This window comes from Kosmotoga sp. DU53, assembly GCF_001639905.1.
Lineage (GTDB): Bacteria > Thermotogota > Thermotogae > Petrotogales > Kosmotogaceae > Kosmotoga > Kosmotoga olearia.
On the sequence record NZ_JGCK01000061.1, the window covers coordinates 57,672 to 115,342 of the forward strand.

Genomic DNA, 57,671 nt, shown 5'->3' on the forward strand with positions numbered 1-57,671 from the left:
GTTTGTGAATGATGTTAAGTTTGATAAGCTTGGTGGATTTGTATATTCTCCTGAGGAAGGAACACCAGCATATTCATTTAAAATGACTATTGATGAAAATATGGCCCGTCAATACCTTGATGAACTCCTGGATTTGCAGGATGAGATATCCTATGAACTCAATCAACGACACTTTGGTAAGGTACTCAAGGTTCTTATAGAGGAAAATACTGAAGAAGTCATGATTGGCAGGAGCCCGCACTTTGCTCCCGAAATCGACGGCAGCATCTTTCTCAAAAGAGCCGATGAAGCGGGAGAGTTTGTGATGTGTCGTATAACCGGGGTTTACGAGCATGACCTGGAAGGTGTGATTGTGGATGAATCTGCCTAATATATTGACGTTTTCAAGAATGTTATTGACATTTCCTGTGGTAGCATTACTTACAGTAGAAAATAGGGTTTCGGTTATTATTTCCGTTCTTTTATTTACGATAGCTGCGTCAACGGATTTCTTTGATGGATATCTGGCGCGGAAGCTGAATCAGGTTACAGATCTCGGAAAGTTCATGGACCAGATATCGGATAAGATCCTGATAACTTCGCTGTTTCTCGTGTTTTTGAGTCTGGGAATGATCAATTTGTGGCTTGTTGTTGTCATAGTTGTGAGAGATATATTTGTTTCCGGGTTGAGGATGGCTGCTGCGTCCAAAGGAGTTGTAATTCCTGCTAATTATTTTGGAAAAGCGAAAACGATATCCCAGATTGTCCTAATTGGTTGCCTTTATCTGATTTTATTGACTGGAGTTGATTTTCAGTTATTGTTAGATGCTTTGCAATGGATCGTTGGAGTGCTCACCGTTGCCAGTGGTGGTAGTTATTTCAGGATTTCTGGTAAGATCTTTGAAGGGGGGAAGTAAATTGAGGACCTTTATAGCCATAGATACTGGTAAAGGTGTTGCTTCGGTTGTTGATATGGTTGTCGATAAACTGAAAAGGATGGGTTTTAAAGCTTCATGGGTACCGGGAAGCAACGCTCATTTAACGCTTTCATTTTTGGGTGAGATAGAGTTTAGTAAAGTTGAAATTCTTGCTTCTATGCTTTCAAAGAGGTTAAGAGGTTTTCCTTCTTTCACTTTTTCTACGAAACAGCTCGGCTTTTTTAGACACAACAATCTGCCAAGGGTAATATGGATAGGCGTGGAAAACACTCCTTTCTTGAACAATCTACATCGTGAAGTACGGGTGGCTCTTGGAAGTTTGGGACTGGCAGCAGAAGACAAGTTTCATCCCCATATTACCGTTGGACGAATGAAGTACAGTCCCCCATACTGGAAAAAATTATTAGCGACGATCGAACTCGAGGAAATTGTGGTACCTGTAAATGGAGTTCACATCTATGAATCGGAACTTTTGAGCGAAGGTGCTAATTACAGGAAAATCTTCAGTTGTAATTTTGAAGGAGGCCTGGTTAAACATGAATTCTAGGGAAGACAAAGCGAAAAAAATCGCTCTTGAAAAAGCCATTAAGGAAATCGAAAAACAATTTGGTAAGGGAGCGGTAATGCTCCTTGGTGATCAGGAAGCAAGGGCAAATATCGATGTCGTTCCAACCGGGTCACTGTCTCTGGACATAGCTCTTGGTGTAGGAGGTTATCCAAGAGGCAGGGTTGTGGAAATCTACGGATCTGAATCCAGCGGAAAGACCACTGTTGCTCTCCATGCTATAGCGGAGGTTCAGAAAATGGGAGGAACGGCGGCTTTTGTTGATGCGGAACATGCTCTGGATATAAGCTATGCGAGGGCTCTCGGTGTCGATGTGGACAATCTGCTCATTTCGCAACCCGACTATGGCGAGCAGGCTCTCGAGATAGTTGAGAGTCTTGTAAGATCCAATGCTGTCGATCTGGTTGTGGTTGACTCTGTTGCTGCCCTGGTTCCCAGAGCGGAGATTGAAGGCTCGATGGGAGATATGCAGGTAGGCCTTCAGGCGCGGCTCATGTCTCAGGCTTTGCGTAAGATATCTGGTACCGTCAGTAAATCGCGTTCTATTGTGATGTTCATAAACCAGACAAGAATGAAAATTGGAGTGGTTTATGGCAATCCGGAAACGACCACAGGCGGTGTGGCTTTGAAGTTCTATTCCTCGATCAGGCTTGAAATCAGAAGAGGTGCCGCAATTCGCGAGGGGAACAACGTTATCGGGAATGAAACCTACATAAAGGTTGTAAAAAACAAGGTGGCACCTCCATTCAAGGACGCAAAGGTCGATTTGATTTATGGAAGAGGGATCGTAAGAGAAAACGAACTCTTTGAGCTCGCTGTAAAGGAAGGATTTATTGAACGAAAAGGTGCGTGGTACACCTACATTTCTCAGGATGGGAAAGAAATCAGCCTCGGTCAGGGAAAAAGTAACGGCATAAACTTCCTGATGGCTAACTCTGAGATATTGCTTGAGATTGAAAACAGAATTCGTGAAAAGTATAGTTTACCGAAAGTAGAGGAAAAATCAGAAAAAGTGAAAGAAAATGGTGAAAAAGAATAACAATAATGCTGAGATTGTTTCCATGGCTCGTAAGGAAGCACTCAGATACTTGCGTTACAGAGCACGTTCCGAAAAAGAGATGAAAGCTTATCTCGGGAAAAGAGGATATGATTCTCAAGTCATAGAAAAGGTGCTTGCGGAGCTTAAAAGACAGAATTTCATCAATGATGAACAATTTTGTAGACTCTACGTTTATGATGCATTCAGGGTTTATCACAAAGGACCTTTTCGAATCCGTCAGGAATTGAGACAGCTAGGTATAAGCATTGGAACGATAGAAAAGGAAATTGAAAGTTTTTTGGCCGAGAACGATCTGAAGGAAATTGTAAAGGATTATTTGAACAGACATCTCGGGAATGAGCCACTATCGATAAAAAAATTGGAGAAACTAAAAGCAAGACTATATCGAAAAGGATTTGATCCGTTTTTCCTAAATGAGGTTTTAAGAGAATACCTCGAAGAAAGTCACTGATTCTGTAGTTTTTTGAAACCATGATACAAGAAAGGAGGGAGCTGGATATATCCAGATTCGGATAAGTACCAGCGTAGATCATGACAATAATTTGGTCTTTAATAGGTTCAATCATAGGAATAGTAATTTCTGCTTTGATTTTTATTCCCATTGTTTCCAGAAAGGTTCGGAAGAAGCTTGAGGAAGAGTTGAAACTGGCAAAACAGGATGCGGAATCTATAAAGAAGAGGGCTCTGGAGGAAGCAGAACATCTTAAGAAAAAAGCCATTATTGAGGGACGTGAAGAACTTCATAAGCAACGCGACGAAATGGAAAGGGAACTGCGTCGTGAACGTGAAGAACTCAAACAGTGGGAAGAAAGAATTTCCAGACGGGAAGATAACCTTGATAGGAAAGAGGAAAATCTTGAAAAACTGAGGGTAGAGCTGGAAAAGGAGCGCAATGAGATAGAAAAGCTTCGGCAGGAAGCAGAAAACAAGCTTTATCAGCTTGCTGAGCTGTCTCCAGAAGAGGCGAGAGAGATCGTCTTTAAGCGCGTTGAAGAAAGGTATGAATACGATATAGCCCAGAGATACAAACAGATAAAGGAACAGTATGAAGAAGATGCGGCTAAACATGCAAAATGGGTGGTTGTTACCACAATACAAAGATATGCTGCCGACTACACAAGTGAGATTACCGTTAGTACGGTAAGTCTTCCTTCGGATGAAATGAAGGGAAGAATAATAGGAAGGGAAGGCAGGAACATCCGTGCCTTCGAAAAATTAACAGGGGCAGATCTGATCATAGATGATACCCCTGAAGTGGTTGTAATCTCGTGTTTCAATCCTTTGCGGCGAGCAATTGCGAAATTGACACTGGAAAAGCTTGTGGAGGATGGAAGAATTCATCCAGCAAGAATAGAAGAGATGTATGAAAAAGCGAAACGCGAAATATACGCTGAAATCAAAGAAGCCGGTCAGGAAGCACTCATGAAGGTTGGGATACCTTCGATGCACCCGGAACTGGTAAAACTTCTCGGGCGCTTGAAGTACAGAACCAGTTATGGTCAGAACGTTTTGCAGCACTCCATAGAAGTGGCACAGATCGCTGCACTTATGGCGGCAGAGCTGGGGCTCAATGTTGAAAAGATCAAACGGGGTGCTTTGCTTCACGATATTGGAAAGGCTGTTGATCATGAGATAGAAGGTTCTCACGCCATCATAGGCGGAGAAATAGTAAAGCGTTACGGTGAGAAATCCGATGTTGTTAATATGATACAGTATCACCATGGTGAGACGGAGGCCCTAACACCGGAAGCTGTTCTTGTAGCAGCAGCCGATGCTGTGTCTGCGGCTCGTCCTGGAGCCAGAAGAGAGTCTCTTGACATGTACATAAAACGACTCGAGAATCTTGAGAACATTGCAAAAGGGTTCGCAAACATCGAGAAGGCTTACGCTATTCAGGCTGGAAGAGAAATAAGAGTGATAGTGGAACCGGAAAAAGTTGATGATGTGATGGCAGAAAAACTTGCCGGAGATATTGCAAAACGGATAGAAGAAGAAATGGAGTATCCAGGTGTTATAAAAGTGACAGTCATTAGAGAGAGAAGGAGCGTGGCTTACGCCAGTTAAGTTGCAATTGACACCCATAATTTTGTGCGGTAAAATTGTGCCGAGTGCCAACGTAGCTCAACCGGCAGAGCGGCTCATTCGTAATGAGCAGGTTGTGGGTTCGAGTCCCACCGTTGGCTCCATGCGCCCAAACCGGGCGCTTTATTTTTAATCAAAGTGAATGGGTGGCGAGAAAATGACCGGGTTTGAAAAGAAGGTATTTGAGTTCATAGATCGATGGGGACTTATAAAGCAAGGAGAAAAAATTCTGGTGGCAGTATCCGGCGGTAAAGATTCTATGGCTCTGCTCCACTTTTTGGTTTCTAAAAAAGAACGATTGGGATGTGAGATCTGCGTTGCGAATATGGATCACGGCTTACGTGATGACAGCGGTCGCGAGGAAGCCGTGATGATAGCCTCCTTTTGTGAAAAACATGATGTTCCTTTTTATCATGAGAGACGCGACGTAACCCAATATCATAAAAATAACCGTGGGCTTTCTCTTGAAGAAGCGGCACGTATTGTTCGATACGATTTTTTGTTCAATGCCAGAGAAAAACTTGGAGCCGATAAGATCGCCCTGGCCCATCATCTGAACGATTTGGTGGAGACGATGTTGATGAGGATAGCAAGAGGAACGGGGTTAAAAGGGGTAATTTCTATGAAGCCTATGAACAATTCTATAATACGTCCTCTCTTATCTGTTGGAGTGCAAGAAATACTCGATTATGTTACAATTAACATGATTCCTTATAAAGAAGATCCAACAAACGTTCTCGAGGTCTATGACAGAAATTTTATAAGAATGAGAATAGTTCCACTCTTTAAGGAACTCAACGCTTCTTTTGAAGATGCTATTTATAGGTTTTACATGAATATTATGGAAAGCTACAACATTATTGAAGAAAAGGTTCGAAGCTTTATTTCCAGTTTGGAAACGGAAACAGAGAATGGAAAGGTGCAAAGGTGCTTTGGGGAGCTGGATATCTTTTTGAAAGAACAAGACGCCCTTGTGGCTGAAGTGGTAAGAGAGATTGTAATGCGATTATCTGAGGATGGGTATCCACCTTCAAGGGAAAGAATAGAAGCGTTTATGAAACTCTTAGGCAAACAGGATAGAAGATGGACCATTGAGTTCAAAGAGGATATCAAATCGAGTCGTTTGGGGAAATATATATTTTTTTATAGAGGAGATCTGTTTGAAAGTATGAAAGACGATGTTGATGAAGTTATCGAAAAACTGCCGGTCAGAGTCTCAACAAGGTTCGGAGAGATTATTCTGAATTATGAGAAAGGTAAATTGGAACTCAAAGAAAAATTCGATGGTAAAAAAGTTTGTCCATGTACTCTTAAAGTATTAAAATTTCCTTTGAGGTTCCGAAGGGTAAAATGTGAAGATAGAATGATTCCTTTCGGGAGCAAAAAAGAAAAGGAAGTTTTTAAAATCATTAAAGAAAGTGGAATGACAGGTTTTATTACACGGATACCTGTACTGGAGAATGCTGATGGCACAATTTTATGGGTACCGGGAATTAGAGCCGCTGAGCAGTGCAGGGTGTCCGATTCCGAAGACGGATACGCCCTTTTTAGATTTGAAAGGAGGTAATTTGGTGGATCAAAGGCCTAAGTTTGGCATGATTCTATTCTATATCGTGTTGGGAGTCTTCTTAATGGTTGCTCTTAGAGGGCTATATACTACTGACACAAATTTGTCAGTACCTTACAATCGTTTCCTTGAAGATGTGAATGATAAGAAAATTATTAAGATAGTTATTTATGATGATGGGAGAATCGTTTATACAACCAGTGAAAGTTCGAAACGTTCTTTAGAAACCAAGGTTTCTCCCCAAACGCTTTCGACAGACAGGTTTCAGAACTATATAGACCAGCTGGTTACCGATGGTGTCAATGTTGTTTACGAGAAAGGGAATGATTCTCTTTTCTGGGTTAATCTGCTTGGCACCATTATCCCGTTGGCGATCATAGTGTTTATATGGTTTTTCGCGATGCGATCATTATCTGGAAGGAATTCTCAGGCTTTTACTTTCACAAAGAGTCCCGCGAAAAAATATCTTTCAAATGATAAGAACGTTACCTTCAAAGATGTAGCTGGAGTGGATGAGGCTATAGAGGAACTTCAGGACGCCGTTAATTACCTTAAAAATCCGAACGCTTTTTCACAAACCGGTGCACGTATGCCCAAAGGTATACTTTTGGTTGGGCCTCCTGGAACCGGTAAAACACTTTTGGCAAGGGCGGTTGCAGGAGAAGCTAATGTCCCATTCTTCTACATAAGTGGTTCCGATTTCGTTGAGCTTTTCGTCGGTGTTGGTGCAGCCAGGGTCCGTGACCTTTTTTCACAGGCAAAAGCAAGTGCACCCTCAATCATATTCATAGACGAAATAGATGCTGTTGGAAGGCACAGAGGAGCGGGTCTCGGTGGTGGACACGACGAAAGAGAACAAACCTTGAACCAGATACTGGTTGAGATGGACGGATTTGACGCGAAAACAGGTGTTATCGTGATGGCAGCCACCAACAGGCCTGATATCCTTGACCATGCTCTGCTCAGACCGGGACGTTTCGATAAGAAAATAACCGTTGATCCACCAGATGTGAAAGGCAGAGCAGAGATTCTAAAGATACACATGAGAGGAAAACCTGTTGATCCCGACGTTGATGTCTGGTTGCTTGCAAGGAGGACTCCAGGGTTTGTTGGTGCGGATCTGGAAAACCTAGTCAATGAAGCTGCCATACTTGCAGCCAGGAGAAAGAAAAAGATTATTGGGATGAAAGAACTCGAAGAAGCCATAGATCGGGTTATAGCTGGCCCGGCAAGGAAGTCCAGAATAATGAACCCAAAGGAGAAAAAGATTGTGGCTTATCACGAGCTCGGACACGCGATCGTGGGGCTCGCGCTTCCCAACGCTTATCCAGTTCATAAAGTTACGGTAATTCCGAGAGGAAGTGCTTCCCTTGGGTTCACCGAGAGTTTGCCTTCGGAAGATAGATACCTTGTCTCCCGTTCCGAGATGCTTGACAATCTGGCGCAGATTCTTGGTGGCAGAGCAGCTGAAGAGATTGTATTCGGTGAGATCACCACCGGGGCAGCCAACGATCTTGAACGGGCTACCCAGATGGCGCGAACGATGGTCTGTCAGTTAGGGATGAGCGATAGGCTCGGTCCAATAGCCTGGGGGAAGGAAGAAGGAGAGGTATTCCTCGGGCGCGAGTTAACACGAATGCGAAATTACAGTGAAGAGATAGCCAGTGAAATAGACAACGAGGTAAAAAAGATAGTTATAGAGGCACATGAAAGAGCCAGAAAATTGGTTGAAAAGTTCAGAGATAAACTTGATAAAGCGGCAGAATATCTCATAGAAAAAGAAACGATAACGGGCAAAGAACTTGCAGAAATAGTTGGATTAGCAGAGAGCGGGAATTATTACCGTGATCCTCTTGCTGAAACGAAGGGATCGAAGAGAAAAGTAAGTGCTGTAAGCACCAATGAAGAAGCAAAGGAAGGCAATGAAGATGAAAAGAATTGAAGAACACCAGGAAATTTTTGTTGTAGATACAAACAACCCTGAGTTGCGCTGGGAGGAGAATCCAGCCGGTGGGGCGTTGAATCTCATATCAAGCAGTGGGTTAATGAAGCTCATTCATAATTGCACCTATAAGATTGTTGAACCGCTGGAAACGCCGGACACTATTTTTGTTGTTGTCGAATCTTCGATAAAACATTGCTCATCGGCAGAGATCGGTGTGGATGTTCGAATAGAATGCGAGGTAACGATGACCGAAAAGGGAACGTTTAGTTTTAAAGGGAAAGTCTTTCAGGAGCAACGCCTGGTTGCTGTGTTCTCCACTGTGCGGCAGGCTGTTACGCTGGAGTATCTAGGGAGGAAACTGAGTGAGGAGACCTAGAGCCCCAAGAGCCTGGAAAGAATTTGAAAAGGTTTCCTTCTATAAGAAATCCGAGGTCTTTGTAAATCAAATAGAGCTTCAAGGAGACGTAAAGGTTGCATTGATTTATCCTAATGATTATCGTGTTGCCAGTGCTAATCTTTCGTTTCACGATCTTTTTGAGCGGTTCAATGCCCTTGGTAATGTTAGATGCGAGCGTTTCTTTTATGATAGATCTTTTGAAAAGTTTTACTCCATAGATAGCAGAACACCTTTAGACGAGTTCAGGATATGGGCAATATCAATTCACTTTGAGCTTGATATTTTGAATGTTCTGGAATTGTTGCGTAGATTTAAGGTGCCGCTGTTTAGTGAAGAGCGATTGGGGCATCATCCGGTTATCGTTATTGGAGGAGCTCTAACTTATTTCAACACGGCTCTTTTGGAACTTATAGCTGATGTGGTTCATATCGGTGATTTGAGTGAGAGCTTTCTAAGTGCTCTGGGGTCTTTGAAATCGTACATCGATAGAAAGGAGATAATCGCCGCGTTATCAGGACAAAAAGGCAGAACCTGTGATAGTTGTTTTGAGGAGAGGCTGGCTAGTGGTGTTTTTATAACACCTCATTCGGTGTTCGGAGATAGGTTTCTGATTGAAATCGGTAGAAGTTGTTTCAGGAAATGCAGGTTTTGTGTTGTTGGGTACTGTTTCGGGCCGGCAAGATTTAGAGGACTTGATGAGGTAATGAAATTGATGGAAACGGCCTCTCACCTTACGAATAAGTTTGGTTTGATCGCGGCAACGGTTACCGATTATCCCTATCTTGAAGAATTATTGAATTTTATCGAAAAAAGGGACTATCAAGTCTCGGTTTCCTCTTTGCGGTTGGATGCACTCAATGAAAAGTTGTTGACCATCTTGAGGAAAAGCGGACAGGAACAGTTTACCATTGCCCCAGAGGGTGGATCGCAGAGGCTCAGGAACCTTTATGGGAAAGGAATCTCTGGTGAACAGATTTTGAGTGCCCTGAAGCTTGGTAGAATGGTTGGATTCAGGCATGTAAAGCTTTACTATATATATGGCGCAGTCTTTGAAAGTGAGGAAGACAGGAGGGAAATCGTCGAAACTGCAAAACTGTGCAGGGAACTCGGTTATTCAAAGGTAACCCTCAGCCTTAATCCGTTGATTCCAAAGCCCGGTACACCGCTGGGAGCTCTTCCGATGCAGGACAGAAGAATTTTAAGAGGCCTCGAACGAAATTTAGCTTTAGCTTTGAGGAGTGTTGGTGCAAAAGCGGATTTTGAGAGTATCAAAGAATCGGTGATCCAGTTCAGCCTCGCTAATATGGACAGGAATGGTGGAAGAGAATTTTTGTTGTGGATAAATAACAATAAAAAAGGCAGAGAATTTCTCTATAAGTATGCAGAAAGGATAAACCTTCAAAGAAAGGAGTGAGAAAGAGTGGCCAAAAAGAACATATTGGTAATTGATGATGAGCCATCGATCGTCGAGCTTCTTAGTTTCAACCTCAAGAAAGAGGGATATGATGTCTTAAAGGCTTATGATGCCGAGGAAGCTCTCAAAATTGTAGAGGACAACGATGTTGACATGTTCATAGTAGACATCATGCTTCCTGGAATGGACGGTTTTGAATTGGTAAGAAACCTGAGGAGTACGGAAAAACACAGACATACTCCTGTGATATTCCTCAGTGCTAAAAGCGAAGAGTTTGACAAGGTTCTTGGGTTGGAACTTGGTGCTGACGATTATATTACGAAGCCATTCAGTGTCAGGGAGGCTCTAGCGAGGATAAGGGCTATATTCAGAAGGATCCAGCAGAGCGTTCAGGCAAAGGAAGAGAGACCTAAGAAGATAACGGCAAGAGACCTTGAAATAGACACTGAGAAGTATGAAGTGAGAGTCAGAGGGAAACTGGTCAATTTAACACCTCTTGAGTTTGAGCTCCTTAGATTCCTCGCTGAGAATGAAGGTAAGGTTTTCAGCAGGGATGTCCTTCTCGACAAACTCTGGGGTTACGATTACTATGGTGACACCAGAACTGTTGATGTTCATATAAGACGCCTGAGAACGAAGATCGAAGAGGATCCTTCCAATCCTAAATATTTCATAACAGTGAGGGGTAAAGGATACAAATTCAGAGACCCTGGAAAGGAAGACTGATTTTTGTTGACGGTATTTGTTATAATTCTGGCAGCGCTTTCCGCGCTGCTAGTTTATCTTCTGTACCGGACTAAAGTGGTGTATGTCAGGTATGAAAAAACTATAAAGCGTTTCGCGGAGCTCGCGAATATTTCCGGCTCCCGTTCTCCTGTTGCAATTTACAATGCAGTCAGGACACTTATTAGAGATAAAACAGAAGAGATTAAGCGTGTTTCAGAAAAATTAAAGTATATGGAAAACGTGCTCGATAATCTCGGTGATGCTCTTTTCATAACAGACGCTGAAGGTAGAGTTGAATTTATAAACAAATCGGCCAAGGAACTAGTGAAATCCCAGGACCTTCTCGGAAAGAAGATGAACGAGATAATCGACAATTATTACATCGTTGATCTACTTGAAGATGCCGTGAAGAGTGGTTCGGTTCAGCAGACGAATCTTACGATTTTTCATCCCAAACGACGTTTTTATGAATGCAAAGCTATTCCGGTTAGCTATGGTGAAAAGATTCATTGTTTGCTCATTCTCAGAGATATTACGATGGAGAGAAACCTGGAACTCATGAGGCGCGAGTTTGTTTCTAACGTTTCTCACGAATTGAGAACACCATTAACCTCGATACATGGTTACGCCGAAACCCTGCTTGAGTACGATTTGAGCGATGAAGAAACTGTCAGAAAATTTCTGAGAATAATCGAGGGTGAATCTGCTCGTATGACGCGCCTGATAAACGATCTGCTGGACCTTGAAAAACTCGAGGCCGGTGATATTCAACTCGTTCTGGAAGACGTTGAACTTTCTGAGGTGGGAGAGTACGTTATAAAAATTGTGTCACCTCTCGCTGAAGAACTCGGAGTATCAATTTATGAAGACATGGAACGTGGAGTCTTCGTTGAGGGGGATTTTGACAGGCTTGTGCAGCTGACGCTTAATCTTGTTGATAATGCCGTTAAATATACTTCTGTAAAAGAGCACGGACCAAAAGAAGTCTGGATACGTGTTTATACAGCGAATAATTATGCAGTGCTGGAAGTTGAGGATACTGGTATTGGTATTCCCGAAGAAGCTCGAAAACACATATTTGAGAGGTTTTACAGGGTTGATAAAGCACGGTCAAGGAAAATGGGAGGTACGGGTTTAGGGCTTGCAATAGTTAAATTGATCGCTGAAAAACACGGTGGAACGGTTTCACTGGACAGTGAATTTGGAAATGGGACAACGTTTAAAGTTAGATTACCACTTAAGAAGGTGATAGAATGAGAGCTTATGATGTTATTTTGAAGAAGAGAAATGGATTACCAAATTCACATGAGGAATTGAAGTTTCTTATTGAAGGTTATGTTAAAGGGGAAGTGCCGGATTATCAGGTATCAGCGTGGTTGATGGCTGTGTATTTCAACCATTTGACTCCAGAAGAGCGCTTTGATATGACAAGGATAATGCTGGAATCCGGCGATCAAATCAGTTTAAGTGAAGTCAACGGAATAAAGGTTGACAAACATTCCACAGGTGGTGTTGGGGATAAAGTCACCCTTGTTGTCGGTCCCATTGTAGCTGCAGCTGGTTTAACCATGGCCAAGCTTTCCGGAAGAGGATTGGGTCACACCGGCGGAACCATAGACAAGCTGGAATCTATACCCGGGTTCAGAACAGCTTTAAAGAAGGAAGAATTCTTCAAGATAGCAAACGAGGTTGGATTGGTTGTAGCGGGTCAGACAGCGACAGTGGCACCGGCTGACAAAAAGCTTTACGCTTTGAGGGATGTCACAGCTACGGTTGATGAGATATCTCTTATAGCTTCCAGTATAATGAGCAAGAAATTAGCCATTCACTCTGATGTGATAGTGCTGGATGTTAAGGTTGGAACCGGTGCATTCATGAAGTCCATTGAGGAAGCAACGGAGCTGGCCAGGGCGATGATAGATATTGGAAAGAGGTATGGAAGAAAAATAGGTGCTGTTGTCAGTGATATGAATCAGCCTCTTGGAAAGATGGTTGGTAATGCTTTGGAGGTCAAAGAAGCCGTAGAGACCTTGAAAGGGAATGGGCCCGAAGATTTAGATAGGTTGTGCAGGCTCATTTCCGCAAGACTGATAGAACTCGCCAGAGGAGTTTCTTCAGAGGAAGCAGAGAAGATGGTAAAAGATGTTCTGGAATCTGGAGAAGCTCTGGAGAAATTCAGAAGCTTTGTCATTGCTCAAGGCGGGGATGGATCAGTCGTTGACTCGCCAGAATCGGTGCTTCCTGCAGCGAAGGGAACGATGGAAGTTTTAAGTTCAAAAGATGGTTATATTTCTTATATAGACGCCGAGCAGGTGGGAATTTCCTCGATGATTCTCGGTGCTGGTCGTGCGAAAAAAGAAGATGCAATCGACTATGCTGTGGGAATAGAGGTTTTCAAGAAGCTTGGAGATAGGGTACTTAAGGGTGATCCCATTGCTCGTCTGTATTTCAATGATGAAGAGAAAGCAGAGAAAGCAAAGGAACTATTTTTAGAAGCGTACAAGATTTCTGATGCTCCAATTGAACCACCATCTCTGGTACATGAGATTTTTTAAGGGGTTTGTGTAAGATATGCGCAGATCAGTTATAATAATTCTTCTCGTTTTTTGTGCGGTCATCTCGATTGGTAAGGATGTTGTTTTTTCTCTCGAGAATAGAACCCTGAAAATAACTGACAATGACGTTCTCCAGAGTTATGACAACATCTTTATCTCTGTGGATTCTCTTGGAAGACTATATAACAACATTTTAATCACAGAAGCAGAGGATTCTGATGAATTCTTCATATTTTTTCCGGGGAATTCATTGGTAACGTTTTCATTGGTTGATGGTTCCGCAACGGTGGAGTTTGGTAGCAAATTCCATAATGCGGCAACGAAGCGTGACGATAAGAATTACGTTAGCCTCTCTTTTTTATGCACACTATTGAACCTGAATTGTGTTGATACCGAAAAAACGATGATCGTGTACGATGTTCCACCTAAAATCGAGAACATATCAAAAACTCCGCAGGGGCTTGTTTTTTATCTGGACAGACCTGCATTCCCTGAAATGTTCAGTTATTGGCATACCACCAGTGGCGCCTTAGTAATAACCATAAAGCCGGCTGTTAAAGGGGACAAGCTTGAACTTCCCGGCAGCCAAATCTTTACAGGAACCAACTATGTTAAGCTGTATATGAATACAGCTTCGTGGTCAGATCTTTCCGTTGAGGTTTCGGAGAATAAACTCATCGTAAACAGTAGATGGAGCCTCGGAAGGATACTAAAGAAAGATTCGGGGGCAGGATATTTTCTTGGTGTATTCGAAAATTATGTTTCCGGGAGAAGGATAATATTAACTGCTTTGGAACTTGATCCCGAAAGATTCGATATACATCCAGTGCTTGCAAATGGGCGTATTCCTTCCGGGGAATCTCTTCTGTCCATGGCAAAGAGATACGATGCTTTTGCGGTGATAAACGGAGGATATTTTGATCCCTCCAGCTTTTATCCTATCGGGTTACTCATCGAGGATGGGAAGTTAATCAGCTTACCATCCCTTGAACGGCCGTTGTTTTTCCAGACAGAGGATGGAAAGATGGGAATAGGAAGGCTTGATACCCTCCTCTTCCTATCAATTGGGAATGTTACCCTTCAGGTAAAAGGAGTGAATACACCCTATCGTGGTTCTGTGGTTGTTTATACAAGGGAATTTTCCGGGAAACTGCCGTATCACGAGGACTATGTGTATGCATTTCTTGATGGTGAAACCATCAGTAGTATTGGTTACAAGGAACAGATAGAAGGTAATGAAAGTGTTATCCTCTTTTCTCCAGCAGCCATGGAGAAGATAGAAAAACTCGAACCAGGAATGAAGGTTAAATTTACGTTCTTCAATTCCTTTAACGAAAAATTGAAATTTGCCATAGAAGGGGGACCGCTGATTATTTCGCGCGGGAAACCTGTTACAGAATATGAGAAGAGTTTCTATTCCTCTTCTCTTCTCGATATAAGAGCTCCAAGAACACTAATAGGGATCACAAAAAGCGGTACTTTGATGTTCATGATAATAGACGGTTACCAGATGAAGAGCTATGGATTAACTTTTAAAGAGATGGTAGAATTCTTTACAGACAAAAATTTTGAATATCTCATGTGTGTGGATGGAGGGAAATCGTCCGCATTGGTTTTCAAAGGAGAGGTTTTCAGCTCTCCTTCTTCGGGTGTTCCCGTCGTTCCTGTGGGAATAGTTATAAGTCAAAAATAGAGTTCTGGAGGTGGAAGAAATGGGGAAAGTACCAGTTGAAGCCAAAAGAAACGTAACCTTGATAGGACATCATGGTTCAGGAAAAACACATCTCGTTGACTCTTTGCTTTTTAACGTGGGAATGATCGACAGAACGGGAATCTTCGTTACCGATAACGAAGAGATTGAAAAAGAGAGAAAGGCGACGTTCTCCCTTGGCGTAACAGGGCTCGAGTACAAAAATACCAGAATAAACATCGTTGATACACCCGGTATGCCGGATTTTCATGCCGAAACTGTGAACGGTATCTATGCTTCTGAGAATATTCTGCTGGTTCTAAATGCTACAGCAGGGATGGAGATTCAATCGGAAAGATTCGGGGCTGTTGCCAAAGAGCTCAGCAAGGGAATAATAGTCTTTTTCAATATGATGGATAAAGACAGAGCGGAATACGAAGCAGCTCTTTCTGACATCAAAGAAACCTTCGAGAGAAGTCCGGTACTTCTGCAGTTGCCCATAGGGACAGCCGCGGAGTTCAAAGGCGTAATTGATCTGATCGAAGGAAAGGCTTACATTTACGATAATGGCAAACCGCAGGTTCAGGAGCTTCCTGATGATCTAAAAGATCAATATGAAGAAGCGAGAACCAGGATGATTGAGGACATTGTAGAAACCGATGAAGAACTAATGGAAAAGTATTTTGAAGGCGAAGAAATCACAACGGAAGAGATTAAAAGGGCCTTAAAAACAGCCTATATAAACAATCAGATTATTCCCGTTCTTTTTGGATCGGCTCTAAAGAACATAGGAACAGATAGGCTCTTAGAGACCATCGTTGATCTTGGCAAGAATCCTGCTGAAGGTGGGAAATGGCCCGCGCAGCTTCAGAGCGGTGAGGAGATTGAAATATCCCCGGTTGAAAACGAACCCTTTGCCGGGTACATCTTCAAATCTGTTGTTGATCCGTTTGTTGGTAAGTTGACCTTTATCAAGATTATCTCGGGAATCCTTAAACCGGGAGATAGCATAGTCGTGGTTGACGAAGAATCCACGGAAAAGGTGAGTCATATTCTGGCACCAAATGGTACCAAGGATATTGAACTAGAGGAAGCCTCTGTTGGCGATATCATAAAGCTAGCTAAGCTCAAAAAATCAGCTGTTGGAGACACCGTAACTCATAAAGACAGGCAACTTAAGGTCAAGCTTCTCAACTGGCCAGAACCGATGATTTCCAAGTCAATACACCCGAAATCGAAAACAGACATCGACAAGATAAGCAACGGATTGTCCAGGCTTTCCGAATCCGATCCCACCTTCAACTGGGAATACGATCCTGAGACCGGTGAAACGGTCATTTCCGGGCTGGGGTCATTGCATCTCGATATTATGATCGACAGGCTCAAGAGACTTTTCTCTGTGGATGTCGAAGTTGGAAAACCAAAGATAGCTTACAGAGAAACCATCAGGAAAAAGGTTGTTGCCGAGTACAAGCACAAGAAACAGACCGGCGGTCATGGACAGTATGGACACGTTCAGATAGAGATAGAACCCCTTGAAAGGGGAGCGGGCTTCGAGTTCGTTGATAAGATAGTCGGTGGCGTTATACCAAAGAACTACATCCCTGCGGTTGAAAAGGGCGTTAAAGAAGCCATGAAAAAGGGTGTCCTCGCTGGTTATCCTGTAGTTGACGTTAAGGTCACCCTGGTATATGGTTCTTACCACGAAGTCGATTCTTCCGATATGTCATTCCAGATTGCTGCAAGTCAGGCCTTCAAAAAAGGAATGGCTGAAGCCAACCCTGTTATTCTTGAACCGATAATGGATGTTGAAATCTTCGTTCCGGATGATAATGCTGGAGACGTGATGGGTGAAGTCACATCCAGAAGAGGCCGCCCCATGGGGATGGAAACATTGGGGAAAGGTACCACGAAGGTTCTTGCGCAGGTGCCTCTTGCAGAAATGCTTGATTTTGCCAACAAGTTGAACTCCATAACCAGCGGTAGAGGTTATTTCACAATGAAATTTGCCGGTTACCAGGAGACGCCTTCAGATGTTCAGCAAAAAGTGATTGTTGAACGCGAAAGAGAGCAAGAAAACGGTTAATAAGCACAAAGAAGACGATTTTGGGGGGCGATAGAGCCCCCTTTTTTGGGAGGTAAAATGGCAAAGGATACGCAGGTTACGGCCTTTGACTTAGCGATTTATGAAATCTTTCCAAGAATGTTTGTGGACAAAGGGGGAGGCGCCTTTAAGAATATCTCTGGAATTCTGTCTGAACTCAAATCATTGGGAATTAATACGATCTGGTTGATGCCTATTCATCCTGTTGGGATAGAGAATCGCAAAGGTGCTTCCGGGTCTCCGTATGCGGTAAGAGATTATTTTGAGATCGATTCAAAACTCGGAAGCAAAGAAGATTACCGTGTTTTTGTAAAAACAGCGCATTCGTATGGTATAAAGGTTTTTATGGACATGGTGATGAATCACTGCGCGTGTGATTCTGTTTTAGTGAGGGAACACCCGGATTGGATCTTGAAAGATGGTCAGGGAAAATTCGGTCGCAAGATAGCCGAATGGGAGGATGTTTATGACCTTGACTATCACAACCAGCAACTGGTTGATTACATGGTAAGCGTTTTGAGGTACTGGGTCGAAGAATTTGACATTGACGGTTATCGTTGTGATGTGGCCGATCTGGTTCCTCTCAGTTTTTGGTTGAAGGCAAGGCATGAAATCTCCATGATAAAGCCCGATTTTTTATGGCTTTCAGAAGGCTACGAAAATGAAATGTACCGGGCTTTCGATATCACATATGATTACGATGGTTTTACAAACTTTCTTCAATATCTCGAGAAAAAGATCCCATTGATGGATTATATTTCCTATTTGAATTATCAGCATAGGAATTCGCCCAAAAATGCTGTAAAGTTACGTTTCCTGGAGAACCATGACCAACTAAGGATTTCAGGCAGGCTGGGAGTCGAAGAAGTCTTGGAATGGACGGCGTTTATGCTCATGCTTCGTGGGGTTCCCCTGATATATAATGGTCAGGAATATCTCAAGGGTTCCCGACCGGATATTTTTGATTATCCTCCATTGTAATGAAAAAAAGAACCTTTGGTTCAGGGATTTTCTGGCCGGGTTGCTGAAGCTCAGAAGTAAATCACCTGCGTTGAGGTACGGCGAAATGGAATTATCATTTGAAGACCGCGATGTGGTTTTACTGAAGCGTTTTTACAATGGTAGTGAGGTTCTGGCAATATTCAATTTCGGTAACGAGGAAAGGGAAATAGCAATTCGAACTTCCGAAAGATCCGGGGTTCTTCATTACATGGAACATTTGAGCGATAGTCCCGTACATCTAAAGGTTAGAAACCATGAGATGCGATTAGCCCTGAATTCAAAACCTCTGGTACTTTCGAGAGTCATATACTAAGAGGTGATTTTGTGCATTTTGGATATACCACTTATAAGATCAAACTTTACGCCATAAATTCACTGAAGGAGAAAAGAAGCGTTGTAAAACGATTGATAAACGATCTCAGGAAGAATTTTAATGCATCGATTGTAGAGACGGGTGCCCATGATTCCAGGGACTGGCTCGAGATTTCGGTGGGGATGATAACAAGAACGAGAAAAGAGATAGATGCGCTTTTTGAGTCTGTAGAATCGAGAATTATAAACTGGAACGGTCTGGAGGTAATCAATGTTGAAAGCGAGGTCTGGTGAGAACTTAGAAAACACGGAAAAAATTTTGAATGTACTCAAAGAAAAGGTTCACAGGTATTGCACCCCGTTGAGATTGAATCATATAAAAGGAGTATCGAAACTGTCAAGAGAACTTGCCCGGCAATACTTAGTCGATATTCAAGAGACTGATATAGCTGCCTGGGCACATGACATGTTCAGGGATGTAAGCAGTGAAAAACTGCTGAGTATGGCAAGAGATTATGGAATAAATATTTCAGATATAGAAGAAAAAAAGCCCATCCTTCTTCACGGGAAATTGGCTGCCATATATTTGAAAAAGCATTTTGACGTCGATGATGAAATCTTTGAGGCGGTTTACTGGCATATTACGGGTTATCCCGGTCTCTCTATTCTTGGGAAGATCCTCATGGTGGCAGATATGGCAGAAGAGGGAAGATCCTTTGAAAGTGCCAGGATTATACGTACCATCGCAAAGAAAGATCTGGAAGAAGCCTTTAAGAACGTGATAAGATTGAAAGTGAAATGGGCAGTCGAAAGTGGATTGTTCATCCCGGTTGAGCTGGCCATGACATGGAACTATCTTTTAGGGGGTGTTTCCCTTGGCGGCAATAAGGGTTCGCAGAAAGAATAATGCTTCGAGAATCGCTTTATTCCTTATTGTAGTTGTTGCGATACTGGCAGTTGGCGGTTATTTTGTTCTTAAAACCTACCGCGTGAAAAACAGCGAAACCTTTAAAGCAGAAAAAATTGACTATCTCATTCACGTCGATGAAAGCATTGGTGGAAACGAAAGTTACGTTTTGATGCGTACAAGGAGCAACGGGAAGATATTTATGGTTAAGTTCCCGAAGTACCTTAGTTTAGGACAGAAAGAAATTCTCGGAGAACAGGAATCATTGTCGGATGTCATGAGAGCTATTTACAACTGGCTTGGAATAAAGGCGGATATCAGTTTTTATTTCAGTCTGGATGATACAGTTCTAAAGGATCTGTCAAATAGCCTTGGTTTTTTCGCGGATAATTTTGATGATTTTCTGGATGGTGTTTCAAGAAGAGGATTCAATTTTTCGGATTACTGGAAACTCGACAAATACAGAAAGATTTTATCGGACGCTGGTTTTGAAACAAATTTAACTGCGGAGGGTATTGCTGCCTTCATCGAGAGAGTTTCAAATTCCCGTTTCTACGAATTCAAGCTCGAAACCCTCACTGATCACCCTATACAGGTCTATGTGAATAATGCTGAACCGAAAAAGGTTCTCTATATATCTACTGAGTCTATTAAAGAACTGAAAAATGAGATTCTGGAGTGGTAGGGTTTAAATGGCATTTTCAAAGCTTACCTGTTTGATCGTACTCGTCGGATTCCTGGCGTTTTTTGTTTTGTTGATGTCTTCAACCTTCTTGACTTCGGATGATTTCCAGGCTAAAGCTTGTGATGGCTTTTTTCTTGTCCTGGGGATAGATTCAGGTGGAAAACATTCCTTTGGCGGTAGAACGGATTTTATAGCGGCGGTAGAGCTTTACAAAGGCGAAGGAATAAAGGTTATCAACATTCCGAGGGACACGTTGGTTGTCAAGGATGGTGAAGAACACAAGATAAATGCTCTGTACAACAATTATGGGATTTCGACAGTGTTGAAGACTGTCGAAGGCCTTTTGAACATGGATTGTATAGGGTATGTGATTGTTGATTTCAACATTGTCGTGAAACTGACGAATTTTACTGGTCCTATTCCCGTGAAGATTGATAATCCGATGCATTACGATGATTTTCAGCAGGACCTTCACATTCATTTTGAACCGGGGGTTTACTTTCTCGAAGGAGAAGACCTTCTGAAGTATGCGAGATTTCGCCATGACAGTGCCGGTGATCTTGGCAGGATAGAACGTCAGCGTGAAGTGATAGAAAAACTTCTAAGAAAGCTTTTATCATTACCGCCTAAAGAGCTTCTGAAGGCTGTTAGATTTGTTTTCAGTGAGACTGAATTGGACTTCTCTTTTCCATCGGTTGTAAAGATGTTGATTGGATTCTTATCCGGAGAGAGGCAGATACATTTTTCAAGGCTTCCGGTAAAAATAGATGAAGAGGGAAATGTTTTTCCCATCATCGGGATGGTGGATCATGCTTCTGAGAATTCTTCAGCCGATCCCAGGATCCTTGTTCTTAACAACATACCGGGATATCAGGGAGCTCTTGGAAACTTTTCCGAGATTGTCTCGGGACAGTGGAAAACGAGGACGGGAATCGATATTGACGTTTTTCCCGATGAACTTCCTCTCGAAGATTTCATACCCCGTAAGTCTTATATATTCATAAACTCAAGAGAAGATGATGTTCTGGAGAATTTCCGGAAAGCGCATCCATTCCATAATGCTCAGATCTTCAGGGTATACAAACTGGAAGGCCTGAAGCAGTATTTTGAGGTTGTTCGATGGTTAGCTTCAGGGCGTTTTTATAAGAGTGGTTACGATGCGATTGTTATTTTGGGGGTAAGCGGTAAATGAGAAATCTTTCTGTTAGTTTAGAACTTGCGAGAGCTTTCAGCTCGAGAAACAGAAAACACTTTGTTTTGCCGTTTTTAGCCATAGTGATAGGGCTTATCGGGTTAATCGTGGTGTTGTCGGTTATCAACGGTTTCGATTCACTGTTGATCGAGTCATTAACCTCATTTTTTCCTCATCTTCTCGTTGATTCACCTGATTACGTTCCTTCAGGAATAAATGAGCTTCTTACCTATTTTCCTCTTTCAATACATGAAGGTGTGGTATCGATGGGGACCAACTTTTCGGGAAGCTTTGTTTATACCACAAATGAGGATGGATTGAGATATATCGACCGGTTTCTTCAGGATGGCAGAATGCCACTTGCAGAGAGTGAAATAGTTCTTGGCAAAGAGATAATGGAAAAGCTTGCGCTGACGATTGGAGATATCATTCTGTTGTACTCTTATAAGGGGAGAGAGCCTGTTTCGAAGCAGTATACAGTGGTTGGGACCCTAAACACGGGAATTTATCAGTTCGATTCTTCTGTGTGTGTGATACGAGGAGATCTGTTTGATTTTACTGCTGTTTATTTACTTGATCCGATGAAAGCCGGTGAGTTCAAGAGAAGGATCGAGAAGGATACATCTTTCGTTGTTTATTCCTGGCAGGAACTCAATCAGAGTTTTTATAAAGCGGTGAAGATGGATGAATTTTTTGCGATGTTGATCACTGTTTTTGTCGTTCTCCTATCAGGATTTGGTGTTTCCAATTCAATACTCTATTCGGTGCTTACCAGAAAGAAGGAAATAGCGGTACTGAGCTCGCTGGGTTTATCTTCGAGAAGCATCTCAGCGATTTTTGGGTTTCAGGTAGCATATATAGCAACCTTTGGCTCAGCGATTGGAGTTAGTGCTGGCGTGATGATCTCTTATCTCATCTCGAAGATACAAATACCGTTACCTTCGGATATTTTTTACACCACATCTTTACCGGTAAAGATAGAACCCTTGCATGTGTTGATCGCTGTGATTTTTGAGTTTTCTCTGGCTATCGTATTTTCGATGATTCCTGCAAGGATGGCCGGGAAGATCGATCCCATGGAGGTACTGAGATATGAGTGAGTTACTGCTCAAGATAGTAAACGTGGGTCATAATTACGGGAAGGTTCAGGTTCTGGAGAACTTGAATCTGACCATACAGCACCATGGTATTGTGGGTATTTATGGAAAATCCGGAGCCGGTAAGTCAACGCTGTTTGGCATAATCGGAGGGCTTCTGAAGCCGAAATCCGGAAAGGTTTTTATAGAGGAAAGAGATGTTTATTCGTCCATGAACACGACGTTGAGTGTACGAAGAAGACTTGGTTTCGTTTTCCAGCTCTTCAACCTGATTCCTGAGTTGACGGTTTACAAGAACATAGAAATAGCCCTGAAACTACGGGAAGGTCGTTCGGATCCTCAACAGATACGCCAGTTATTGCGGGAAATGCATATAGAGGACCTGGAAGGGCGTTATCCTTCGGAACTCTCGGTTGGAGAGCAGCAGCGTGTGGCGATAGCAAGGGCTGTTGTTGGGAGCCCGAAGCTTGTGTTAGCCGATGAACCAACAGGCAGCGTGGACGAACATAACAAGCAGGGAATATTGGAACTCTTTAAAAAGGTTAAAGCCAGGGGGATAACGCTGCTGATTACGAGCCACGATTTATCAACTCTAGAAATATGCGACAGAGTACTTGAATTAAGAGAAGGAAAACTCTGGGAGGTGCAACAATGAGAAGCATATTCAGGGATTTTTCAGAGGAGTTTTTTCAAATACTTACATATCCTAAGGAGGATTGGTTTGAGTTCTGGAAAGAGTACAAGAAGAATCATCCAAGGATTTTTGAAGAATACCTCATAAAACATTCCTTGACCGAAGAAGAGGAAAAGAAACGCCTCAAAAGCCTTGAACGGCGTTCCCTCGATATGCTGCGTCAAAACTGGCAGCAGTGCCAGCAAAAAGTCAAACAACACGTTATCAAAAGCATAGATGAATTGTCCGACAAACTGGAGCTTTCCAGAGAAGATTTTGTTGTTTTTGTTATGGGAGCTCTCGGTTACGAGCGCAGGATGTTTGTTCCCACATCTGTAGGGCATGTGATAATGGTAGATCTTGTTGGAAACTTGCAAAGGGGAAATCTCGAAAATCTCGGGGAGTTCATCATAGAAAGTATGCTCGAATTCAGAAGGTTTTCCGAATTAGAGGTAACGCTTGAGATGCCAGTAGAAGAAAGAAAAAGGCGCTTTGAAAAGTTGTTCAACGTCATTTCCGAAAAGATTAGAGAAAAAGAGTTTGATGAAAAGCTGAAAACCATTGTGAAACTTTTAGATCATTACGTTACTTATTACAACTGGACCGGGTTTTATCTTACCGATGAAGACGAAGCCACCCTGTTACTCGGTCCTTTTGTCGGGGAACCAACGGAACATGTGAGGATCAAGTTTGGTCAGGGAATTTGCGGTCAGGCCGCTGAGAAAAAAGCCCTGTTCCTTGTCCCGGATGTTTCCAGAGAAGCAAATTATCTATCCTGCAGTCCTAAAACGAAATCGGAAATCGTTGTTCCAATCTTGAAAGGGAACAAAGTCATTGGAGAATTGGACATAGACAGCCACAGTATTGGAGCATTTACTGATGCTGACAGCGAATTTCTTGAGAAGATCTGTAAGTTACTTGTAGACAATCAATGATCGGTTTGGTGCTGCATTTCATGGAATAAATTTAGTGTGTGTTTGTAGTTTGTTGTAATCTTAATTTAACCTTGATTGCGAAAATGAGAAATCAAATCTTCTCAAATTATACGAAAAAAAGATGATAGAATTTCCCGACACCTGCTTATGCCGGGGAGGGATGTTTTGTGGAACTCACCAATGAAATCAGACAGATTTCCAGGGTCCTCCAGACTCCTTTTCTCGTGATGGATCTGAAATATGTAGAAAAAAATTATTATGATCTGGTTAGGAACATAAAGGATGTTAGGGTTTTTTATGCTGTTAAAGCCAACTCTCATCCAAGAATAATTTCCCTTCTTCGCGATCTTGGCAGTTCTTTTGATGTTGCTTCAAGAGGGGAAATAGAGAAATTACTTTCCCTTGATGTTCCAGCGGAAAAGCTGAGCTTCGGGAATACAATAAAGAAAGTTGAAGATATAGCTTATGCGCATAGTGTCGGGATAGAATATTTTGCCGTTGATTCCGAAATGGAAGTTGAGAAGATCGCCGCTCACGCTCCTGGAAGTAAGGTTTACGGAAGAATTGCCACAAGTGGAGCCGATAGCGATTGGCCCCTTTCCCGGAAGTTTGGCACCGATGTGGAGCACGTGATTTCTATACTCGAATATGCTTCGCGGCTCGGGCTTGACGCCTACGGGGTCTCTTTCCACGTGGGATCGCAGAATTACAGCGTGAAGAATTGGGAGACGGCTATACAGGACGCCTCGAAGGTCTTCAAGGCTCTTAGGGCCAAAGGAGTTAACCTGCGGATGCTGAATCTCGGTGGAGGGATACCCGTAAAGCATGTACGGGAAATCCCATCGATAGAAGAGATTGCCGCCTGTATAAACGCTTCCATTGAGAAGTATCTCGGATTTGTTCCGAACCTCGAGGTCTTCATTGAACCCGGCAGGTCTATGGTCGGAGATGCCGGTATAATGGTGACGAGTGTGATATTGAAGAGCAAAAAAGGAAACGAAGATTGGCTGTATATAGATGCAGGTGTTTTTCATGGGTTAACGGAAACCATCGAGAATTTCAGGTACGAAGTTATCACCGACGTGGAAGACAACAACTTGAAAACCTTCCACCTTGCTGGGCCAAGCTGTGATTCAGTGGACACGATCTACGATGACATCAAGTTACCTAGAAGCATCAGTTATGGTGATATCCTTTACTTTTTGAATGCCGGTGCTTATACCACGGAATACGGGACGCACTTTAACGGAATAGAACCCCCCAGGATATATTTTGTGGACGAACTTGTCGAATTCACGGAAAAGAGAGTAAAAAAAGAGGAGCTTTAAAAGCTCCTCTTTTTCATTTTCCGAGAGCACCTTTATATATAAATCTCATAAAGACATCGCTTTTCTTACCCGGAGTGTTTTTCCAGCCAAAGATATGATATCCCAATGTTCCAATGTATAGCTCAGAGGCAAACTCATCTGTATCCGAGTCCGTATAATAAACATACCTTGATTTTCCGTCTAAATCTGTTTTGAATAGATATACGTCGTAGTCTTTATCACGATAAACCGAGCCAGTCACGATAACATTGTCTCCGAAGACTTTGATATCTCCTGCAATATCGTCTCCATCATTGTCTATACTGATTTTCCATAGAAGATGCCCCATGGGGTCAAGCTTCACAAGTAATAGATCGTTATCCTGGTCAAATGGGCTGTCAATTTCTCCAAGGAGATATATTCCATTTTTTGTTACAAAAGCATCGGTGAAACGTCCGATCATCGGTAGTTCAAGGTAACGGGTGATTTTATAGCCTTTCAGAACCGTGACTGCAGGAAGGATTTCAGAATCTTTTTTAATGAAACCTGCTACAACTGTTAGATCATTCTTGAAAGACAGGGTTTCTGGTTCCAGCGGGGGAAGTTTGATAATCGAAGAGGTTGACGAACCGGTGAGATTCAATTTTTGTAGAACAGGAGTACCATCCTGGGTTTTTCCAAGAATAAGAAAAGTGTTGTTACCGAGAGGTTTAGGCTCTTTCAATAGAGAATATTTCTTATCCGTGAGGATATTTACCAAACCGTCTTTTATCATCGCCGGTAGGTAAACGCTTTCATCATAAATTGCACCGAAGAAACGGTCGCCGCTCATTGCCAGGACTTCGAAATTCGTGGCTTCTAACGTAGTTTCTCCAAGTTCTTCGCCCGCAGAGGTTATTCGGATCACCCGAAATGATTTTTTATACGGTTCGAGAGATTTTATTACGATCCGGAAGATGTCTTTTTCTGCATACTCAAGGGTTGTAAAATAATCCCAGCCAGCTGTTCCAAACGAGGATGAGATTTGGAGGGGAACGGTAAAATTCCAGAACTGTCCGGGATAGGTTTTATCGTATACGATGGTCGTTACTTTCCAGCGATAAATTTTTCCAGGGCTAACCGCGAGCTTGAAATGGTTCTCTTTCAGTCTGTAACTCTTTTTGCCATCTCCGTCTTCTATTTCCAGAAGGTAACTGATGGTTTTATTGTAAGGGTTCGATATATCCCAGCTAAGGGTTACCTCTCCGTTGATGGGAACGATTGTCTCGTTATCCGATGGAGATGGGTTGTAGGGAATGTATTTCTTTTCTCCAAAAGCGAAACCAAAAAGCATAACACTCAATAAAAAAGTCAGGAGAAAGTTTCTTAGCATGCTTTCCTCCTAAATGAATTTTCTGAGCTTTTCAAATTCATCATCCGTTATCAGATTACGCCTGTAAAGATCCCCAAGGACCTTATAAGCCAGTTCGTAATCTGCCAATTCGCTGAGCTCTTTCCTAAGTTGGGCGATTTGCACGGTTCTTTCATCAATCTCCCTATTATCCTGCTGAGAGTTTTTAAGGGCATTGAGTATGGGGACATACTTCAGCAGTATATCTCTGGCGATTTCCTCTGGTGATCTTTGTTTCACGCGGCTTACACGAGGTTTCCTCACAATGGCATACTGTGGCAGAATAAACCACCCAAGCAGGCTTCCCGCGATAAGCCCACCAACGTGAGCGGAGTTGCTGATATTGGGTATCATAAGACCAAACATGAGGTTTAAGAGAATAATAGGCAGCAGAGAAAGTCCTGTAACAGATTTCAACACAACAGGTGTATCCTTTTTAAAGCCGAGGGCAAAAAGCACCCCGACCAATCCGAAGATGGCGCTGCTGGATCCGATGGTTATGTAAGGGGTCATTGTGGCCGCCGTCAGGTTTCCAATTATTCCAGAGACGAAATAGAAAATGAGGAATTTCCGCATGCCGTAAATTCCCTCAACAAGATATCCAAGCTGAAACAAGGCATACATGTTGAAAAGAATGTGGAGCATGTTTCCGTGCAAAAAGAGCGCGGTCAAAGGGGTATAAAAAAGACCTCTTAACAATGCACCGCGGCTTATACCACCGTAGATCAGGATCAGATTGTACAGATCAATAGTTCTTCTGGAGTGGGATAGAATAAAGACGAAAAAATAAACAGCCAGGTTAATGATTATAAGTATTATTGTAGCATTTGTACGCTTTGAGATTCGCATCTTTTTATCCACCTTATCTGAGTAATCTTATAAGTTTTTTGTATTCCTTCTCATCAATTATATCTTTTTTGAGTCATCTCGGAGATGATTCGAATGGCATCATCGCGGTTTGTGTCACCGAGATCTTTAAACAACTGTGCGATAATGGTCTTTCTTTCATGAGGATCGGTTTCCTTTGCTAGCATCTCTGAGTACTTTTCATTCATGTTAGCTATTTTTTCCAGACGTTTTTTCTCTTTTTCTTTTCTGGCTTGTTCAAGTGTTTCATATTGTGCCTTAGCTTCTTCAAAGCTTCTATCGAGCTGAAAGTAAAGAACCTGAATTCTCATGAGTTTATATCTGATGTACCAGCTGAAAAGGCCTGACGTGATTATCGTGAATACAACAGCCATGGGTATGGACAAAGGGCTCCTCAAAATCATCGGGATTTTCTTTCGCAAGCTTTCAATGGATTGCATCTTGAATTCATCGTTGAAGGTTATGGACAGAAGTTTGAAGTACATTATCAAGGTCAGGATCGCCGAAATCATGAACACGGAGGAGGCAATCATATATTCGGGTCCAAGAAGTCCCACCAATTCTTCCGGCGAGATATTTTGTACGGTATCAATATTGGATACAAATAGTTGAGCCGATACAATCCCCGAAAGATTCATCACTGAAAATACGAGGGAGTAGAAAATTGCCCAAACTACCGCTTTTCTTTTCAAACCAAAGCTGAAAAGTTCTTCCTCTTTGATAACACCCTTTTTCAACGAATTTTCAAGGTGTTTATCTCTATTCCAGGCGAGAACGTGCCATATATACAGACTCAACACTATACCTATTACTACAAGGGTTATAGCAAGTCCCTGATTTTCAAAAAGCAGTCCAGCATAACTGAAAAAAACACCGAGGATAAACAAATATCCGGGAACCCTGATCACTCTTCTTTCACCTCTCCGACGTCCAGAGTTTCTGGATCGACCGTAATGGTTTTGAAGTCTCTGTACAGCACCCTTCCCGGGGCAAACCCTTTGGGTTTCCAGAGATTTTTAACTTCTGTATAGTCAACCTCTACCTTTTTGGAATAACGGGCTTTCGAAAAACGTGCAGCGAGAGCTGCACCATAAAGATATTCCCTTTCTGATGGTTTTCTGCCTGACACTTTCAGTATAACATGAGCACCCGGTATGTTTCGTGCGTGGAACCAGATATCATTTCTTGCGGCCTGTTTTCTCAGAAGGTCGTTCTGAAGATTGTTTCTCCCTATAAGATAGGTCCAGCCGTTTATATTGAAAATCCTTGGCCCGCTGATGGGAGGCTTTTTGTTTCGCTTTCGGGATTCCTTTATCAATCCGGTGTGGACCATCTCTTCTTTAACGGCATCAAAATCCTTTTCATCTTCCGCCAGCAGAAGGATCTCTTTCAAATCCAGGAAATATCCCAGTTTTTTTTCTAATTCGTCTAACCTCTTTTCTACCTGTTTGATCTTTCTTTTCGCTTTCTCGTAGTATTTGAAAAAGGATTGTGCATTTTGTGCCGGAGTGAATCTGGAATCCAATTTTATTTCAATCTCTTCCCCGGTATTCCAATCTTCCAGAACAACGGTTTCTCGCTTCTCATTCAAGCGATATAGATTCGCGGTCAATAGTTCTGCCCGGCGTCTGTAATCCTCATAATCTTCTACCTGGCTTTTCTCCCTAAGAAGTTTATCTCGTAGCTTTTCCAGTTTGCCGATTTCCTTTTGCAGTTTTTTTAATAGAAGAGCCCTTTTTGATTCAATTTCTCTATGCAATCTGGAACTTTCGATTACCATCATGATAGCGGTGTTTACGGACTCTTTTTCACAGGGATACCTTTTGTCCGGTAGCAAAGATATCTCTGAAGAATCATCACGATGGATTACATAAACATCCTCGTTTTCCAGCTCTTTTTTCAACGTTTCAAAGACTTTCCATAGTGAGATTATTGCACTCCCATTCCTGGATTCAAGTTCTCCAGGATTCAACTCGAAAAGCTCAAAAATCTTCCTGATCGTCTTTTTTGAGATACCTTGAATATTCTTGATAATAGCAGTTTCAATATTTCCTGAATAATTTTTGATTAAGCTTTCCAGTGACTCTTTAGTCAGATCTGTTATCAATACACCGTTTTTGTCTGGAAAGATGTATCGGGCGCCGGGTAACAGGGTTCTGTTTTTTGTTACACGTGGTTTGAACGACTGAAGGATTATACCGGAGGCACCGGTAACGATGATGTTTGAATTGGGGCCCATCAGTTCGACGATTAACCGATAAGCCTCTTTCTCCCCGAAGGGTGTCTTCTTCTCAAAATCCAGCGACAATATCCTGTCCATCCCGTGTTGTTCGATACTCCGAAGTACCGCACCAGTGAGCCTGGATCTCAAAAACTGAAGAAATTTAGATGAATCTGAAGTTCCTGGAGTGAACCTCTCTCTGAACACAAGGAACGTCCATTCCGGGTGTAGAGAGATCTGAAACATCCCGGAACGAAACTTGAAGAAGAAGTTCCATCTATCCTTTTGATAAACCTGCCTCAGAGACTCGTTCTGGATTTTTGTCATGGTCTTTGAAACTTTGTAGAGGATAACACCATCAAAGGTCATCGTTTTTTCCCCCAATCGCTGGAAGAAAAGAATATTCCCCATTTTTACTTTCAGGAGGGTACAGCATGAATAACGTGCTTCCAGAACCAGACATCCTTACCATTATTGCATCCTCTTTCAGGGATTCGATTGCCTCCACGTATTTTCCTTTAATCTCCGGAAAAGCTTCAGAAACGACTTTTTCAAAGTCATTTTTGGATAATTCTCTGATTCTATTGTAATTTTTCTCTAAGAAAGCTTCATAAAGTTTATAAACATTGCCATCATCCAGAATTTTTTTCGTTCCTCTTTCGTCTAAGAGTTTGTACGCATACGCTGTTTGAACTGAAACATTCGGGAAAATCAGTGAGACTCGATAGCCGCTTAATCCTTCCAAATACTCCAGTATTTCTCCACGGCCTCTTCCGATGGCGGTGCCGCCCCTCAAAAAAAAGGGAATATCGCTTCCAATTTTTTTGGAGATCTCGTAGATCGCTTTGGCATCGACCCTGTATTTCGAGGCTAGAAAGCTTAAAATCGTGGCTGCGTCAGAACTTCCGCCACCCAGCCCTCCGCCTGATGGTATTCGTTTTCTTAGAAATATACGCAAGTAAAGCCTGTTTCCTGTTAGTTGTTCAAAGAGTTCACAGGCTCTGTATATGGTGTTTTCAGGACTCCATTTCAAATTAGCATCACTGTCAAACAATACCCCAGGTATGGGCCTATCTTCAACGAACAGTTCGTCGTAAAGTGATATCGTTTGAAAAAGCGTGAGAAGCTCGTGAAAACCGTCATCACGCTTCGGCCCAACAGCGAGGTAAAGATTTAATTTGGCGTAAGCTTTTAACAACCCGTTATTTCTTTCAACACCAGTTTCGACCAACCTTCAAGTCCCCAATCTTTTTTACAGAGTTCATCAGGATGAATCCATTGGATTTCAAACATATCCTCTTCTCTGAGACCGAAAAACTCTACTTCTGCTACATAGGCAATCCCCAGGTGTACCCTGCTGACTTCCGTTGAGGTTTCATTTATCAATCCTATGTACTTCAATTCTTTTATCTCGACTTCTACTTCTTCATTTATTTCGCGTTCCATCCCTTTTTTAAAGGTTTCCCATAGATCGGAAGAAGCATCGGTATCGTTTATATGTCCGCCAACACCAAGAGAGTATTTGTTGTGAAGCCTTTTTTCTCCCTGTCTGGTTGTACGTCGTAACAACAGCACCTTACCTTCCGACATCATGACGACATAGGGAATTATCTGCCGGTAATTTTCATCGAACTCTGCCGCATTCCGAGGTAAAAACTTGCCGAATTCTCTCAACTTAGACTCAATTATCTCTTCGCTTACCTTAAGTACACCTTCTTCCGTGAGAATGTCTGAAAGAGCCTGTGTTTTTACTACCAGAACGTTTTCTTCCACTGTTTACCTCCTCGATTAGCGTTTTCCCCTCATTTCCGGGGGTTCTTTTAGAAGCTTTCTGACAAAAGCCTCTTCCTCACTTTCTGGTAAGCCCTCAAGACGTGCACAGTATAATTCTTTCAGTATCATTTTTATCTCTGGGCCTTCTTTCAAGCCGTACTTCTGGATTAAAATTCCACCATTTACTTTTGGTTTATTGCTTTCAAGAGCCTTGAGATATTTCAACAGAATGTTCGACTTTTTTTCATCGAAATGTGCATCGATAAAGTGAAAAATCTCTGCCGATGGTCTTTCCATCAGTCTGTATAGATTGGAAAATCTCCAGTCCTCCATTTCTTGGAGTTTTTTTAATATCCTTAGACTATTTTTCAGAACTTCTGGAAGACGTTTGGGGAAACCATATCTTGATATTATCCAGTCTGTTGATTCCTCTGGAGTATTTTCGAGAACCAGCATCACCATAACCGTTATTTTTCTGCTTTCATTTGTTAGTTTCTCAATAGTTTCCCATCTTGTGAACAGCCGGTCAAAATGTTTCTGGAGCTCTTTGCTGTGACGAACTCCCGGAAACAAATGTTTGAGAATATCAAGTTTTGTCATCCTTTTTACTGCGTTTTGAGGTTCAGGTTCGGCAAGAATTTTCTCCAGCTCATCTCTCAGTCTCTGACCGGTGACTCTTTCAAGGTAACCATCATTCACAGCTTTTTTCAACAGTTGCAACGTTCTCTCTTCGATCTTGAACCCGAAGCGTTGTTCGAAGCGTATGGCTCTGAGTATCCTTGTTGGGTCTTCAATAAAGCTCAGATTGTGGAGAATGCGGATTATGCCTTTAGCGAGATCTTTTCTACAACCAAAGAAATCAAGCAAAAGACCATATTCTTCATGATTGAGTTTTATTGCCATGGCATTTATCGAGAAGTCTCTACGGTACAAATCCTTTTTTATTGTGCTTGTTTCAACATTTGGAAGGACAGCAGGTTCTTCATAAAATTCAGTTCTCGCCGTTGCTACGTCTATTCTCACACCATCACTGAAGAATATCGAGGAGGTCTTAAAACTCTTGTGTTCGACGATTTTCACATCGAAATACCTTTTGACGGTGTGACTGAAAATCCTGGCGTCACCTTCAACAACGACATCGATATCGTAATTTGGTATATTCAGCAAAAGATCTCTGACCATTCCCCCAACGAGATATGTGGGCATCAAAAGTTCGTCTCCAACGACGCCAAGAAAGCGCAGCAATGTCTGGATTCTTCTTGGAAGTCTTTCCTCGATCAGTTTATCTACCTTTGTTGTTATCGGTGTGGCGAACCCAATAAACCGATCCTGTTGTCCTTTCAATATGTATCGGCTTCTCATTATGTCGCTACGGGTAACTATTCCGGTAAGAACTCCGTTTTCCACCACCAGTGTTCTGCCCACACCTTTTTCAACCATTTTTCTCATGGCTTCGCCGATTGAATCTGTTGGTTTCACCGTGACGAGCTCCGTTGTCATGATTTCCCTTATTTTTTCGTTGGCCAGTCCGTGTTTCAATGCTTTTTGAACATCCTTCCACACGATCATTCCCACAAGTTTTCCGTGATCTATTACCGGGAGGCCGGTATGACCGGTGTTTGCCATTATCCTTGCAGCCTCACTTACGGGCATATCCGCGAGAACCGTTCGCACCGGCGATGACATGATGTCTTTAACCCTAACAAATTCCAGGACATTCTCTTTCAATGAACTGATTATCTTTTTTTCAACCTCCTGTAAGGAAACGTTGTCCAAGTAGCCCAGAGTGTAGAAAGGATGTGATAGCAGATTCGCATCCTCAAAGATGCGTCCAAAATCTATTTCACTGTATCGCGATCTCGCTATGATGAATACGCGTCTCCCTGATTTTATGAGTAGTATCAAGTTATCGTAACCGAGAAACCGCCAGATACGGTCTGCTATTTCGAATATGCCTGAGGGAAGTGCGGAATAATCAACGGCTGCAATTCCTACTTCAATTCCGTCAACGATAAGCTTTTTCACCGTTTCAAGCAGTTTTCTGTATAGTTTTAGTTGTTCATCAGAAAGGTTAACCTTCAGGTATTTTAAGACCCCTTCAAAGGATGCTCCAGATTCCAACAGCCAAGATGCGGCCTTCAGATCCTGGGGAGTCGTTGTTGCCAGGGTGAAGTTGAGTGTAGACCGATAAAGTGCCGTCAGGAACAACGTTGCTTCAGCGGGTGTTATCTTTATACCGGCTTCCATCAGAAGCGTTGAAATAAGGGTGATGCACGCTCCAAGATCTTTTGTATATAGCTTTTCCCAGCGGGTTGCTGTTGTTTCGTGATGATCATATACAATTGTCGAGACTTCTTTCACGAAGGGTTTGAGTTTTTCGGGTAGTCTATCATAATCCGAATTGTCCACGATTACCAGGGAAGAAATACTCGTTAGTGTCAGGTCTTCGTCCATTCTGAAGGACAGAAACGGGAAAAATTCTTCGATGAAATCAAGTAATTCTTCATCAAGTTTTCCACCAAAAACGATTTGGTGGTCAGGGAAAAGCCTCTGGGCCGCTACCGCTGAAGCGACCCCATCAAAATCAGGGTTAACATGCGTCGTTATAATTTTCAAAAGGGTTCCCACCTTTTGAGTTTTTCGTAGAGAGTGCTCTTACTGATTCCAAGTACTTGAGCGACCTTCGTTTTATTTCCGGAATACTTTTTCAGCAACTTGCGTATGTAACGCTTCTCGAGTTCCTCCAGGGTCAAATCTTCATTGGAGGCACCTCTGGAATTATCTATTCTTGACCCAAGTACATCGAAAAGCATCCATTCTTCAAGTGTCTCAGAACTATCGTGAACTGCGAGTATTGATAGAAGACAGTTTCTCAGTTCTCTGACATTTCCAGGCCAGTGATAGTTCATCAACGCCTGAATAAAGGTTTCGGAAATTTTCGGTCGTTTTCTCAAGCCGAGTTCCGCAGAGATGTCTTTGACGAACTGTTTTGCGAGAATCGCAATGTCTTCCGGCCTCTCTCTTAATGGCGGGAGCTTTATACGCACGACGTTGAGACGGTAAAACAGGTCCTCACGAAACTTCCCTTCTTCCACGAGTTTTTCCAGGTCTCTATTGGAAGCGCAGATTATTCTGACATCTGTTTTTTTCCTCTTCGTACTCCCTATTCTCTGGAAGGTGCCCGTTTCAATAAAACGGAGCAGTTTTGGTTGAAGTGTTATTGGTAATTCAGAAATTTCGTCCAGGAAAAGCGTTCCCCTGTCGGCTTCTTCCACAAGCCCCTTTTTCGAATCTCCAGCACCGGTAAAGGCTCCCTTTTCATATCCGAAGATCTCACTTTCAAAGTAGATTTTCAGGGATTGCCCCACAGTTTATATCAACAAATTCATTTCTTCCACTAAGTTTATGGATCATCCTTGCGATAACCTCTTTTCCTGTGCCGCTTTCGCCCTGAATAAGTACGGTTACTTTTTTGGGTGCTATGTTTTCTATGAGTTTCTTTATTGAAACAATTGACTCCGAAACGCCGAGTAACTCATCGGTAAAGCCTAGCTGCTTGACTTTTTTCAGCAGCAAGCGGTGTTCCCGTTGAAGCTCAGCGAACTTTAGGCTCTCTCAACCTCTACGAGCGCATGATTCAAATCGAAGGGTTTCTCAAGGAAATTGTAAGCTCCTTTCTTTACCGCTGAAACTGCAGTTTCTATGTTACCGTGGGCAGACATAACGATGACGATAGTCCCCTGACTTCTAGCGAGGTCTATCAGCTCAATTCCATCACCATCAGGTAACCTGACGTCGAGCAAAGCACAGTCGAAACTTTCTTCCTGAAGCAATTCTTTTGCGCTTTTTAGATCGTGGGCTTTTGTTACGAGATATCCTTCGCTTTCCAGTGCTTCGCAAAGTATTAAATTGAATGCCATATCATCGTCCACAACCAGTAATTTTCTTTGCATTTCACTCCACCTTCTTCATCGTTAGCGAAAAAACGGTACCCTTTCCAGGGATACTCTTAAATCTTAATATAACACCATTGTCCTCGCAAAAGCTTTTGGCTAAAGCTAATCCAAGCCCTGTTCCCTGTGGTTTCGTGGTGAAGAATATCTTGAATATTTTCTCAGCGTTTTTTGGTTCTATTCCAGGACCGTTGTCACAGATAATGACTGTTATGATATCGCTTCCTTCACGAAGTTTAACGGTAACCGACGCGTCGTCAACATTTTCGCAGGCTTCTATAGCATTCAAGATCAGGTTTTTCAAAACATTCTCAAGCCTGTGTGCCTGAACCTGAATCTTCCCATCGCCGTGATAGCGACAGGAGAGATGCACCTTCCTGGATTCAGCAATGGAACTCATATATCCCATAATTCTTTCGAGCAAATCTTTAAGGTTTACTTCTCCAAAATCTTCTCCGAAATGGTACAACTGCAGAACCGCAGCGATTTTTTCGCGAAACTCTGACAGGTTTCTCTTGAGTTGCTCCAGATATTTCTCATCCTTCGTGCGAATATACATATCAAAGGTTAATTGTATGGTTGCAAGAGGTTGTTTGAGACCGTGTGCAAGATCTGCGACGCTTTCAGCACTGACTGCGTATTTTCTGGTTTTTTCCAGAAGCCGTTTTGTTTTCCAGTAGGCAGTTACATCCGAGAAACTGACGATCCACCCTTTGTTCTTCCTGACGATGGAGACAAGGAATCTCTTCTTCAAACGGCGGGAGTAAATCTCATAGTTTCCATCTTCAAGCGAAAAGCGGAAACCACTACGCTTCATTAAAGCTCTAAAATCCTTTGCTTTGGTATTGTGCCTCTCAAGGAAGTATTCCTTGAAGGCCTTATTTGCTATCTTGATTTGAAAGGAATCGTCGATTATGGCAATAGCGATGTTGAGAGAATCCAGAACCTCGGCAAAATCTGAATACAGCTTTCTGTAAAGCTCCCATTCCTGTCCTAACTGATATACAACATTCTTATAAGCTTCGTAGATCTGGCGGTAGATGCCATGCAGTTTCCCCGGGGGAACTTCCATTCTCCCGGCGAAAGCGTTCAAAAGCTTAAAAAGAGGGATGTTAAAAAGGTAATGGGAAACCAGAAAACCTGCACCTGCTGCAACCATAAGCGCTACAAAACTACTGACGGATAGCGAACCATACAAGAACAACACAACAAAACCGCTCAAAAAAGTCCAGATAGCAACGGTCAACGGTATTCTGAAATCCTCTTTATTCCATCTTGTTAGGAACAATTTCTATCAACTCACCTTCTCTCGCTTTGATAAGAGATTTTGCACTTCCCTCATTCACAGCGATTTCTATAAAGCCACTGCTATCAATGTGGACGAGAATTTCACCGGGTCTAACATCAAAGTATGTCTTTCCAAAGGTAGCCCCGAATTCGTTCTTTCCGTATTTAATGAGAATTTTCTCTCCTTCATTGGGATTGACAGCTTTTAAGAGTTGTTCGGGGATATTTGTTTCCATGTTTCCAAAGTGATCGTAGAAAGCTACTTCACCGATGATTGAATTACCTTTTATATGGGATTTTCTGTATCGTAATACCTCGTAGTTCATCAGCAGAGATCCCACTCTGGAAAGCTCAAGACCGTTTGCCAGATGCGCAGCTGCAGCTGCGAAGATGTCTCGGCCATGGAAGGTCGTGGAATGCCCGTAGTAGTACTTTTTGTTGTCCAGTTCCCTTATTTCATGAACGCCATACTTCTCAGCCACAAAGGTGAATAAACCGTTATCCGGTCCCACAAAAGTCATTCCATTTTTGGTTCGCATGGCTATGGCTTTTCTGGATGTTCCGACGCTGGGATCAACTACACACAAAAAAATTGTGTCCTTTGGAAAATCTATAGACGCTCTGAGTAAGATATGGGCTCCCATCCTGATGTTGAAGTGGTCGATATTGTGCGTTATATCGATTATTTCTTCCTTTGTAATGCTTCGAATAACAGCCTTTGCTACACCTACATAATAACTGTCGTAACCCCAATCACTCATGAAAGCAATCATTTATCTCCCTCCGTTTTCTCAGTATATTTGTAAGCATTTTTTCCAGTTCTTCATCCTTCAATCGGTATAAATTCGTTACCGTATCGCGGTCACTCGAACCGAATCCTTCAACGACTTCCACGGAATATTCACCAACAAACACAGACCAGAAATCCTCTTCACGCTTGTTAGAGGGAAGCAACAAAGCCCCTAAAACCTTCGCATGAGGTAAAAGAAAATCTATATGCCAGTGATTTTTCTTACCACCAATAAGATGACGTTTAACCCGTGAGGTCAACCCTCCCATCCCTGAGCCGATATAAGCATATGTCCCTGGCTTCAGTTCCCATGATCTGGCTTTGGTTTTGAGATTTACATTAGAATCTACCTGCAAAAATAAGATATAACTTCCCTTATCCAGGATATCACCCTAATAAATTATACGATAAATTGAGGTTTACAGTTCTCCTGTGTTGGTGCGAGGGTAGCTTTTTTACGAAATTGGTATAATCGTTAAGGAGGTTGATATTTATGGCATTTGTGGAGATTTATCCGAATAGAGTGAAAATGAATGCTTCCTATTTGAGGAATTTATGTGCTGGTTACGGTGTTGAAGTTGTTGGTGTAACCAAGGTTACCTGTGGAGATGAAAAAATCGCATCCGCGATAGTTGAGGCTGGTGTGAAGACAATAGGTGAGTCCAGGATTGAGAATATCATCAGAATCAGAAATTCAGGTATGGATAACGCCAATTTTATGCTTTTACGTCCTCCTCAAAGGAGCAGAGTGTCTGCAGCCCTGGATGTTGCTGATGTCTTTCTGGTATCGGATCTGGATATGCTGGGTTGCTTTATGGAAGCTCCCAATCTGAGAAAATACCATAGGATGATTTATATGATCGACACCGGTGACCTCCGGGAAGGTGTCTGGTATAAAGAAGCTATTCCGGAACTTGAAGAGGCTGTAAAAATCGCTGGTCGATATTTAGCTGGTATTGGAACGAATCTTGGCTGTTACGGTGGGGTACTGGCAACTCCTGAAAAATTTGAAATATTGCTGGACCTTGGTGAAAAACTTTACAAAAGGACCGGTGTAAAGTTGGAGATTTATTCTGCGGGCAATACAGCTTCGTTACCTCTTATTGAAAACAACACGTGCCCGGAAGGGATAAACCAGTTCAGATTGGGTGAATCGATCGTTTGCGGAACGGATGTTACCAACAACAGGGTGGTTCCAGGAACGAGGCAGGATACGTTCATACTCTACGGTGAGATCATAGAATTGAAAACAAAACCCTCGGTTCCGGAAGGTGAAATAGGCAGGGATGCTTTTGGAAGGATACCGGTTTTTGAAGACAAAGGGCCAAGATTGAGGGCCATTCTCGATATGGGTGAACTGGATGTTATTCCGTCAGGGCTTACACCGCTGGATTCGAAAATCTCAATATTGCACGCTTCCAGCGATCATCTTATAGTTGATTTGACGGAATCCAGTGTTGATTACAAAACAGGCGATATCATTGCCTTCAAAATGTCTTATGGTGCTTTACTAAGAGTGATGACCTCCAGATATATTGAAAAGGTTTATCGATGGGAATAATCCACTCGCTCTGAGAGGTGCGAGTGGGTTATTTAACATCATAAAGTGCCTTGAGAATTTCCAGTGAGTTTAGGTCACCAAGTATATTGCCGTTTTTGTCAATGACGGGAATCTCCTGGACCTCATTTTCTATCATATACCTCAAAGCTTCATCCAGGGTGGTTTCTTCGGTAACCGTTATAGGATCGAACATGATATCTTTCGCTTTTTTACCCGTAATTATTTCTATTGTCTTGGCAAAAAGGCTTCCGGGTTGAATGATTCCGTAGAACTCATATCCGGATATTTTTAAGAGGTAAAGCACGGGTATCATTCCGACGATCTTTTCATTGTCATCGACTACATAGACCGTTCTCGCTAGAGGATGATCCAGGAGCGCTTTGACTATATCCTGTATAGCCGCATTCTCTTTAACAATAGGGGCGTCAAGGGTTATGGAATTGAAAATATCCTTTACCAGCATTCTCACATACCTCCCATCGAAAGTTGTACAAGCACATAGATGGTTCCCAGCCCTAGCGAGATCATTGTGGGTATCATGGAAAGTTTTAAATAATTCAAATATCCAAATTTCTTTCTTGTATGCTTCTCAACCAGGGCAGCTCCTACCATATTCGCTGCTGCACCCGTGAGTGTGGCATTTCCACCAAAACACGCTCCAATGGATAAAACCCACCAGATATCCGCTGGAAATCCGTGTGTAGCTATCAGAGATTTTACGATAGGTATCATGACGGTCACCGTAGGGACCGCACCTATTATAGCGCTCATGATAGCTGTGAGCCACAGCATGACCATGAATATGGTGAGAGGGTGATTATATAGGCCGGCAATGGAGGAGGATATCAGGTCGGTTATACCAACTTCCTGAAGCGCGGAGGCAACCATAAACAATCCCATAAAGAAAAAGATTGTATCCCATTCTATATCTCTTGACAGTTCACCAACGCTCTTTTGAGATAGCAACATAGAGATTGCCGCGCCTGTCAATGCGATGCTGGCCGTTTCATAATCAAGGGTTTCATGAAGTATGAAGCCAATGATGACAGCCACGAAGATTCCAAGGGATTTGTACAGCTCTTTTTGAGATTTGATTACCTTAGAAGCGTCCACAGCTGAAAGTTTTTTTAACTTTCGGGATAAACCCGAGTACTTTCTGAAGACGGTGAGATCCATGTACAAAAGAAGAATACCGAGAGTTACCAGAACAAGCGGCCCCAGATTAATGATAAAGTCGAGGAACCCATTTCCACTTGCTGAGCCTATCAGTATATTTGGTGGGTCACCGATAAGGGTAGCGGTGCCCCCGACATTTGCGGATATAACTCCCATGATTAAAAAAGAAGACAGGAGAAACCCCCAGAGAATCAGCAACAAGAAAAAGGATGGGAGAAAAAAGGAGAATGGTGGTAACGTTGTCCAGGAAAGCGGAAAACACAGCTATCGTAACCATGAAAAAATAGAAAAGAAGTCGGATATTTCCTTTCGAAAGCCTCACAACGAGTATAGCAACGTACTCGAAAAAGCCTGTGGTTCGAAGTATAGCTATGATTATCATCATTCCAATGAGAAGACCGATGGTGTTGAAATCAATATACTGACCTACATCAGTTGTATTGAAGCTTTCAATTACCTTTGAAAGGATTATGATCATGCCCGCGGCAAAAGCTACGATGGAGCGTTTGAATTTTCCCTGAATAATTAAAAGATAAGTTACGACAAATACTACTGAGACGAAGATCTTTTCCAAGCGATCACCCCGAATAAGTATAACACTTTTGAACCATCAGAATAATCGCAAAGTCTCAAAAAATGAACCCAATTTTTTGCCACACAGTTGATGAAGAGGAGGGAGGTAGAAAATATGAAAAGACTTTTTGTTGTTTCTCTCGTGATCCTTCTTGCAACCCTGGGTCTGGCATATGTGAATCCAGATTATGAAAGTCCCATTGTGAAGGTTGTGGAAGTAGCAGCACCCGCAGTCGTAAAGATCGATGTGGTAACCACTCAGCGTTATAGTCCCTTCGATCCTTTCACTGATGAGTTTTTTAGAAAATTCTTCGGTGAGATTCCCTTTGGAGAGCGAAAAGCAGAAGCACTTGGTTCTGGATTCATATTTGATAAAGAGGGTTACATTCTTACCAACGAACATGTTGTCCATAACGCTGACAAGATAATGGTTACTTTGCTGGACGGTAGCAAATACCCGGCGAAGTATATCGGTGGGGATGAAGAACTCGATATCGCGGTTATCAAGATAGATCCTGACGGAAAGGATCTCCCTGTTCTTGAAATAGGCGATTCTGATAAGCTTCAGATAGGCGAATGGGCGATAGCTATTGGGAATCCTCTTGGATTCCAGCATACGGTGACGGTAGGTGTTGTGAGTGCGGTAGGAAGGCAGATTCCGAAACCGGGAGGAAATGGTTATTATTCCAATCTCATTCAAACGGACGCGGCGATTAATCCAGGAAACTCTGGTGGACCGCTTTTGAACATTCACGGTCAGGTTATTGGGATCAATACAGCCATCGTTTCTCCCCAGTATGGGACAACGCTTGGCTTTGCGATCCCGATCAATATGGCCATGAGGTTTGTGGATTCTATAATCAAAACAGGGACTGTTCAAAAAGCTTTCCTTGGCGTTTACGTCACAACGGTTACCGAAAGCACAGCTAAATCGCTGGGCCTAAAGGTTGATGAAGGTGCACTAGTCACCGATGTTTTTAAGGATTCTCCTGCGGAAAAAGCCGGTATAAAACCTCAAGACGTCATTATAAAACTGAATGGCCTTGATATTCGCAGCTCTTCAGAACTTGTAGCGGCGGTACACAACTATCCCGCGGGAGCCAGAGTTACGATAACGGTTGACAGGTTCGGCAAGAGGATCACTTTCGATGTTGTCCTTGGTTATCAGGATAACGCTTCCGGCGAATCGAATGCACAGTACTCAGATGACAAATTAGGATTGGTTTTGGGAAACCTGCTACCCGGGGACAGGGAAAGGCTTTCAATTCCGGAGGAGATCAATGGTGTAATTGTGCGTGATGTTAAAGCTAAAGCCTATGCAGCGCAGCTTGGAATCAAGAAGGACGATATCATTATTCGAATCAGCATCAACGGTAAGCAGAAAGAAATATCCAGTCTGGAGGATTACGAAAAGGTAATAAAATCCCTTGAAAGAGGGGACTATGTAGCACTCTTCATATTGCATGAGGGTGTACGGTTTGTAGCTTCATTCAGATATTACTGATATCGATATAAACGGACATAAAAAAGCGCCGCGTCACCAGTAACGGTGTGCTCCTCGCGGCGCTCCCCCCTTTTCCCCTGTTACGGGTACACAAGGGATTATAGCATAACCTTGCTTAAAGCCAAAAATCAATGGAAAATTACCAGAGGTTTTCCATTTATGGGATTTTTGATTATCTTCGACTTCACACCATAAACCTTTTCCAGAAGCTCTTCAGTAATCACTTCCTCAGGGTGGCCTTTTGAGATTATCTTTCCGTCTTTCAGAAACATAATCTCACTCGATACCTTTATAGCCTGGTTCACATCATGGGCAACCATTATCGCCGTCAGGTTGTTGGTTTTAATCAGATTCAGGGTAAGGTCCAGAAGCTTTTGTGAGTGACCGGGATCGAGGTGTGTGGTGAACTCGTCCAGGAGTAGGAGCTGACCTTCCTGTGCCAACGATTTTGCAATGATAACGCGTTGTTTTTCACCACCGCTGAGGGTGGAGCATCGTCTTTCCCTGAATTCGTAAACCTCTGTGCTTTTCATCGAAGATTCTATTATTTCATAATCTCTTTTGTTGAGTCCTCGAAAAAGCGAAAGATGGGGATTCCTTCCAAAAGAGACTATTGTGAAGTTCTTCAGGTCAAAAACAGGTGAAAACTCCTGTGGAATATAAGAAGCGATCATTGCTAGATGTTTTATGGAATACTCTTTTACTTCTTTATCGAGGATCTTTACGCTTCCGCTGTAATCTCTCAAGATACCAACTATTATCTTCAACAACGTGGATTTTCCACTTCCGTTAGGTCCAAGGATACTTAAAACCTTGCCTTTTTCAACGGAAAAACTTATGTTTTTGAGGACCTCTTCGTTCGTGTAACGATAAGTGAGCCCTTCGACTCTTACGAAAAAGTTACTCACGGGAAATCGCCTCTCTGCGACGCATCAGATAGATAAAGATTGGAGCTCCCACGAGAGCTGTTACGGCTCCTATCGGGAGTTCTGTAGGTTGGAAAAAGGTTCTTGCGAAACTGTCACAGGCGATGAGAAAGATTCCACCTATGGCAACGTTTGAAAAGAGGCTGAATCTGCTGTCAACGCCAAAGATGAGACGAGTTATATGAGGAATAATAAGCCCGACAAAGCCTATCAATCCCGCTGTAGCTACGGAAATCGCCGAAACCAGTGCTACGGTAAAGAAAACAGTCACCTTTATTTTTTCCGGATTGATTCCAAGGGTTATGGCGTGTTCTTCCCCCATCGCGATTATCAGCATCCTCTGCCTTAAAAAGAAGAAGATGATTACCTCTGCAATTACAACGGGCAATAGTTTCAGAGCATCGTCCCATGTCACGCCCGAAAGAGAGCCAAGCGACCAGAAATGTAGGCTCAAAACGTTCTTCCACGCAAAAACCACAAGAAAAGTGACCGCTGCATTGAAAAGAAAAGAGATTATCACACCGCTTAAAATCAAAGAGGTTACCGGCACCCTTCCTCCCCTCTTTGCGAGATAATAAACGAGGAAGGCGGAGATAAGGGCGAAGATAAAGGAAAGAACCTCCATACTTATGAAGATACCGGCACTCTCTTTAAGAACAAGGCTCAATACTGCACCAAAAGAAGCTCCCGCCGATATCCCTATGATATAGGGATCGGCGAGAGGGTTCATTAAAGTTAACTGAAGGCCATCTCCAGCAACGGCCAATCCGGCACCTATCAGCAGTCCTACAATTACTCTTGGCAATCGGAGATTCATGTAGAGGTGCGCTTTGGGTCCTAGAAGTTTTCCGCTAATTATTTTGAGTACTTCAAACAATGAGTACCTGACGGTACCGAGGCTGGAGAGCCATATTATTAGAAATAAAGAGCTAAAAAGAATCAAAAGGAATAAAACGAATCGTTTCACATTTATTCACCGTAGAAAAGCTGGTACAGTCGCTCCAACAGGATTATGATATCTGGATTTGCGTAAGACATGAGGTTCCCGTCTATGGGATAGACTCTCTTATTTTTAACAGCCGGAACCGAAGCGAAAGGTTTATAATTCAGGATTTTGTTTACGGCTTCTTGCTGACCTCCTTCGTAATAATACGGAACGAGTATTACATCCGGAGATGTTTTGAGAACGAATTCCGGACTGACCGGGAACCAGCCGTTATTTCCGGTGTATGGAGCGGCAACGTTGACACCGCCGGCGTAGGCGATTATCTGGTTCAAATAAGAACCCGTTCCACAGGTCCAGATTTCGTTGATTTCCGAGGAGATCATGGCGAGAAAAACCTTTGGCCTTTCCTCCTGAGGAACGGAATAGGTTTTCTTGGCTATCTGAAGTACCCTGTTTCTGAAATCAGCAGCAATGTTTCTTCCCTTATCGTTTATCCCGAATATTGAGGCTATGAGAACGATATCGCGGTAGATATCTTCAATGGAATTTGCGTTTATCACAACAGCGGTAACCTCTATATTCTCGAGTTTTTTCACTTCCGGTTCCTGAAAGCCGCCCGTAAGAAATACGATGTCAGGTTCTAAAAGGAGTATCTTTTCCAGATTTAAAGGCACCAGGTTTCCGATCTTCTCAACGTTGCTTTCAAATGCGTAAGGATCCCAATCGGTAACGCCAACTATTTTGTCTTCCAATCCCAGGGTTTTCAAGAAGCCTGTAACAGCTGGAGCGGCAACTATAACTCTTGATGGTGCCTTAAATATCTCCACCATTCTGCCAAGATCATCAACGATGACCAGGGACAGTCCCATAGCAGCGAGAATAGTAACAAAAAAGAGTGAAAACAAAACCTTTTTCACGAAAAACACCTCCATAGGAACGAATTTTCACCATCCCTTTAGCCTCGAAGGGATGGCGAACCTTAAACGTCGGGGAGGTCTCCTGGCTCGTGGATCATCCTACTCTCCGCGCCTTCCCAGCTTTCGCCAGTGGCATAATTGCGGATTTTGTCCCCACTCACAGTGGCGGGCCCGCACCGGATTTTCACCGGTTTCCCTGATCCCGACGTTGTTGTCCAGTTATGCGTTTACCTTGAGAAGTGTCTGTCCAGATCTTTAAATCGGATCAACATCGATACCGGCCTTCCGTGTGGACAGAACAGTATCTCTTCTTCCAGTAACCTTTCTAAAAGTTCTTTAGCTTCACTCTCGCTCAAACGATCACCGGTTTTTATCGCTGATTTGCACGCAAGCGTTGACAAAAGATGGTCGAAAATCTTTTCGGGTTCCTCGAGTCCTTCCAGCCTTAGCTCGTCTAAGACTTCGTTCAATGCGTTAACGGCAACACTTTCCGAAAGTATTGAAGGAATACCCGTCAAAAAGATTCTATCACTTTCGAAGGAAATTTGAAATCCCAGTTTTTCAACATCATTTTTCTTTTCTCTTAAAAGGGACTTCCTTGAATCCTCAAGGGTTAACCTGATGGGCGAAAGTAATTTCTGACTTTGTATCTTTGCAGCTTTCTTTAATTTTTCATAAATGAGCCTTTCATGTGCAGCGTGCTGGTCGACTATCAGTAGACCATCTTTTGTTTCGGCGAGGATATAACGCTCGCCGAATACTCCGAATAATCTTGGTTCACCCGTTTCTTTTGCTTCTGTTTTTTCGAAGCGTCTGGAAGCAATTCTTTCGATATTCAACAGCAACTCATTATCTGGTTGGTAGTGTAGAGGTACTTTTCTTTTCTCAAAATGATCGCGCTGTTCCCAGTGTGTTTCTCTCAAATGTGTTCCGTATCCCCGGGCTTTTTCTGGGTTGTCAGACTCTTGTTTTTTAGTGTCCTGTTGTATTCCGGAGTAGTTGGTTGAACTACCTGGGAACGGTCTTTTCTCTATGCGAAGGATTGATGTTCCGGACGTTCGCAAAGTATTTCTGACGGCTCTTCTGATTGCGTCAAAGACAAGGGAAGGGTTGGAGAAACGAACCTCGAGTTTTTGAGGGTGGATGTTTACGTCTATCATTTCCGGATTTACCGAAATGAACAGAATAGCGAAGGGGAAACGCCCTTTTTCAAGTGATTCTCCGTAGCCTTTTTCTATGGCGTAATTTAGCTCCGGTTGCCTAACATAACGCCCGTTGACAAACACCATCTCACCGAGTCTGTTGAACCGGGTTCTTTCCGGGAAAGTGATGTAGCCTGTTATTGAGATCCCGCTGGTTTCTTCTTTAACCTCCAGCAAGTCGGTTGTAGAGAGTTCTGGAAAAACTACAGGTATTCTTTCAAGAATTCTTTCTGCAGGGGTGAGATCGTAAATAAGTTCACCGTCGCGAATGTATTTGAATCCGGCGTCCGGGATAGCCAGAATGAACCTTTGCACGATCTCTGTAACCATTCTTCCTTCAACTCTTTGAGATTTCAGGAATTTTCTTCTGGCAGGTGTATTGAAAAGCAGGTCATAAACCTCAACGGTTGTCCCTTTTGGTCCGATATATGACTTTTCCCTGACGATTTTCCCGCCAGAGATTTCGATAGTCAACCCTAAATCAGCGTTATCAGGCATCGATGAAATACGCATTCTTGAAACGCTGGAGATGGTTGAGAGCGCTTCGCCACGAAATCCGTATGTCAGAATTCTTTCCAGATCTTCTATGCACTGAATTTTGCTTGTGGTGTGTGGCTTTATAGCCATTTTGAGTTCCTCGGGCAGCATGCCAATACCGTTATCCGAAACCCTTATATATTCTTTTCCCCCAGCTTTGATCTCTACTTCCACTGTTGTAGCTTCTGCGTCGAGAGCGTTTTCCACAAGCTCCTTTACCACTGAGAAACAACCGGTAACAACCTCACCTGCCGCGATCTTCAAAATCACTTCCTGAGGTAATTCATGTATTTTCATGGATTCACACCTTCTCTCAAAGCCCATTGCCTTCGATACTCGAAAAGCATTATTGCTGCTGAAGCGGCAACATTCAGCGAGTCGATACCCTCACACATTGGGATAGAAACGAGGTAATCACTTTTCTTTTTAACCAGGTGTCTTATCCCTTTGCCTTCGTTACCAAAGATCAAAGCGGCTTTGTCAGTGAAACTCACCGAGTAGTAAGGCTCTCCTTCCATTGTAGCAGCATAAGTCCAAAATCCCTCTTCCTTTAAGGTTTCAATTGTTCGCGCCATGTTAACCACGCGAACGATAGGAATCCTGAAAACCAGGCCTGTGGAAACCTTTACCACAGCCGGTGTTACCTCTACCGACGCCTTTTCCGTTATGATTACGCCATCGGCACCGGCGGCTACAGAACTCCGAATTATCGCTCCAAGATTGTGAGGGTCTTGAATTCTATCCAGAAGAACCAGTAAGGAGCGCTTTTTTTCCATAATTTTATCTAGAAGTGTTTCTAAAGAGGTGTAAGGGAATTCTTTGAGGTTTATCACAACGCCCTGATGTTTCTTTTCGCGGGAGAGGTTGAAGAGTTTTTCAGGAGGGACGACTTCCATTCTGTAACCTTTTTTAGCTGTATGTTCTTTCAACTCCTCGAGCTCCCTGTCAACATTTTTCTGATCCGTAAAGAGGACCTTTTTTATTTTCAGTTTTTTTGGTTCAAGTTTTAGAATCTCTCTCAGCACATTTCTTCCATGAAGATACATCATTTTCCACCTTTTCCAGAAGTTCCTCCAGACGACGATACCGGCCTTTCAAAAAGAGATACCCAACGAGGGCTTCCAGGGCGGTAGCACATTTATAGTTTTCGTCATCACCGCGTTTTCTCGCACCGCGAGAATTATATCCTCTGCGAACAATTATTCTCTCTTCTTCTGAAAGAAATTTCTCTATAACTTCGAGTGCTTTTCTCTGGCCTTTTGCTTCGACGTAGAGAAGCGTGAGATTGTGTTGATATCCTGTTCTTCTTTTTGCCGACCGGAGGGTTTTTATACGGAAATACAGGCTATAAACAGCATCTCCTACGAAAGACAGGGAATCTATCGATAATTCTTCCGGTACTATATCGGTTCTAAAAAAATTTTCGAAATCAGACAAAGAACTTTTCAAGATTTTTGATGACCCATTCGACACGTTCAATCTTTTTTCCTCCAGCCTGTGCAAAATCGGGTCTTCCGCCGCCGCCACCGCCAAGTTCTGCGGCGATTTTTCTTGCAAGATCTCCAGCTCTGTATTTCTGTTGGAGTTCTTTACTGACTTTTACAACAAAAACAACCTTTCCGGATTCCGGCATTCTATTGAACAGGATGACCACACCTTTACCGAGTTTTTGCATAAGAACATCGGCGGTATTTCTCACAACATCCATCGAGGTGTTTTCTACAACTCTTGCAAGTACCTGAGCATCATAGAGTGTGAGTTTTCGTTCCAGTGAAGAAGCACCTTCACCGGATAGAAGTTTTTCCTTTAATCTTTTCAATTCCTTTGCCTGGTCTTTTAGTTTTCCGTTCAGGTTGATGATTTTCTCCACAAAGGCTTCCTGTGGAACTTCGAGAACGGCTCTAAGCTCTTCAACCAGATTCATAAGTTCGGTCATTTTCTCTAACGATTTCAGTCCGGTTATGGCTTCAATCCTTCTAACACCGGCGGAAACGGAAGACTCTGAAACAATCTTAAACAGGCCAATTTCGCCGGTGTTTTTCACGTGGGTTCCGCCACAGAGTTCCTTGCTAAAATCTCCTATGGATACGACACGGACGCGGTCACCATATTTTTCTTGAAAAAGGGCGACGACATCCTCATTTTTAACCTCTTCGAAGCTCTTCTCTGCAACATCGACGGGAATAGCTTCCAGTATCTTTCTATTTACGAGTTCTTCGATTTTTTGGATTTCCTCTTTATCAAGGGCGGTATAGTGGGAAAAGTCGAATCTCAATCTTTCCGCTTCAACAAGGGATCCAGCTTGTTTAACATGTTCACCCAGTATTTTTCTCAAAGCAGCGTGTAGCAGGTGGGTGGCGGTATGATTGCGAGCCGTAGATCTTCGGTTCTCTTTGTCCACAATTAGTGTGGCAAGATCTCCTGATTTTATCTTTCCGCTTTTTACCAGAACCCGGTGAACGATCAGATCCTGAAATGGAATAAATACGTGCTCAACCTCTGCAAAGCCTTCAGCGGTTTTTATGATGCCTCTGTCGGCAACCTGCCCGCCTTTTTCTGGATAGAAGGGAGTGATATCAAATATCAATTCACCCTTCTCACCTTTGGAGAGTTCTTCGGTAATTTTCTCGTCTTTGAGTATATGCGCGATCTTCGTTTTTACAGTGAGCTTTTCATAACCGACGAATTTCGTTCCGCCAATGATTTCGTAGGCTTTTCGGTAGCAGGAAGAATCCTTTTCGTACTCCACATTACCGGCAGCTTTTCTTGCCCTTTCTCTCTGCTGTTCCATGAGAGCTTTAAAGCCCTCTTTATCCAGAGGGAGATTCTTCTCAGCTACAATCTCCTCTACCAGTTCGAGGTGGAATCCGTAGGTATCGTGAAGCAAGAAAAGATCTTCCCCGTCCAGGCGGTTTTTCTTTTCCACGATTTGCCATAGGCGTTTTGTCCCGCTTTCAAATGTGGTGAGAAAACGTTCCTCCTCTTTCAGGGTTATCTCTTCAACAAAAGAGAGTTTTTCTTTTATCTCCGGATACACATCTCCAAGCGTCACGACAACCACTTCTGGTATTTTATACAAGAAGGGTTTGGAGCTACCAAGTAACGACCCGTGTCTTATAGCTCTTCTCATTATTCTTCTGAGAACGTAGCCTCTGCCTTCGTTTGAGGGGAGAACGCCGTCGGTTATGAGAAAGGTTATTGCTCTGGAATGGTCGGCGATGACGCGAATAGAAACATCGCTTTTGTTTGAAACACCGTATTTTACATTGAGCAATCCTTCTATTCTTTCCACTATCGGTTTGAACATGTCTGTTTCGAAGTTCGAACTGACTCCCTGCATGATTGCGGCCATCCGTTCCAGTCCCAGGCCGGTGTCTATGTTCTTTTTCTTCAAACGAGTCAGATTACCGTCTCCGTCCATGTTGTATTCAGTAAAGACCAGATTCCAGAATTCTAGGAATCTACCACAATCACACGCCGGAGAACAGTTTTCAACATCCGGGCAGTCCTTCGTTCTTCCGGTATCCACAAATATTTCTGAAGACGGGCCGCATGGACCGGTTGGGCCAGCAGGGCCCCACCAGTTGTCATCTTTTCCGAGGCGAACGATCCTCTTTTCGGAGATTCCCACGTTATTACGCCATATCTCGTAGGCTTCGTCGTCGTCGTGGTACACGGAGACCCAGAGTTTGTCCTCCGGGATTTTGAGAACCTCGGTTATATATTCCCAGGCCCATTCTATTGCTTCTTTTTTGAAATAATCACCAAATGAGAAGTTCCCAAGCATTTCAAAGAACGTGTGGTGTCTGGGTGTTCGTCCCACGTTATCTATATCCACTGTTCTGACGCATTTCTGGCAGGTGGCAACCCGGGGATAGGTGGGTTCGATTTTTCCCCAGAATATCGGTTTGAACGGAACCATACCAGCTACAGTGAACATCAGTTGGGGATCATTGGGTATTAGAGAAGCACTTGGAAGAATCGTGTGCTTTTTTGACTTCAAAAAATTTCAGGAAGCTTTCCCTTATTTCGTGACCGGTCATATATCTCATAAAACTTTCTTTCCCTCCTCAACTGAATAATATCAAGAAAATGTAAAACATGGGCACCACAAACAGCAAACCATCTATTCTATCGAGCATTCCACCGTGCCCGGGAAGAATGCTGCCAGAATCTTTAACATTATGATACCTCTTAAATGATGATTCCACAATATCGCCCACCGTGCCGAAGAAAGCTACAACGGCGGAAAGTATCAATGAATTGACTGCGCTGAGAGTAAAAATCTCTCCAGATAGGAGTATTTCCCTGGCGGTTTCGTATATAAGAAAGAACAAGAATGTGGTTACAAACCCTCCTATTACCCCTTCAAGGCTTTTCTTGGGGCTGTAAGAAGGTGATATTCTTATCCTGCCAAATCTCATTCCGATAAAGTACGCTCCCGCATCATATACCCAGACTGATACCAGCGTAAGTAACGCTAAACTTGCCCCGAATTTTAGATATATGGGGAAGAAAAAAGATAGATTCATTGCTACATAAAAAAGGGAAAAAATACCATTTACGACAAAATCCTTAGCTTTTTTTGGGTCCTTTATCGAAAAGATAACGATGGAGGAAATGGCTATCATGATAATTAAAAAAACAAGTTCAGGTCTTTTGGCGTTGTCGTTGGAATAGACAAATTTTTCCAAAGCAAGCCCATAAAACATCGTACTGAGAACCACAAGGGCGTTTACCAGCAACCTTACAATGGTGTGCCCGTGCCCTTTAAGACTGAAGGTTAAATACTCATAAGAGGCAAAGAAGACAACAGTCGCTACCAATCCCACCAGAGATTTGTAACTCACAAAACACAGTACAACAAATGGGCCAATGATCAATGCAGTTAATATTCTTGTGAAAACATCCGATTTACTCTTCATCCTTTATCACCGCACCAAATTTTCTCTTTCTTCTGGAATAATCTTCAATCGCCTGTAAAAAATCATCTTTCGTAAACTCAGGCCAGAGCTTTTCACAGAAATACAGCTCTGAATAAGCACTTTCCCACATTAGAAAATTACTTAGCCTTTTTTCTCCGGAAGTTCTGATTATTAGATCCGGCTCCGGCATTTCGGGGAGATAAAGGTAACGTTCAAAGATATGTTCATCTACTTTTTTGAGCTTGGCAGCGAGGATTTTGTTTACAGCGTCTATGATCTCAGCACGTCCTCCATAGTTTAAGGCAATGATCAAATTCAGGCGGTCGTTTTTTGCGGTTTTCTGTTCTATATTCTCACAAAATCTGCGTATATTTCCTGGCAGTTGTTGAATTCGCCCGAGAAATTTCAGTTTTATACCTTCGTTAATGATCTCGTTCAAGCGGTTGTTGATGTAACGAACGAGCAAATTGAAAAGAAATTCAACCTCCTCTTTCGGGCGTTTCCAGTTTTCCGTGGAGAAAGCGTACAGAGTAAGATAACGAATCCCGAGTTCCGCTGCCCATCGGGCAACACTGTCTGCGACCTCAGCACCTTTTTTATGCCCTTCCGTTCTCCGTAATCCTCTTTGTTTGGCCCAGCGACCGTTGCCATCCATTATGATAGCAATATGAGTAGGTATCTTCATCTGCTTTAAAACTCCATGATTTCCTTTTTCTTTTTCTCAAAAAGCTTATCCATTTCTTCAACGTATTTGTCGGTCAACTTTTGGAGCTCTTCCTCAAATCTTCGAAGATCGTCTTCTGTCATTTCCTTGTTCTTTTCCATTTCTTTAGCTTCCTTTAGAACGTCACGCCTGATGTTCCTGACCGCTATTTTTCCCTTTTCAGCGATCTCTTTGCTCAGTTTTACCCATTTTTCCCTCTGTTCAGTTGTCGGAATGGGGAAATTCAGTCGCACAACGTTACCATCGTTGATGGGGGTCAATCCCAGATTAGAGGCCAATATAGCTTTTTCAATATGGGAGAGCATGTTCTTTTCCCACGGCCTGATGATTAAAGACCTATCCTCACTAACATTTATCGTTGCTAACTGATTAATGGGGGTAGGAACGCCATAATAATCCACCTTGATTTCCTCGAGAATTGCAGGCGAAGGTCTTCCGGTTCTCATATGGCTGAACTCTTCAGAGATTTTTTCTGTGCTTTTTTTCATGCGCTCTTCAGCATCTTTCAGAAGCATATTTTTCATTATTTATTCCTCCTTTCATGTTGTTGAATATTCAACCCAAATTATATCACAGCTTTAGTGGCAACAATGCTGATTTCAATTTGGCAGACGATAAGCTGTATTGAATTGGTAAGATTCTTCTGGTAAAATGTTCACGATGTTCTAACAGAATGAACAGAATGGGAGGTAAGAAAATGTTCCCTATTTTAGGTTTTGTTGCCTATGGTCCCGCTGCTCCTGAGACCACATCGCCAGTTCCGACTGGTGCCACAGGTGGATTTGCCGGTATAATTGTGTGGCTGGTAATAATGATTGGTTTGTTTTATTTCACGATTATCCTTCCACAAAAGCGTAGGGACAAGAAATTTAAGGAACTGATGTCCAAATTGAAGGTTGGAGACAGGGTAATCACCGTTGGTGGAATCATCGGAAAAGTTACAAACATCAAGGAAAATACCGTAAGGATAAAAACTGGCAATGGTTCAGAGATAGACATTGCCAGAAGGTCCGTGACAGCTATTCTCGGGAAAGGAACCCCAACGGACATAGATCCTGGAATTCAGTAAGAAAGCAGGAGTAAGGGTTCATAAAAAAGTATTTCTGATATTTCGAAAGGGGGTGCTCTGTCCGACTATCGGACAAAACAATATGAGAGCAAACCAAAAACGTCTCATTGTTGTTGTAATTGTTCTTGTTCTCGCGCTTCTTCCCCTGGTTATACCTCGTGGAGAAACGGCTGGAGGTTCTTTTTTGTCGCTAATTACTTCCAACATTCGATTGGGTCTTGACATCAAAGGTGGAGCCCTGCTTGAGTATGCTCTGGTAACTGACACTCCTAAAGAAGAGCAAAGCACAATAGCCGATAGAGTTGTGGAAGTGCTTAGAAAGAGGCTTGATGCTGCCGGGTTCACTGAAGCGACCGTTGAGAAGGTTGTTGCAAGTATTAGCTTTGGCGAAGAGGTGCCTTCTGTTAGGGTGCGTGTGCAGATACCAGGGATAACCGATATCGAAAAAGCCGAAAAACTCGTTGGGCAAACGGGTAAATTGTACTTTGCTGATGTTCTTGCCATCGAGACGTCAGATGCAACACCAGGTATGCCTTCTGGAATGGCTTATGAGATAAGCAAACTCAAACTTCAAGGAGTCGAGCCTTTCTGGACCAAAAGCTTTCATTATGGAAAGATCGAAAACGGTGTTGAAAACAGGATATGGTATTATATAAGTCCTAAAATAAACATCGGTGGAAGATATGTAGAGCTCGATGGAAGTACCATTACTGATGCGAAGGCACTGGTAAATCCGAGACCACAACCCGGTCAAGGTAAGTTCATGGTTTCTCTGGAGTTCAATAGAGACGGTAGAGATACCTTCAGAGATATCACAGCTTCCAAATCGGGACTTCCCGAGAACGATATAAAGAAAAGACTGGCGATTGTTCTAGATGATAAAGTTATCATTGCGCCGATCGTCTCTTCAACGATTTCCGATGGAAAGGCAGTTATTGAAGGACTTCAAACGATCGATGAAGCCAGGGAGATCGCCATACTTGTCAGCAGTGGAAACCTGCCAGTTGAGCTTAAACCTTTCAACAAAAGGGTACTTTCTCCTACTCTAGGTAAAGACATAATAACATCAGCCCTCTGGGCCGGGCTTGCTGGCCTGGTTATCATTATGATTTACATGGTGCTTGTCTATGGCTTGATGGGACTCGTTGCTGATGTTGCTTTGCTTTATAACTCGCTCCTTCTCTTCGGAATGCTTGCGTTGACCGGATCGATCCTGACGCTTCCTGGTATTGCGGGTATCATCCTTACAATAGGTATGACCGTGGATGGAAACATTCTCATATTTGAGAGAATCAAAGAAGAACTCAGAGTTGGAAAAACACCTGAAAATGCTGTTGATAGTGCTTTCAACAAGGTGTTCTGGACGATATTTGATGCGAATCTGACCACAATTCTTGCCGGTCTCGTGCTTCTTTACTTTGGAACGGGAACAGTTAAGGGATTTGCTGTAACGCTCATAATTGGAGTTTTAGGCGCAATGTTTACTAACCTGGTTGCCTCCAGAACAATGCTCGTTGGAATGGCCGGAAGCATCAATGCTGCACGCTACGTAAAGGCTACCGGCGGTGAAGGGAGCGATAAAAGATGACATACAACTTTGATTTTGTTGGTAAAAGAAAGGGATTCCTTACTCTATCATTGGTGCTTGTAGCATTGTCGCTCGTCATGGTGTTCACTAAGGGTTTTAACCTCGGCGTGGATTTCACCGGCGGTATAGAGATCAGTGTTACAGTTTCAGATTTAGAAATGTCTGTCGGCGAGATGAGAGGACTTTTGAGTTCCGTGAATCCCATCTTTGAATCTGCTCGAATCATCAAGCAGAAGCCGTTAACTCAAGAAGGTAGTTCTGATCAGCTTGCCAGGTTCTCTATTGTTGTCAATTCGGAAAATGAGCAGGGGCTCAAAGAGGATATCATTAAAGCGCTTACTTCAAAGGGAGTAAAAAGCAGCAATATTCTTTCGGTAAACAGAATCTCAGGGTTCGCTGCTCAGGAGATCAAAGGGTATGCATGGACAGCGGTTATCGTTGCTGTTGCTCTTATATTGCTTTACATAACAATACGTTTCAGGTTCTCTTTTGGTATTGGTGCAATTATCGCTCTTGTTCACGATATACTCATAACACTCGGTTTCTATAGTATCTTTGGCATAGAAATAAACGCACCTGTGGTTGCCGCACTTCTAACGTTGCTGGGGTATTCTCTTAATGATACTATTGTTGTATATGACAGGGTCAGGGAAAATCTCCGTAAGCTTAGAGGGAAAAGCATAGAGGAAATCGTCAACAGGAGCATCAACGAGGTTATCGTTAGATCTTTGAATACGTCTTTGACAACGTTCACAGCCGTTCTGATGCTCTTTATATTTTCTGGAGAAGTTCTTGGACCCTTTGCCTTTGGAATCATGGTAGGTGTTGTAGTCGGTACATATTCTTCGTTGTACATAGCGGCACCGGTTGTCATTACCTGGCTCGGACGCTCGAAAGTAAAGATAAAATAAGGGTAAAGGCTATTGAAATTATAATTGGTGTAGTGTATAATCTTTGACGAAGTGGGGTCGTAGCGCAGCTGGGAGCGCGTCACAATGGCATTGTGAAGGCCGAGGGTTCGAATCCCTTCGACTCCACCAGCGGGGAACCTGGTTCCCCGTTTTTTCTTAATTCAAGGTGATTCTATATGAAAAGACAACTGTTTCTGTTCATCTTCATACTTTTTTTGGTTTCAATCACTAACGCAACATGGCGGGTTGTATCCACAGAAAATAGTGATGTACCTTACGAATTGGTGAAGCTTATTGATACGGCCGAAAGCACAGTTCTTTTGGTAGCTTATTCCCTTGATCTTGACAGGATAATCGAATCATTGAATGATGCAGTTGAGCGAGGCGTTTTTGTTGAGGCAATTGTTGACGATTCTTCTGTTACGAGGACACTGTCAAAAAAACCTAAATTCAAATTACTCACTGACAGTTCTTCAGCGTTGATTCACGCTAAGTTTTTACTGGTAGACAACAGTTTTCTTGTTTTTGGAACCGGGAACTTCTCCCGGTCTGGACTGATTAATGATTCCAATGTATTCGTAATAACTGATAATGAGGAGATTGTACAAGCGTTCACTGAAATATATTCGGCGGTCATTTCTGGAAATAATTATTTCGATGTTTTCCAAAGTATTGAAATTTATCTTACCCCTGCACCGGAATCCAAGAAGCGGGTTATTGAAGAGCTTACAAATGCAAAAGACGAGATTCTCTTTTTATCTTATGCTTTTACAGATCCCGAGATCCTCAGCGTTTTAAAACTCAAAAGCGCTCAGGGGATCGAGGTGAAAGGGGTTATTGATTCCTGGAACAAAAATTCTTCACCCGTCTTCAAATGGGTAACAACGGGAATGCGGGTGAGAGTCAACCCCAACGAGTGGAGGGTTCACGATAAGATAATAATTATCGATAGAAAAACCGCGATTTTTGGTTCCGCCAATCTCACTTTAAGTGCCTGGGAAAGAAATCGAGAAATCATTGTTATAATTGAATTGAAAGAGATTGTAGACAGGCTTATAAATCATTTTAACTACATCTGGGAGGTTTGTTCAAATGATAGTTAGACTTGGACTCGCACAGATCAACACCACAGTTGGGGATTTGAAAGGTAATGTAACGAAGATAAATGAATACATAGATCTTGCAGAGAAAAAAGGAGTTAGCATTCTTGTTTTTCCGGAATTGGCGATTACTGGTTATCCCCCAGAGGATCTCGTTCTGCGCACGGGGTTCATAAAAGATAATCTTTCAGCTCTTGAAAAGGTCAGAGAATATACAATAGATAAGGAACTTCTTGTGATTTTAGGATTCGTTGATTTTGACTTTGAGATATACAACGCCGCTGCGGTTCTTCATAACGGAGAAAAAGTCGCTGTTTATCGCAAAATGCATCTCCCAAATTATTCAGTTTTTGACGAAAAGCGATATTTTTCGGCCGGAAAAAAGGCTTTAATTCTGAGAAACAAAAACCTCCGCATTGGCGTGAACATCTGTGAGGATCTCTGGGTCCCTTCAGGGCCAATAAATGAACAAACGATATTCGGGGCAAACCTCATAATAAACCTTTCCGCTTCTCCGTTCACTGCCGGAAAGTCAAGAAAACGTTTGGAATTATTATCTACACGCGCTTCAGAATACTCCTGTGCAATCGCTTATTGCA

At 42.7% G+C, this 57,671-nt stretch carries 57 protein-coding genes, 2 tRNA genes, 1 pseudogene and 1 riboswitch (2 of these 61 cut by a window edge); of the genes and pseudogenes, 34 read left to right on the forward strand and 26 right to left on the reverse strand.

All coding sequences use genetic code 11. From position 1 onward, the window contains the following. The 26 genes from rimO to DU53_RS08295 form a co-directional block, all read left to right on the forward strand. Positions 1 to 370: the final stretch of a 30S ribosomal protein S12 methylthiotransferase RimO gene (rimO, locus tag DU53_RS08170; protein ID WP_015868896.1), read on the forward strand. The gene continues 932 nt to the left of window position 1, outside the view; 370 of the gene's 1,302 nt are visible here — the last part of the coding sequence; its start codon lies off the left edge, out of view; its stop codon occupies positions 368 to 370. 19 nt (positions 371 to 389) lie between these two features. Further along, positions 390 to 896 carry a CDP-diacylglycerol--glycerol-3-phosphate 3-phosphatidyltransferase gene (pgsA, locus tag DU53_RS08175; protein WP_235599767.1) on the forward strand — a complete coding sequence of 169 codons (507 nt, stop codon included), beginning with the start codon at positions 390 to 392 and terminating at the stop codon, positions 894 to 896. Between the two features lies 1 nt (position 897). Beyond that, a complete protein-coding gene (thpR, locus tag DU53_RS08180) occupies positions 898 to 1,464 on the forward strand; it encodes an RNA 2',3'-cyclic phosphodiesterase (RefSeq protein ID WP_041288717.1) in 567 nt (188 codons plus the stop codon). Continuing rightward, positions 1,454 to 2,521: a recombinase RecA gene (recA, locus tag DU53_RS08185; protein ID WP_015868899.1), complete on the forward strand. Its 1,068-nt coding sequence runs from the start codon at positions 1,454 to 1,456 to the stop codon at positions 2,519 to 2,521. Before thpR ends, recA begins: the two co-directional genes overlap by 11 nt. Positions 2,522 to 2,543: 22 nt before the next feature. Next, entirely contained in the window at positions 2,544 to 2,993 is a 450-nt protein-coding gene (locus DU53_RS08190) for a regulatory protein RecX (RefSeq protein ID WP_015868900.1), read from the forward strand. Positions 2,994 to 3,079: 86 nt separating this feature from the next. Next, on the forward strand, positions 3,080 to 4,606 hold the full coding sequence (rny, locus tag DU53_RS08195; protein ID WP_369816077.1) for a ribonuclease Y: 1,527 nt from the start codon (positions 3,080 to 3,082) through the stop codon (positions 4,604 to 4,606). Positions 4,607 to 4,652: 46 nt separating this feature from the next. Further along, positions 4,653 to 4,728: transfer RNA gene (locus DU53_RS08200), tRNA-Thr, on the forward strand. A 38-nt stretch (positions 4,729 to 4,766) separates the two neighbouring features. Next, complete coding sequence (gene tilS / locus DU53_RS08205; protein ID WP_082853888.1) at positions 4,767 to 6,191, forward strand: tRNA lysidine(34) synthetase TilS; 1,425 nt, start codon at positions 4,767 to 4,769, stop codon at positions 6,189 to 6,191. A 28-nt stretch (positions 6,192 to 6,219) separates the two neighbouring features. After that, entirely contained in the window at positions 6,220 to 8,133 is a 1,914-nt protein-coding gene (ftsH, locus tag DU53_RS08210; RefSeq protein ID WP_369816078.1) for an ATP-dependent zinc metalloprotease FtsH, read from the forward strand. Next, a complete protein-coding gene (locus DU53_RS08215; protein ID WP_041288718.1) occupies positions 8,120 to 8,512 on the forward strand; it encodes a thioesterase family protein in 393 nt (130 codons plus the stop codon). The genes ftsH and DU53_RS08215 overlap by 14 nt, the downstream gene beginning before the upstream one ends. Beyond that, positions 8,499 to 9,947: a radical SAM protein gene (locus tag DU53_RS08220; RefSeq protein WP_015868905.1), complete on the forward strand. Its 1,449-nt coding sequence runs from the start codon at positions 8,499 to 8,501 to the stop codon at positions 9,945 to 9,947. Before DU53_RS08215 ends, DU53_RS08220 begins: the two co-directional genes overlap by 14 nt. Positions 9,948 to 9,953: 6 nt before the next feature. After that, a complete protein-coding gene (locus DU53_RS08225; RefSeq protein ID WP_063728345.1) occupies positions 9,954 to 10,673 on the forward strand; it encodes a response regulator transcription factor in 720 nt (239 codons plus the stop codon). Between the two features lie 3 nt (positions 10,674 to 10,676). After that, positions 10,677 to 11,930, forward strand: a complete 1,254-nt coding sequence (locus tag DU53_RS08230) for an ATP-binding protein (protein ID WP_015868907.1) — start codon at positions 10,677 to 10,679, stop codon at positions 11,928 to 11,930. Beyond that, positions 11,927 to 13,228, forward strand: a complete 1,302-nt coding sequence (locus DU53_RS08235) for a pyrimidine-nucleoside phosphorylase (protein WP_015868908.1) — start codon at positions 11,927 to 11,929, stop codon at positions 13,226 to 13,228. The genes DU53_RS08230 and DU53_RS08235 overlap by 4 nt, the downstream gene beginning before the upstream one ends. 16 nt (positions 13,229 to 13,244) lie before the next feature. After that, entirely contained in the window at positions 13,245 to 14,921 is a 1,677-nt protein-coding gene (locus tag DU53_RS08240) for a phosphodiester glycosidase family protein (RefSeq protein WP_015868909.1), read from the forward strand. Between the two features lie 19 nt (positions 14,922 to 14,940). Next, the gene (gene fusA / locus DU53_RS08245; protein ID WP_015868910.1) at positions 14,941 to 17,004 is read left to right on the forward strand and encodes an elongation factor G; all 2,064 of its coding nucleotides are present in this window, start codon (positions 14,941 to 14,943) and stop codon (positions 17,002 to 17,004) included. 57 nt (positions 17,005 to 17,061) lie between these two features. Beyond that, positions 17,062 to 18,003: an alpha-amylase family glycosyl hydrolase gene (locus DU53_RS08250; protein WP_063728347.1), complete on the forward strand. Its 942-nt coding sequence runs from the start codon at positions 17,062 to 17,064 to the stop codon at positions 18,001 to 18,003. A 40-nt stretch (positions 18,004 to 18,043) separates the two neighbouring features. Then, a complete protein-coding gene (locus DU53_RS08255; RefSeq protein WP_161484779.1) occupies positions 18,044 to 18,337 on the forward strand; it encodes a hypothetical protein in 294 nt (97 codons plus the stop codon). An 11-nt stretch (positions 18,338 to 18,348) separates the two neighbouring features. Next, positions 18,349 to 18,630, forward strand: a complete 282-nt coding sequence (locus DU53_RS08260) for a DUF503 domain-containing protein (RefSeq protein WP_015868912.1) — start codon at positions 18,349 to 18,351, stop codon at positions 18,628 to 18,630. Beyond that, entirely contained in the window at positions 18,608 to 19,243 is a 636-nt protein-coding gene (gene yqeK / locus DU53_RS08265) for a bis(5'-nucleosyl)-tetraphosphatase (symmetrical) YqeK (RefSeq protein ID WP_015868913.1), read from the forward strand. The genes DU53_RS08260 and yqeK overlap by 23 nt, the downstream gene beginning before the upstream one ends. Then, the gene (locus DU53_RS08270; RefSeq protein WP_015868914.1) at positions 19,212 to 19,928 is read left to right on the forward strand and encodes a hypothetical protein; all 717 of its coding nucleotides are present in this window, start codon (positions 19,212 to 19,214) and stop codon (positions 19,926 to 19,928) included. Before yqeK ends, DU53_RS08270 begins: the two co-directional genes overlap by 32 nt. Positions 19,929 to 19,935: 7 nt before the next feature. Further along, on the forward strand, positions 19,936 to 21,120 hold the full coding sequence (locus DU53_RS08275) for an LCP family protein (protein ID WP_015868915.1): 1,185 nt from the start codon (positions 19,936 to 19,938) through the stop codon (positions 21,118 to 21,120). Then, complete coding sequence (locus DU53_RS08280; protein WP_015868916.1) at positions 21,117 to 22,220, forward strand: FtsX-like permease family protein; 1,104 nt, start codon at positions 21,117 to 21,119, stop codon at positions 22,218 to 22,220. The genes DU53_RS08275 and DU53_RS08280 overlap by 4 nt, the downstream gene beginning before the upstream one ends. Beyond that, complete coding sequence (locus DU53_RS08285) at positions 22,213 to 22,872, forward strand: ABC transporter ATP-binding protein (RefSeq protein WP_015868917.1); 660 nt, start codon at positions 22,213 to 22,215, stop codon at positions 22,870 to 22,872. Before DU53_RS08280 ends, DU53_RS08285 begins: the two co-directional genes overlap by 8 nt. Continuing rightward, positions 22,869 to 23,825, forward strand: a complete 957-nt coding sequence (locus tag DU53_RS08290; protein ID WP_015868918.1) for a GAF domain-containing protein — start codon at positions 22,869 to 22,871, stop codon at positions 23,823 to 23,825. The genes DU53_RS08285 and DU53_RS08290 overlap by 4 nt, the downstream gene beginning before the upstream one ends. A 167-nt stretch (positions 23,826 to 23,992) precedes the next feature. Continuing rightward, positions 23,993 to 25,153: a type III PLP-dependent enzyme gene (locus DU53_RS08295; protein WP_015868919.1), complete on the forward strand. Its 1,161-nt coding sequence runs from the start codon at positions 23,993 to 23,995 to the stop codon at positions 25,151 to 25,153. 13 nt (positions 25,154 to 25,166) lie between these two features. Here DU53_RS08295 and DU53_RS08300 read toward each other — a convergent pair whose 3' ends face one another. Genes DU53_RS08300 through DU53_RS08350 form a run of 13 tightly spaced genes read right to left on the reverse strand, consistent with a single transcriptional unit; the run spans position 25,167 to position 37,769 of the window. Beyond that, positions 25,167 to 26,504, reverse strand: coding sequence for a hypothetical protein (locus DU53_RS08300; RefSeq protein ID WP_063728351.1), 1,338 nt, complete (start codon positions 26,502 to 26,504; stop codon positions 25,167 to 25,169). A gap of 9 nt (positions 26,505 to 26,513) precedes the next feature. Beyond that, positions 26,514 to 27,371: a rhomboid family intramembrane serine protease gene (locus DU53_RS08305; RefSeq protein WP_201030037.1), complete on the reverse strand. Its 858-nt coding sequence runs from the start codon at positions 27,369 to 27,371 to the stop codon at positions 26,514 to 26,516. A 53-nt stretch (positions 27,372 to 27,424) separates the two neighbouring features. Continuing rightward, positions 27,425 to 28,297 (reverse strand): hypothetical protein, encoded by an 873-nt coding sequence (locus DU53_RS08310; protein WP_063728352.1) that lies wholly within the window; start codon positions 28,295 to 28,297, stop codon positions 27,425 to 27,427. After that, the gene (locus tag DU53_RS08315) at positions 28,294 to 29,979 is read right to left on the reverse strand and encodes an NFACT family protein (protein ID WP_063728354.1); all 1,686 of its coding nucleotides are present in this window, start codon (positions 29,977 to 29,979) and stop codon (positions 28,294 to 28,296) included. Before DU53_RS08315 ends, DU53_RS08310 begins: the two co-directional genes overlap by 4 nt. Next, positions 29,969 to 30,841: a 4-(cytidine 5'-diphospho)-2-C-methyl-D-erythritol kinase gene (gene ispE / locus DU53_RS08320; RefSeq protein ID WP_063728356.1), complete on the reverse strand. Its 873-nt coding sequence runs from the start codon at positions 30,839 to 30,841 to the stop codon at positions 29,969 to 29,971. The genes DU53_RS08315 and ispE overlap by 11 nt, the downstream gene beginning before the upstream one ends. Then, a complete protein-coding gene (locus DU53_RS08325) occupies positions 30,802 to 31,383 on the reverse strand; it encodes an NUDIX domain-containing protein (RefSeq protein WP_063728358.1) in 582 nt (193 codons plus the stop codon). Before DU53_RS08325 ends, ispE begins: the two co-directional genes overlap by 40 nt. Before the next feature lie 15 nt (positions 31,384 to 31,398). Beyond that, positions 31,399 to 33,999 carry a CBS domain-containing protein gene (locus DU53_RS08330; RefSeq protein WP_063728359.1) on the reverse strand — a complete coding sequence of 867 codons (2,601 nt, stop codon included), beginning with the start codon at positions 33,997 to 33,999 and terminating at the stop codon, positions 31,399 to 31,401. Continuing rightward, positions 33,996 to 34,751 carry a sigma 54-interacting transcriptional regulator gene (locus DU53_RS12915; RefSeq protein WP_082853892.1) on the reverse strand — a complete coding sequence of 252 codons (756 nt, stop codon included), beginning with the start codon at positions 34,749 to 34,751 and terminating at the stop codon, positions 33,996 to 33,998. Before DU53_RS12915 ends, DU53_RS08330 begins: the two co-directional genes overlap by 4 nt. Next, positions 34,723 to 34,959: a sigma 54-interacting transcriptional regulator gene (locus tag DU53_RS12920; protein ID WP_082853893.1), complete on the reverse strand. Its 237-nt coding sequence runs from the start codon at positions 34,957 to 34,959 to the stop codon at positions 34,723 to 34,725. The genes DU53_RS12915 and DU53_RS12920 overlap by 29 nt, the downstream gene beginning before the upstream one ends. A 29-nt stretch (positions 34,960 to 34,988) precedes the next feature. Continuing rightward, positions 34,989 to 35,336: a response regulator gene (locus DU53_RS12925; protein WP_082853894.1), complete on the reverse strand. Its 348-nt coding sequence runs from the start codon at positions 35,334 to 35,336 to the stop codon at positions 34,989 to 34,991. 1 nt (position 35,337) lies between these two features. Further along, a complete protein-coding gene (locus tag DU53_RS08340; protein WP_063728361.1) occupies positions 35,338 to 36,624 on the reverse strand; it encodes a PAS domain-containing sensor histidine kinase in 1,287 nt (428 codons plus the stop codon). Beyond that, positions 36,602 to 37,396 (reverse strand): S-adenosyl-l-methionine hydroxide adenosyltransferase family protein, encoded by a 795-nt coding sequence (locus tag DU53_RS08345; protein ID WP_063728362.1) that lies wholly within the window; start codon positions 37,394 to 37,396, stop codon positions 36,602 to 36,604. The genes DU53_RS08340 and DU53_RS08345 overlap by 23 nt, the downstream gene beginning before the upstream one ends. Further along, the gene (locus DU53_RS08350; protein WP_082853895.1) at positions 37,377 to 37,769 is read right to left on the reverse strand and encodes a DUF123 domain-containing protein; all 393 of its coding nucleotides are present in this window, start codon (positions 37,767 to 37,769) and stop codon (positions 37,377 to 37,379) included. The genes DU53_RS08345 and DU53_RS08350 overlap by 20 nt, the downstream gene beginning before the upstream one ends. Positions 37,770 to 37,906: 137 nt before the next feature. Between DU53_RS08350 and DU53_RS08355 the strand changes: the two genes are divergently transcribed. Further along, positions 37,907 to 38,974 carry an alanine racemase gene (locus tag DU53_RS08355; protein ID WP_063728365.1) on the forward strand — a complete coding sequence of 356 codons (1,068 nt, stop codon included), beginning with the start codon at positions 37,907 to 37,909 and terminating at the stop codon, positions 38,972 to 38,974. A 28-nt stretch (positions 38,975 to 39,002) separates the two neighbouring features. On the opposite strand, the gene DU53_RS08360 is transcribed toward DU53_RS08355, so the two are convergent. Genes DU53_RS08360 through DU53_RS12930 form a run of 3 tightly spaced genes read right to left on the reverse strand, consistent with a single transcriptional unit; the run spans position 39,003 to position 40,628 of the window. Continuing rightward, entirely contained in the window at positions 39,003 to 39,437 is a 435-nt protein-coding gene (locus DU53_RS08360) for a CBS domain-containing protein (protein ID WP_015868932.1), read from the reverse strand. 2 nt (positions 39,438 to 39,439) lie between these two features. Next, entirely contained in the window at positions 39,440 to 40,306 is an 867-nt protein-coding gene (locus tag DU53_RS08365) for a sodium:proton antiporter (protein ID WP_235599769.1), read from the reverse strand. Beyond that, entirely contained in the window at positions 40,257 to 40,628 is a 372-nt protein-coding gene (locus DU53_RS12930) for an SLC13 family permease (RefSeq protein WP_235599776.1), read from the reverse strand. The genes DU53_RS08365 and DU53_RS12930 overlap by 50 nt, the downstream gene beginning before the upstream one ends. Before the next feature lie 210 nt (positions 40,629 to 40,838). Between DU53_RS12930 and DU53_RS08370 the strand changes: the two genes are divergently transcribed. Continuing rightward, positions 40,839 to 42,227, forward strand: coding sequence for a Do family serine endopeptidase (locus DU53_RS08370; protein ID WP_063728366.1), 1,389 nt, complete (start codon positions 40,839 to 40,841; stop codon positions 42,225 to 42,227). A 128-nt stretch (positions 42,228 to 42,355) separates the two neighbouring features. On the opposite strand, the gene DU53_RS08375 is transcribed toward DU53_RS08370, so the two are convergent. The 10 genes and pseudogenes from DU53_RS08375 to frr all read right to left on the reverse strand — a co-directional run bounded on the left by DU53_RS08375 (position 42,356) and on the right by frr (position 52,928). Next, positions 42,356 to 43,135, reverse strand: coding sequence for an ABC transporter ATP-binding protein (locus DU53_RS08375; RefSeq protein ID WP_063728367.1), 780 nt, complete (start codon positions 43,133 to 43,135; stop codon positions 42,356 to 42,358). Beyond that, a complete protein-coding gene (locus tag DU53_RS08380) occupies positions 43,128 to 44,120 on the reverse strand; it encodes an iron ABC transporter permease (protein ID WP_063728368.1) in 993 nt (330 codons plus the stop codon). The genes DU53_RS08375 and DU53_RS08380 overlap by 8 nt, the downstream gene beginning before the upstream one ends. A gap of 2 nt (positions 44,121 to 44,122) precedes the next feature. After that, entirely contained in the window at positions 44,123 to 45,016 is an 894-nt protein-coding gene (locus DU53_RS08385) for an ABC transporter substrate-binding protein (RefSeq protein WP_153020845.1), read from the reverse strand. Between the two features lie 54 nt (positions 45,017 to 45,070). Further along, a riboswitch (cobalamin riboswitch) is annotated at positions 45,071 to 45,251 on the reverse strand. Beyond that, complete coding sequence (gene mutL / locus DU53_RS08390; protein WP_063728370.1) at positions 45,244 to 47,052, reverse strand: DNA mismatch repair endonuclease MutL; 1,809 nt, start codon at positions 47,050 to 47,052, stop codon at positions 45,244 to 45,246. It overlaps the preceding riboswitch by 8 nt. Then, on the reverse strand, positions 47,049 to 47,801 hold the full coding sequence (gene rlmB / locus DU53_RS08395) for a 23S rRNA (guanosine(2251)-2'-O)-methyltransferase RlmB (RefSeq protein ID WP_015868939.1): 753 nt from the start codon (positions 47,799 to 47,801) through the stop codon (positions 47,049 to 47,051). Before rlmB ends, mutL begins: the two co-directional genes overlap by 4 nt. Beyond that, positions 47,755 to 48,228, reverse strand: a complete 474-nt coding sequence (locus DU53_RS08400; protein ID WP_235599777.1) for a Mini-ribonuclease 3 — start codon at positions 48,226 to 48,228, stop codon at positions 47,755 to 47,757. Before DU53_RS08400 ends, rlmB begins: the two co-directional genes overlap by 47 nt. Further along, positions 48,185 to 50,807, reverse strand: a pseudogene (gene alaS, locus DU53_RS08405) (alanine--tRNA ligase). The gene DU53_RS08400 and the pseudogene alaS overlap by 44 nt, the downstream one beginning before the upstream one ends. Before the next feature lie 18 nt (positions 50,808 to 50,825). Beyond that, complete coding sequence (locus DU53_RS08410) at positions 50,826 to 51,680, reverse strand: phosphatidate cytidylyltransferase (protein WP_063728372.1); 855 nt, start codon at positions 51,678 to 51,680, stop codon at positions 50,826 to 50,828. Beyond that, on the reverse strand, positions 51,670 to 52,365 hold the full coding sequence (locus DU53_RS08415; protein ID WP_015868943.1) for an isoprenyl transferase: 696 nt from the start codon (positions 52,363 to 52,365) through the stop codon (positions 51,670 to 51,672). Before DU53_RS08415 ends, DU53_RS08410 begins: the two co-directional genes overlap by 11 nt. 5 nt (positions 52,366 to 52,370) lie before the next feature. Beyond that, entirely contained in the window at positions 52,371 to 52,928 is a 558-nt protein-coding gene (gene frr, locus DU53_RS08420; protein ID WP_015868944.1) for a ribosome recycling factor, read from the reverse strand. Between the two features lie 173 nt (positions 52,929 to 53,101). Between frr and yajC the strand changes: the two genes are divergently transcribed. The 6 genes from yajC to DU53_RS08450 all read left to right on the forward strand — a co-directional run. Further along, positions 53,102 to 53,473: a preprotein translocase subunit YajC gene (yajC, locus tag DU53_RS08425; protein WP_063728373.1), complete on the forward strand. Its 372-nt coding sequence runs from the start codon at positions 53,102 to 53,104 to the stop codon at positions 53,471 to 53,473. 184 nt (positions 53,474 to 53,657) lie between these two features. After that, positions 53,658 to 55,061: a protein translocase subunit SecD gene (gene secD, locus DU53_RS08430; RefSeq protein WP_235599771.1), complete on the forward strand. Its 1,404-nt coding sequence runs from the start codon at positions 53,658 to 53,660 to the stop codon at positions 55,059 to 55,061. Next, positions 55,058 to 55,972 (forward strand): protein translocase subunit SecF, encoded by a 915-nt coding sequence (gene secF, locus DU53_RS08435; RefSeq protein WP_063728377.1) that lies wholly within the window; start codon positions 55,058 to 55,060, stop codon positions 55,970 to 55,972. Before secD ends, secF begins: the two co-directional genes overlap by 4 nt. Positions 55,973 to 56,025: 53 nt before the next feature. Next, positions 56,026 to 56,101 (forward strand) — tRNA-Ala (locus DU53_RS08440). A 47-nt stretch (positions 56,102 to 56,148) separates the two neighbouring features. Beyond that, positions 56,149 to 57,075 carry a phospholipase D-like domain-containing protein gene (locus tag DU53_RS08445; RefSeq protein ID WP_063728379.1) on the forward strand — a complete coding sequence of 309 codons (927 nt, stop codon included), beginning with the start codon at positions 56,149 to 56,151 and terminating at the stop codon, positions 57,073 to 57,075. Continuing rightward, on the forward strand, positions 57,065 to 57,671 hold the beginning of the coding sequence (locus DU53_RS08450) for an NAD+ synthase (RefSeq protein WP_063728381.1). 1,130 nt of this gene lie beyond the right edge of the window; the window shows 607 of its 1,737 coding nt (coding positions 1–607); the start codon lies at positions 57,065 to 57,067; its stop codon lies off the right edge, out of view. The genes DU53_RS08445 and DU53_RS08450 overlap by 11 nt, the downstream gene beginning before the upstream one ends.

Excerpts from the sequence above, each read along its gene's own strand:
- yqeK (WP_015868913.1), top strand. The coding sequence starts at position 18,608 with ATGTTGAAAGCGAGGTCTGGTGAGAACTTAGAAAACACGGAAAAAATT.
- pgsA (WP_235599767.1), top strand. The coding sequence starts at position 390 with ATGTTATTGACATTTCCTGTGGTAGCATTACTTACAGTAGAAAATAGG.
- DU53_RS08275 (WP_015868915.1), top strand. The coding sequence starts at position 19,936 with ATGGCATTTTCAAAGCTTACCTGTTTGATCGTACTCGTCGGATTCCTG.
- yajC (WP_063728373.1), top strand. The coding sequence starts at position 53,102 with ATGTTCCCTATTTTAGGTTTTGTTGCCTATGGTCCCGCTGCTCCTGAG.
- DU53_RS08360 (WP_015868932.1), bottom strand. The coding sequence starts at position 39,437 with ATGCTGGTAAAGGATATTTTCAATTCCATAACCCTTGACGCCCCTATT.
- DU53_RS08355 (WP_063728365.1), top strand. The coding sequence starts at position 37,907 with ATGGCATTTGTGGAGATTTATCCGAATAGAGTGAAAATGAATGCTTCC.
- DU53_RS12930 (WP_235599776.1), bottom strand. The coding sequence starts at position 40,628 with ATGATCATAATCCTTTCAAAGGTAATTGAAAGCTTCAATACAACTGAT.
- mutL (WP_063728370.1), bottom strand. The coding sequence starts at position 47,052 with ATGAAAATACATGAATTACCTCAGGAAGTGATTTTGAAGATCGCGGCA.
- DU53_RS08445 (WP_063728379.1), top strand. The coding sequence starts at position 56,149 with ATGAAAAGACAACTGTTTCTGTTCATCTTCATACTTTTTTTGGTTTCA.
- tilS (WP_082853888.1), top strand. The coding sequence starts at position 4,767 with ATGGGTGGCGAGAAAATGACCGGGTTTGAAAAGAAGGTATTTGAGTTC.
- DU53_RS08240 (WP_015868909.1), top strand. The coding sequence starts at position 13,245 with ATGCGCAGATCAGTTATAATAATTCTTCTCGTTTTTTGTGCGGTCATC.
- frr (WP_015868944.1), bottom strand. The coding sequence starts at position 52,928 with ATGAAAAATATGCTTCTGAAAGATGCTGAAGAGCGCATGAAAAAAAGC.
- DU53_RS08190 (WP_015868900.1), top strand. The coding sequence starts at position 2,544 with ATGGCTCGTAAGGAAGCACTCAGATACTTGCGTTACAGAGCACGTTCC.
- DU53_RS08315 (WP_063728354.1), bottom strand. The coding sequence starts at position 29,979 with ATGACCTTTGATGGTGTTATCCTCTACAAAGTTTCAAAGACCATGACA.
- DU53_RS08410 (WP_063728372.1), bottom strand. The coding sequence starts at position 51,680 with ATGAAGAGTAAATCGGATGTTTTCACAAGAATATTAACTGCATTGATC.
- DU53_RS08370 (WP_063728366.1), top strand. The coding sequence starts at position 40,839 with ATGAAAAGACTTTTTGTTGTTTCTCTCGTGATCCTTCTTGCAACCCTG.
- DU53_RS08280 (WP_015868916.1), top strand. The coding sequence starts at position 21,117 with ATGAGAAATCTTTCTGTTAGTTTAGAACTTGCGAGAGCTTTCAGCTCG.
- DU53_RS08365 (WP_235599769.1), bottom strand. The coding sequence starts at position 40,306 with ATGGGAGTTATATCCGCAAATGTCGGGGGCACCGCTACCCTTATCGGT.
- DU53_RS08415 (WP_015868943.1), bottom strand. The coding sequence starts at position 52,365 with ATGAAGATACCTACTCATATTGCTATCATAATGGATGGCAACGGTCGC.
- DU53_RS08290 (WP_015868918.1), top strand. The coding sequence starts at position 22,869 with ATGAGAAGCATATTCAGGGATTTTTCAGAGGAGTTTTTTCAAATACTT.
- recA (WP_015868899.1), top strand. The coding sequence starts at position 1,454 with ATGAATTCTAGGGAAGACAAAGCGAAAAAAATCGCTCTTGAAAAAGCC.
- fusA (WP_015868910.1), top strand. The coding sequence starts at position 14,941 with ATGGGGAAAGTACCAGTTGAAGCCAAAAGAAACGTAACCTTGATAGGA.
- DU53_RS08345 (WP_063728362.1), bottom strand. The coding sequence starts at position 37,396 with ATGATTGCTTTCATGAGTGATTGGGGTTACGACAGTTATTATGTAGGT.
- DU53_RS08285 (WP_015868917.1), top strand. The coding sequence starts at position 22,213 with ATGAGTGAGTTACTGCTCAAGATAGTAAACGTGGGTCATAATTACGGG.
- DU53_RS12925 (WP_082853894.1), bottom strand. The coding sequence starts at position 35,336 with ATGCAAAGAAAATTACTGGTTGTGGACGATGATATGGCATTCAATTTA.
- DU53_RS08300 (WP_063728351.1), bottom strand. The coding sequence starts at position 26,504 with ATGCTAAGAAACTTTCTCCTGACTTTTTTATTGAGTGTTATGCTTTTT.
- secF (WP_063728377.1), top strand. The coding sequence starts at position 55,058 with ATGACATACAACTTTGATTTTGTTGGTAAAAGAAAGGGATTCCTTACT.
- rlmB (WP_015868939.1), bottom strand. The coding sequence starts at position 47,801 with ATGTATCTTCATGGAAGAAATGTGCTGAGAGAGATTCTAAAACTTGAA.
- ftsH (WP_369816078.1), top strand. The coding sequence starts at position 6,220 with ATGATTCTATTCTATATCGTGTTGGGAGTCTTCTTAATGGTTGCTCTT.
- DU53_RS08305 (WP_201030037.1), bottom strand. The coding sequence starts at position 27,371 with ATGCGAATCTCAAAGCGTACAAATGCTACAATAATACTTATAATCATT.
- DU53_RS08250 (WP_063728347.1), top strand. The coding sequence starts at position 17,062 with ATGGCAAAGGATACGCAGGTTACGGCCTTTGACTTAGCGATTTATGAA.
- DU53_RS08215 (WP_041288718.1), top strand. The coding sequence starts at position 8,120 with ATGAAAAGAATTGAAGAACACCAGGAAATTTTTGTTGTAGATACAAAC.
- DU53_RS08235 (WP_015868908.1), top strand. The coding sequence starts at position 11,927 with ATGAGAGCTTATGATGTTATTTTGAAGAAGAGAAATGGATTACCAAAT.